General features: G+C 68.1%; 53 protein-coding genes and 4 tRNA genes (1 of these 57 running past the window's edge). 35 read left to right on the forward strand and 22 right to left on the reverse strand.

The genetic code is table 11. The features are described from left to right. Positions 1-201, forward strand: the final stretch of a protein-coding gene (mmuM, locus tag CLV68_RS12310) for a homocysteine S-methyltransferase (protein ID WP_121390473.1). 693 nt of this gene lie to the left of the window's left edge; only the last 201 of its 894 coding nucleotides appear in the window; its start codon lies beyond the left edge, outside the window; the stop codon is at positions 199-201. On the opposite strand, the gene CLV68_RS12315 is transcribed toward mmuM, so the two are convergent. Beyond that, positions 198-1,487 (reverse strand): helix-turn-helix domain-containing protein, encoded by a 1,290-nt coding sequence (locus tag CLV68_RS12315; protein ID WP_170224244.1) that lies wholly within the window; start codon positions 1,485-1,487, stop codon positions 198-200. The genes mmuM and CLV68_RS12315 overlap by 4 nt on opposite strands. Positions 1,488-2,093: 606 nt before the next feature. On the opposite strand from CLV68_RS12315, the gene CLV68_RS12320 reads away from it, so the two are divergent. Genes CLV68_RS12320 through fxlM form a run of 4 tightly spaced genes read left to right on the forward strand, consistent with a single transcriptional unit; the run spans position 2,094 to position 7,627 of the window. Then, the gene (locus tag CLV68_RS12320) at positions 2,094-2,228 is read left to right on the forward strand and encodes an FxLD family lanthipeptide (protein ID WP_121390475.1); all 135 of its coding nucleotides are present in this window, start codon (positions 2,094-2,096) and stop codon (positions 2,226-2,228) included. 57 nt (positions 2,229-2,285) lie between these two features. Further along, entirely contained in the window at positions 2,286-5,270 is a 2,985-nt protein-coding gene (locus tag CLV68_RS12325) for a lantibiotic dehydratase (protein ID WP_121390476.1), read from the forward strand. After that, positions 5,267-6,391: a lanthionine synthetase C family protein gene (locus CLV68_RS12330; protein ID WP_121390477.1), complete on the forward strand. Its 1,125-nt coding sequence runs from the start codon at positions 5,267-5,269 to the stop codon at positions 6,389-6,391. Before CLV68_RS12325 ends, CLV68_RS12330 begins: the two co-directional genes overlap by 4 nt. 33 nt (positions 6,392-6,424) lie before the next feature. Then, positions 6,425-7,627, forward strand: coding sequence for a methyltransferase, FxLD system (gene fxlM, locus CLV68_RS12335; protein ID WP_121390478.1), 1,203 nt, complete (start codon positions 6,425-6,427; stop codon positions 7,625-7,627). Between the two features lie 72 nt (positions 7,628-7,699). On the opposite strand, the gene CLV68_RS12340 is transcribed toward fxlM, so the two are convergent. Continuing rightward, on the reverse strand, positions 7,700-8,329 hold the full coding sequence (locus CLV68_RS12340) for a prepilin peptidase (RefSeq protein WP_170224246.1): 630 nt from the start codon (positions 8,327-8,329) through the stop codon (positions 7,700-7,702). Between the two features lie 282 nt (positions 8,330-8,611). Here CLV68_RS12340 and CLV68_RS35070 point away from each other — a divergent pair, with 282 nt between their 5' ends. Then, entirely contained in the window at positions 8,612-9,166 is a 555-nt protein-coding gene (locus tag CLV68_RS35070) for a hypothetical protein (RefSeq protein WP_246009779.1), read from the forward strand. Positions 9,167-9,410: 244 nt separating this feature from the next. Here the strand turns inward: CLV68_RS35070 and CLV68_RS33830 are convergent, their stop codons facing one another. Beyond that, entirely contained in the window at positions 9,411-9,932 is a 522-nt protein-coding gene (locus CLV68_RS33830) for a hypothetical protein (RefSeq protein WP_170224248.1), read from the reverse strand. Positions 9,933-10,077: 145 nt separating this feature from the next. Between CLV68_RS33830 and CLV68_RS12355 the strand changes: the two genes are divergently transcribed. The 10 genes from CLV68_RS12355 to CLV68_RS12400 are packed head-to-tail and all read left to right on the forward strand — an operon-like array spanning position 10,078 to position 18,917. Next, entirely contained in the window at positions 10,078-10,785 is a 708-nt protein-coding gene (locus CLV68_RS12355; RefSeq protein WP_147459960.1) for a flagellar biosynthesis protein FlgA, read from the forward strand. Then, entirely contained in the window at positions 10,785-11,564 is a 780-nt protein-coding gene (locus tag CLV68_RS12360; protein ID WP_121391145.1) for a CpaE/TadZ family protein, read from the forward strand. The genes CLV68_RS12355 and CLV68_RS12360 overlap by 1 nt, the downstream gene beginning before the upstream one ends. Next, positions 11,561-12,946 (forward strand): TadA family conjugal transfer-associated ATPase, encoded by a 1,386-nt coding sequence (locus CLV68_RS12365; protein WP_121390481.1) that lies wholly within the window; start codon positions 11,561-11,563, stop codon positions 12,944-12,946. The genes CLV68_RS12360 and CLV68_RS12365 overlap by 4 nt, the downstream gene beginning before the upstream one ends. Continuing rightward, entirely contained in the window at positions 12,943-13,830 is an 888-nt protein-coding gene (locus CLV68_RS12370) for a type II secretion system F family protein (protein WP_121390482.1), read from the forward strand. The genes CLV68_RS12365 and CLV68_RS12370 overlap by 4 nt, the downstream gene beginning before the upstream one ends. Then, positions 13,827-14,720 carry a type II secretion system F family protein gene (locus CLV68_RS12375; RefSeq protein WP_121390483.1) on the forward strand — a complete coding sequence of 298 codons (894 nt, stop codon included), beginning with the start codon at positions 13,827-13,829 and terminating at the stop codon, positions 14,718-14,720. Before CLV68_RS12370 ends, CLV68_RS12375 begins: the two co-directional genes overlap by 4 nt. Before the next feature lie 18 nt (positions 14,721-14,738). After that, positions 14,739-14,924: a hypothetical protein gene (locus CLV68_RS12380; protein WP_121390484.1), complete on the forward strand. Its 186-nt coding sequence runs from the start codon at positions 14,739-14,741 to the stop codon at positions 14,922-14,924. 8 nt (positions 14,925-14,932) lie between these two features. After that, positions 14,933-15,355, forward strand: a complete 423-nt coding sequence (locus CLV68_RS12385; protein ID WP_121391146.1) for a TadE/TadG family type IV pilus assembly protein — start codon at positions 14,933-14,935, stop codon at positions 15,353-15,355. Then, entirely contained in the window at positions 15,355-15,795 is a 441-nt protein-coding gene (locus tag CLV68_RS12390; protein ID WP_121390485.1) for a TadE/TadG family type IV pilus assembly protein, read from the forward strand. Before CLV68_RS12385 ends, CLV68_RS12390 begins: the two co-directional genes overlap by 1 nt. 2 nt (positions 15,796-15,797) lie before the next feature. Then, positions 15,798-16,256: a TadG family pilus assembly protein gene (locus CLV68_RS12395; protein ID WP_121390486.1), complete on the forward strand. Its 459-nt coding sequence runs from the start codon at positions 15,798-15,800 to the stop codon at positions 16,254-16,256. Between the two features lie 15 nt (positions 16,257-16,271). After that, positions 16,272-18,917, forward strand: coding sequence for a BTAD domain-containing putative transcriptional regulator (locus CLV68_RS12400; protein ID WP_121390487.1), 2,646 nt, complete (start codon positions 16,272-16,274; stop codon positions 18,915-18,917). Between the two features lie 17 nt (positions 18,918-18,934). Here CLV68_RS12400 and CLV68_RS12405 read toward each other — a convergent pair whose 3' ends face one another. Then, complete coding sequence (locus CLV68_RS12405) at positions 18,935-19,360, reverse strand: winged helix-turn-helix transcriptional regulator (protein ID WP_121390488.1); 426 nt, start codon at positions 19,358-19,360, stop codon at positions 18,935-18,937. A 1,087-nt stretch (positions 19,361-20,447) separates the two neighbouring features. Between CLV68_RS12405 and CLV68_RS12410 the strand changes: the two genes are divergently transcribed. From CLV68_RS12410 to CLV68_RS12440, 7 genes are all read left to right on the forward strand, one after another. After that, the gene (locus CLV68_RS12410) at positions 20,448-20,726 is read left to right on the forward strand and encodes a hypothetical protein (protein WP_121390489.1); all 279 of its coding nucleotides are present in this window, start codon (positions 20,448-20,450) and stop codon (positions 20,724-20,726) included. Next, positions 20,723-21,472, forward strand: a complete 750-nt coding sequence (locus CLV68_RS12415) for an RNA polymerase sigma factor (RefSeq protein ID WP_121390490.1) — start codon at positions 20,723-20,725, stop codon at positions 21,470-21,472. The genes CLV68_RS12410 and CLV68_RS12415 overlap by 4 nt, the downstream gene beginning before the upstream one ends. Then, positions 21,469-21,714, forward strand: coding sequence for a hypothetical protein (locus tag CLV68_RS12420; RefSeq protein WP_147459961.1), 246 nt, complete (start codon positions 21,469-21,471; stop codon positions 21,712-21,714). The genes CLV68_RS12415 and CLV68_RS12420 overlap by 4 nt, the downstream gene beginning before the upstream one ends. A gap of 101 nt (positions 21,715-21,815) precedes the next feature. Continuing rightward, positions 21,816-24,782: a CHAT domain-containing protein gene (locus tag CLV68_RS12425; RefSeq protein ID WP_121390492.1), complete on the forward strand. Its 2,967-nt coding sequence runs from the start codon at positions 21,816-21,818 to the stop codon at positions 24,780-24,782. A gap of 104 nt (positions 24,783-24,886) precedes the next feature. Beyond that, on the forward strand, positions 24,887-26,674 hold the full coding sequence (locus tag CLV68_RS12430) for a DNA-processing protein DprA (protein WP_121390493.1): 1,788 nt from the start codon (positions 24,887-24,889) through the stop codon (positions 26,672-26,674). Next, a complete protein-coding gene (locus tag CLV68_RS12435; protein WP_121390494.1) occupies positions 26,671-27,450 on the forward strand; it encodes a M48 family metallopeptidase in 780 nt (259 codons plus the stop codon). The genes CLV68_RS12430 and CLV68_RS12435 overlap by 4 nt, the downstream gene beginning before the upstream one ends. Before the next feature lie 133 nt (positions 27,451-27,583). Then, positions 27,584-27,910, forward strand: coding sequence for a hypothetical protein (locus CLV68_RS12440; RefSeq protein WP_121390495.1), 327 nt, complete (start codon positions 27,584-27,586; stop codon positions 27,908-27,910). Between the two features lie 107 nt (positions 27,911-28,017). Here the strand turns inward: CLV68_RS12440 and CLV68_RS33350 are convergent, their stop codons facing one another. The 5 genes from CLV68_RS33350 to CLV68_RS12460 form a co-directional block, all read right to left on the reverse strand. Then, the gene (locus CLV68_RS33350) at positions 28,018-29,781 is read right to left on the reverse strand and encodes a hypothetical protein (protein WP_147459962.1); all 1,764 of its coding nucleotides are present in this window, start codon (positions 29,779-29,781) and stop codon (positions 28,018-28,020) included. Positions 29,782-30,028: 247 nt separating this feature from the next. Continuing rightward, positions 30,029-30,985, reverse strand: coding sequence for a C40 family peptidase (locus tag CLV68_RS12445; RefSeq protein WP_170224001.1), 957 nt, complete (start codon positions 30,983-30,985; stop codon positions 30,029-30,031). Then, positions 30,982-32,031: a replication-relaxation family protein gene (locus tag CLV68_RS12450; RefSeq protein WP_121390497.1), complete on the reverse strand. Its 1,050-nt coding sequence runs from the start codon at positions 32,029-32,031 to the stop codon at positions 30,982-30,984. Before CLV68_RS12450 ends, CLV68_RS12445 begins: the two co-directional genes overlap by 4 nt. 52 nt (positions 32,032-32,083) lie before the next feature. Beyond that, on the reverse strand, positions 32,084-34,471 hold the full coding sequence (locus CLV68_RS12455; protein ID WP_121391147.1) for a type IV secretory system conjugative DNA transfer family protein: 2,388 nt from the start codon (positions 34,469-34,471) through the stop codon (positions 32,084-32,086). Between the two features lie 41 nt (positions 34,472-34,512). Next, on the reverse strand, positions 34,513-35,265 hold the full coding sequence (locus tag CLV68_RS12460; RefSeq protein WP_121390498.1) for a GP88 family protein: 753 nt from the start codon (positions 35,263-35,265) through the stop codon (positions 34,513-34,515). Positions 35,266-35,677: 412 nt separating this feature from the next. Between CLV68_RS12460 and CLV68_RS12465 the strand changes: the two genes are divergently transcribed. Further along, a complete protein-coding gene (locus tag CLV68_RS12465) occupies positions 35,678-36,784 on the forward strand; it encodes a DUF3644 domain-containing protein (RefSeq protein WP_121390499.1) in 1,107 nt (368 codons plus the stop codon). A 53-nt stretch (positions 36,785-36,837) separates the two neighbouring features. On the opposite strand, the gene CLV68_RS12470 is transcribed toward CLV68_RS12465, so the two are convergent. The 6 genes from CLV68_RS12470 to CLV68_RS12495 all read right to left on the reverse strand — a co-directional run bounded on the left by CLV68_RS12470 (position 36,838) and on the right by CLV68_RS12495 (position 43,472). After that, positions 36,838-38,655, reverse strand: a complete 1,818-nt coding sequence (locus CLV68_RS12470; RefSeq protein WP_211346481.1) for a VirB4 family type IV secretion system protein — start codon at positions 38,653-38,655, stop codon at positions 36,838-36,840. Beyond that, a complete protein-coding gene (locus CLV68_RS12475) occupies positions 38,648-39,376 on the reverse strand; it encodes a hypothetical protein (protein ID WP_342772766.1) in 729 nt (242 codons plus the stop codon). Before CLV68_RS12475 ends, CLV68_RS12470 begins: the two co-directional genes overlap by 8 nt. Next, a complete protein-coding gene (locus CLV68_RS35860) occupies positions 39,373-39,765 on the reverse strand; it encodes a PrgI family protein (protein WP_342772767.1) in 393 nt (130 codons plus the stop codon). The genes CLV68_RS12475 and CLV68_RS35860 overlap by 4 nt, the downstream gene beginning before the upstream one ends. Positions 39,766-40,654: 889 nt before the next feature. Further along, complete coding sequence (locus CLV68_RS12480; RefSeq protein WP_147459963.1) at positions 40,655-42,037, reverse strand: TrbL/VirB6 family protein; 1,383 nt, start codon at positions 42,035-42,037, stop codon at positions 40,655-40,657. A gap of 134 nt (positions 42,038-42,171) precedes the next feature. Beyond that, entirely contained in the window at positions 42,172-42,567 is a 396-nt protein-coding gene (locus CLV68_RS12490) for a pilin (protein WP_246009781.1), read from the reverse strand. Continuing rightward, positions 42,558-43,472: a hypothetical protein gene (locus CLV68_RS12495; protein WP_246009782.1), complete on the reverse strand. Its 915-nt coding sequence runs from the start codon at positions 43,470-43,472 to the stop codon at positions 42,558-42,560. Before CLV68_RS12495 ends, CLV68_RS12490 begins: the two co-directional genes overlap by 10 nt. 568 nt (positions 43,473-44,040) lie before the next feature. On the opposite strand from CLV68_RS12495, the gene CLV68_RS12500 reads away from it, so the two are divergent. The 5 genes from CLV68_RS12500 to CLV68_RS12520 all read left to right on the forward strand — a co-directional run bounded on the left by CLV68_RS12500 (position 44,041) and on the right by CLV68_RS12520 (position 48,284). Further along, on the forward strand, positions 44,041-45,048 hold the full coding sequence (locus CLV68_RS12500; RefSeq protein WP_121390504.1) for a hypothetical protein: 1,008 nt from the start codon (positions 44,041-44,043) through the stop codon (positions 45,046-45,048). Beyond that, a complete protein-coding gene (locus tag CLV68_RS12505; RefSeq protein ID WP_121390505.1) occupies positions 45,045-45,953 on the forward strand; it encodes a DNA methyltransferase in 909 nt (302 codons plus the stop codon). Before CLV68_RS12500 ends, CLV68_RS12505 begins: the two co-directional genes overlap by 4 nt. Then, entirely contained in the window at positions 45,950-46,438 is a 489-nt protein-coding gene (locus CLV68_RS12510; protein WP_121390506.1) for an XF1762 family protein, read from the forward strand. The genes CLV68_RS12505 and CLV68_RS12510 overlap by 4 nt, the downstream gene beginning before the upstream one ends. Before the next feature lie 140 nt (positions 46,439-46,578). Beyond that, positions 46,579-46,968 carry a helix-turn-helix domain-containing protein gene (locus tag CLV68_RS35610; RefSeq protein WP_121391149.1) on the forward strand — a complete coding sequence of 130 codons (390 nt, stop codon included), beginning with the start codon at positions 46,579-46,581 and terminating at the stop codon, positions 46,966-46,968. Between the two features lie 125 nt (positions 46,969-47,093). Continuing rightward, entirely contained in the window at positions 47,094-48,284 is a 1,191-nt protein-coding gene (locus CLV68_RS12520; RefSeq protein ID WP_121391150.1) for a tyrosine-type recombinase/integrase, read from the forward strand. A 50-nt stretch (positions 48,285-48,334) separates the two neighbouring features. On the opposite strand, the gene CLV68_RS12525 is transcribed toward CLV68_RS12520, so the two are convergent. From CLV68_RS12525 to CLV68_RS12540, 4 genes are all read right to left on the reverse strand, one after another. Further along, positions 48,335-48,409, reverse strand: a tRNA-Val gene (locus CLV68_RS12525). 1 nt (position 48,410) lies between these two features. Continuing rightward, a tRNA-Cys gene (locus CLV68_RS12530) sits at positions 48,411-48,482 on the reverse strand. A gap of 57 nt (positions 48,483-48,539) precedes the next feature. Next, positions 48,540-48,612 (reverse strand) — tRNA-Gly (locus CLV68_RS12535). Positions 48,613-48,728: 116 nt separating this feature from the next. Then, the gene (locus tag CLV68_RS12540; RefSeq protein ID WP_018687187.1) at positions 48,729-49,154 is read right to left on the reverse strand and encodes an SsgA family sporulation/cell division regulator; all 426 of its coding nucleotides are present in this window, start codon (positions 49,152-49,154) and stop codon (positions 48,729-48,731) included. 394 nt (positions 49,155-49,548) lie between these two features. On the opposite strand from CLV68_RS12540, the gene CLV68_RS12545 reads away from it, so the two are divergent. After that, positions 49,549-49,959 carry a TIGR02611 family protein gene (locus CLV68_RS12545; protein WP_121390507.1) on the forward strand — a complete coding sequence of 137 codons (411 nt, stop codon included), beginning with the start codon at positions 49,549-49,551 and terminating at the stop codon, positions 49,957-49,959. Between the two features lie 49 nt (positions 49,960-50,008). Then, positions 50,009-50,080 (forward strand) — tRNA-Val (locus CLV68_RS12550). Between the two features lie 76 nt (positions 50,081-50,156). Here CLV68_RS12550 and CLV68_RS12555 read toward each other — a convergent pair. Continuing rightward, entirely contained in the window at positions 50,157-51,146 is a 990-nt protein-coding gene (locus tag CLV68_RS12555) for an NACHT N-terminal helical domain 7-containing protein (protein ID WP_121390508.1), read from the reverse strand. Between the two features lie 115 nt (positions 51,147-51,261). Between CLV68_RS12555 and CLV68_RS12560 the strand changes: the two genes are divergently transcribed. Both CLV68_RS12560 and CLV68_RS12565 read left to right on the forward strand, forming a co-directional pair. Next, positions 51,262-51,585 (forward strand): hypothetical protein, encoded by a 324-nt coding sequence (locus CLV68_RS12560; protein ID WP_121390509.1) that lies wholly within the window; start codon positions 51,262-51,264, stop codon positions 51,583-51,585. A gap of 232 nt (positions 51,586-51,817) precedes the next feature. Next, positions 51,818-53,707, forward strand: coding sequence for an AAA family ATPase (locus tag CLV68_RS12565; protein ID WP_147459964.1), 1,890 nt, complete (start codon positions 51,818-51,820; stop codon positions 53,705-53,707). 79 nt (positions 53,708-53,786) lie between these two features. On the opposite strand, the gene CLV68_RS12570 is transcribed toward CLV68_RS12565, so the two are convergent. After that, the gene (locus tag CLV68_RS12570; RefSeq protein WP_170224249.1) at positions 53,787-55,241 is read right to left on the reverse strand and encodes an acyl-CoA dehydrogenase family protein; all 1,455 of its coding nucleotides are present in this window, start codon (positions 55,239-55,241) and stop codon (positions 53,787-53,789) included. 232 nt (positions 55,242-55,473) lie between these two features. Between CLV68_RS12570 and CLV68_RS33835 the strand changes: the two genes are divergently transcribed. Further along, complete coding sequence (locus CLV68_RS33835; protein ID WP_170224250.1) at positions 55,474-55,611, forward strand: hypothetical protein; 138 nt, start codon at positions 55,474-55,476, stop codon at positions 55,609-55,611. On the opposite strand, the gene CLV68_RS12575 is transcribed toward CLV68_RS33835, so the two are convergent. Next, the gene (locus CLV68_RS12575; protein WP_121390512.1) at positions 55,599-56,225 is read right to left on the reverse strand and encodes a C39 family peptidase; all 627 of its coding nucleotides are present in this window, start codon (positions 56,223-56,225) and stop codon (positions 55,599-55,601) included. The genes CLV68_RS33835 and CLV68_RS12575 overlap by 13 nt on opposite strands. 129 nt (positions 56,226-56,354) lie before the next feature. Here CLV68_RS12575 and CLV68_RS35080 point away from each other — a divergent pair, with 129 nt between their 5' ends. Next, on the forward strand, positions 56,355-57,302 hold the full coding sequence (locus CLV68_RS35080; protein ID WP_121390513.1) for an ArsR/SmtB family transcription factor: 948 nt from the start codon (positions 56,355-56,357) through the stop codon (positions 57,300-57,302). The last annotated feature ends 369 nt before the right edge of the window (positions 57,303-57,671 follow it).

Below are 57,671 nucleotides of genomic sequence, written 5' to 3' on the forward strand. Positions count from 1 at the left end.
GCGGTGACGGACAAGCCGGTCATCGTGTACCCAAACAGCGGTGAGCAGTGGGATGGTAAGTGGTCGGGTTCGTCCGCGTTCACCGCTGGGATGGCCCGGGAGTGGGTAGCAGCCGGAGCGACTGCGGTGGGTGGCTGTTGCCGGGTGACTCCTCAGCAGATCGCGGAGCTGGCCGCGGTGCTCGACGAGACCAAGTCCTAGATCGTGAGTGCGAGAGCCTTGCGGAGAGCGCGGGCCAAGTCGGTGATGGTTCCTGGTGCTGCGGTTCGGTCGAGGAGGTCGAGACCGTGTTCGACGGTGCGGTCGCCGCGGCGGGAGCCTACGAGCCCGATGTGGCCCAGCAGGACCTTCATCGATCGTTCGGCGTCGGGCCAGGACTTGTTGATGACGTGGGCGACGAAGGCTGAGGCGCGGTAGCTGTAGAAGGTGCGGACGCGGTGCTCGGAGATGCCGTTGGCCGCCAGGTCGAAGAAGTCGAGTGCCCTGCCGCGCTCGCCCAGGTCCAGTTGGATCTTCCCCTCGTGCCAGGCGAACTCGGCGTCGTCGACCCACCAAGCCCAGTGTGGGTCGCGGTCGGAGACGCCGTCGGCGTGCAGGTCCCGGGCTAGACGGAAGGTCTTACGGGAGTCTCCGTCGGCGCCGAGCTCGGCCAGAGCACGCGCCTCGCGCAGCCGGAACAGCGACTGAAGCCGTGGGGTCAGCTTTGCGTCGAGAGCGGACCTGGCGATGTCGAGGGCTTCTTGAGCGTGGCCGAGGTGGCTGGCGTGCATGGACATGTTCTGCATGATGAACAGCTCCATGCTCCGGTCGCCCGCTCGCCGGGCCAACTTGAGAGCTTCGACGTTCATCTCATGAGCTTGCTGGTGCCTCTCCGCATCGTAGAGGCTCCAACCCGCGACCTCGGCCAGCTCGGCGGTGGCCGCATCAGCGTCGCGCGCAAGGCCCTTCTGGATCTCTGAGGTCTTGACCCGGTGACGTGCCTGCTTGAACGCCTGAACGATCAACGGGGAAGTGACCGCACCGCCATACTGCTGATCGAGGCGGACGAAGCCCTTGATCTCGCCATGCAGCCGTTCAATGTAGTCCGAATCCACCCTTACCTTAGTCGAAAGTGGGTGAGGAAGCGCGGTAATATTGGGGTGCAATAGTGCTGGCGCCCCGCCGAACGGAGAACCATTGGCGATTTGCGCCTTTCGGTCTTCCTGCGCCTGCTCAAGTTCAATGATCCTCGCGCGTTCCTGGTAAGTGTAGGCCCGGTCATACTCAGTCAGCAGCGCGCCACCGGCCTCATACGCCTGGTCGGCCGCCTCCCAGAAGCTCCTCGGAGCGGACTGCCGTCCTGCCTCGATGTGCGAGATGCTGGTGCGCGAGTAGTGCGTCAGTCGCCCGAGGTCCGACTGCGTCAGCGGCGAAGCCTTTCGCCAACGGGCCAAGCTGGCCCCCAGCGAGTGCCAGCGCGCCCCGACGTCCTCGCGTCGACCAGTCATCCAGATTCCCAGAGTTCGTCCGACAACACCTCCTCCCAGCCTAGCCAGTGCCATAGATCAACTTGTCTGTCCAGGTGTGGGTCTAACTCCCACACCCTTCCCGCGTCGCAGTGGTCCGTAGTTAGTTGTGTACGTAGCGCTAACGGCGCTGTCCGCCGATGCCGCCAGGTAGGGGGCGACGCGCCACGCAGATCACGTGGTCATCGGTGACCGAGACGAGCGTCAAGGAGGGCAGGTTGGCAACTCATGATCATGCTTCGACACCCGGCCGTCTTGACGATCGCGGGCACGGCCATTGCGTTCTTGATCTTGTTGGTGGCTCTGCGCAGAGTCGGCCGCGCCGAGAACGGCCATACCGGTGATCAGGCTTCACCCGCTGTGGGCTCACCGCCGCCAGTGGGACGAAGCGAGAACGAGTACCCCACGGTTCGTCTGCCACCACTCCAAGACGTGGACGCGGTGCGCCTTGTGCGGGGGCATGTTCGGTTCCGCCCCGCGCCCGCAGACGCCGACGAGCCCTAGCCACTCCACCCCACCGACACCGGCCGGAACGTAGAACAGGCACCTCCCGGTCGGGCCAAGAAGAAGATCAACGAAGGGATCACCATGATTGCCACCCTGGACGAGTTCGCCCTGGATGTGCAGATCGTCTCCGACTCTCCCGCGGGGGAACCGGCCGCGTGCGCGACCGACGACGGGTGCGCATCCACGTGCGCCTCCTCGTGCGTCAGCAACGTCTGACCTGATCACGGCGCCGGGACTACCCGTCCCGGCGCCACCTCGTCAGGAGGCTTCGAGATGTCCACCGACAGCAAACTCCTTTACCGCCACACCGGCGCCGCACTCTTGCGAGCTGCTGCCCGCCCGCTCGACGAAACGCAGGATGACTGGCCCGACCTGGGCGATACCGAGAGCTGTCGAACATGGTTGAAGCGGACGTGGTCGCGCTCCACCTTCGCGGACGCCGTGCGGATCGCCAGTCCCACGTTCGCGGAACGGCTCGACTCGTTGGACTCGCTGCGCCCGAAGGAAGTGCGACGAGCAGCGGCAACCGCGGTTCGATACGCGCTGCGCGCGTGCACCCGGCATACCCCGTTCGGACTGTTCGCCGGTGTTGCGTCCGCGGAGATCGGCTCGCCCGGGATGAGCCGGTGGGGGCAGGGGCATCATGAGGTCGCGCGTGTCGACTCCCAGTGGCTTGCGGGGGTCATCGCACGTCTCGAAGCCGAACCGATTCTCCTGGAACGGTTGAAGGTCATGTTCACGAACCTTGCCGTCGAGCGAGGTTCGCGGTTAGAGGCCCCGTGCGGACCGGAGACGGTCAGCATTCGGCTGACCGGGCCGGTAGCGTTCACGCAGGCGTCTGCCTCGACGCCCATCCTCTTCGCCGAATTGGTCGACCTCCTGCTGGCGAAGTACCCGAACGCGGACCGGGCGACGATCACCAGGATGGTGAGCGAACTCGTCCGCCAGCAGGTCCTGATCACGAGCCTGCGCGCTCCCCTGACCGTGGTTGACCCGCTTGGTCACCTGCTCGACCAACTTCATGCCGCAGGCGCCGAGTACGTGGCCGGTCTTGAAGCGCTTGTCGATGAACTGTGCGCCGTCGATGTTCTGATTCGTCGGCACAACCGCCATGCGTTGGGCGACAACCAGAACCGCGCCGTCCGGATCGAGATCGGGCGTCGAATGCGGGAGGTCTCCACCGGCGGGCGGACTCCCTTGGCGATCGACCTCCGCCTGGACTGTGACGTGCGTGTTCCCGAGCAGGTTGTTCGCGACGTCGAGGGCGCGGCCACCGCGTTGGCTCGGCTCACCGCACAGCCGACTGGCGAGCCTGCTTGGCGCGACTACTACACCGTGTTCTGCGACCGATACGGCACCGGCACTCTCGTCCCGCTGACCGAGGTAGTCCATCCGGACAGCGGGTTGGGGTTTCCTTCTGGCTACCCGGGAAGTGTTCGCCCTTCTTCCTTCCGAACCGGCTCGGACCGGGACCAGACACTGTTAAGTCTGGCGTGGACCGCCCTGGCCGACCAAAGACGAGAGGTTGTCCTCGATGAACCCGCTATCGAGTCGTTGATGGTCAGCGAGGCCACGCAGCCTCGGTATCCGGCTCACGTCGAAGTGGCAGCCCGCATCCACGCCACCGACATCAATGCGCTGGATCAGGGTGACTACCTGCTCACGATCACCCCAGGCCGGAGCCTCGGGACGTTCACCTCCAGGTTCGCCACCATCGCCCCGGGGACCGATCTGCGCAGGATCTACGCGTCTGTCCCGACAGTCGCCAGGCAGGCCGTCCCCGCTCAGTTGTCTTTCCCGCCGGTGTACGCACACGCCGAGAACGTCTGCCGGGTACCCGAATACCTCCCGGACGTCCTGTCCCTCGGAGAACACAGGGCAGACGCCACCATGGCACTCGACGATCTCGCAGTCACCGCCACCCGGGATGGCTTCCATCTGGTGAGTCTGACCAGTCAGCGGATCATCGAGCCGCAAGCGTTCCACGGGCTCGCCCTGCAGAAGCAGTCACCACCCCTGGCCAGGTTTCTTGCCCACCTCTCCCGCGGTCTGCAAGCTTCATGGCACAAGTTCGATTGGGGCAGCCACGCCAACCAGATGCCCTATCTGCCAAGGATCCGCCACGGCCGTGCGATCCTCTCGCCCGCACGCTGGCGTCTTGCCAGTGCCGACGCGCCCAGTCTGGAATCCTGGCGTAAGCGCTGGGACGTTCCTGACCTGGTCGAGTTGGCCGCCGACGATCGCAGCCTGCGACTGAACCTCAACGAGTCCACCCACGTCGCGCTGCTCGTCGCCCACATGGAGCGAACCGGCGACGCGACCCTCGTCGAGACGATCAACGATCCTGGAGAACTCGGCTGGATCGGCGGCTTCGCCCATGAGATCGTCTTCCCGCTGACATCCACCCAGGCTCCCGCGTCGGCACCTACAGGAAGAACTGCGCGACGGATCTCCTGCCGAACCCATGGCGTGGTGCCTGGTGCGCCAACAGCGGCGTGGTTGAACGCAAAGCTGCACACGCACCCGCAGCGGATCAACGAGATCATCACCGACCGGCTGCCCACGCTGCTCGATCCCCTTGGCGGACCGCCGTTCTGGTTTGTCCGCTACCGCAGCGCAACTGAGACCGATCACCTCCGACTCCGACTACCAGCCGACGGCACGGACGTGCATGTAGCACTCGGTCGATGGGCAGAGGCTTTGCGTCGTGACGGGGCCATTTCGCGGTTGGTGCTCGACACCTACTTCCCCGAGGTTGGCCGCTATGGAGCGGGTGAAGCGATGGCCGCCGCCGAGAACGTTTTCGTAGCCGACTCCCAGGCCACCGCCGCGCAACTCCGCTACCTCCCGGAGCAGCGCGAGGCGATGGTCGTCGTGAACATGGTCGCCACGGTGTGCGCCCTCCTCGGAGGCGAGGTCGCGATCCAGTGGCTTGTCGATCACCCCGCTCCGCCGGGCCCGGCTATCGACCGACCTTTGTTCGATCAGGTATTGGCCTTGCTCCGCGGTCCCGCGACGAGCCCGCCGGATGGGTGGAACCAGACCCTCATCCAGACCTGGGAGCGACGCGCCGAGGCTCTGGCCGCCTACCGCTCCCACCTCACCGACGATAACCAGGTTGCCACGGCAGTCGAGTCGTTGCTGCACATGCATCACAACCGGCTGATCGGCATCGACCGCGACTACGAGATCCGCTGTCGACGCCTGGTTCGGCAGGTCGCGCTCACCTGGGCACACCGACGCGGAGGCAGCCGATGACGCCGACCGACTCCCTCGCCGACGGGGCGGCGGGCATAGCCCTGCTCCACTTCGAGCGTGCCCGCACTGGTGCCTGCGCGACCATCGACGCCCACCCGTGGGCGGTCACGATGACAAAAGGGCCAGTCACCGCCCACCCCGATGTCGCGAGCTTGTACCGAGGTGCCCCCGCAGTGGCGTTCGCCCTCCTCACCGCAGGTCATCCCGCCTATGCCGCTGCTGTAGCCGACCTCGACGAACACATCGTCACGCTGACTCGCGAACGCCTCGAACGTGCCCACCGCCGCATCGACAACTCCCTGCTCCCCGACATCCGCGAGTTCGACCTGATCAGCGGCCTGACCGGGATCGGTACCTACCTGCTGCACCGCGGTCACCACCTGCTCACCGAGGTGCTGGCCTACCTCGTACGCCTCACCGAACCGCTTGGTGAGCTGCCGGGATGGTGGTGCGGTCCACCGACTGACGGCCTGGCAGAAGAGTGGATCGGCGGACACGGCAATCTGGGCCTCGCCCACGGCATAGCCGGACCACTGGCGCTGCTGGCCATGGCGATGCGCCGTGGCCTGGTCGTCGATGGGCAGGTGGAGGCGATCTCCACAATCTGGCGATGGTTCGACGACTGGCGTGTCGGAACTGGCCGCGAGGCGTGGTGGCCCGGCAGGATCACCGGAGCCGAACTCGTGACCGGGACCGTCACACAAGCCGGTCCACAGCGGCCCTCGTGGTGCTACGGCACTCCTGGTCAGGCCCGTGCTCTGCAACTCGCTGCCCTGGCCCTCGGCGACACACGAAGGCAACAGCAGGTGGAGAACACGTTGGCAGGCTGCGTCACCGACCCCAGCCAACTGGGGCTGCTCGTCGACACCACCCTGTGCCATGGCTGGGCAGGCGTCGTCCTCACCACCTGGCGAGCAGCAGCGGACGCCGGTCCCGACAGCGAGCTGGCCGCCCACCTGCCCCGCCTCCGAGAACTCCTCGACCACCATCTCCAGACGTCAACGACGCCAGGCCACGGCCTACTCGAAGGTGAAGCTGGCCAGCAGTTGACCTGCCTGGCCATCGACACCGACCAGCCTGTCCGGACCACGTGGGACCTGTGCCTGCTGGTGTCCGGCTGAGCCACACTCAACCCATCACTACGGAAGGACCTGATGAACACCACCACCGACAGCGTCCCGGAGACGCTGCGGGCCTGTATGGTCGACACCATCCTCGCCGCAGGCCACGCCCAAACGCCCGCGGTGGAGGCCGTCCTACGCGCGCTGCCGCGGCACCGGTTCGTGCCCGAGGCGAGCCTGGAGGACGCCTACGCCGACATCGCCGTGATCACCAAGCGCGCCGCCGACGGCGCGGCGTTGAGCTGCGCGTCGGTGCCCACGGTTGTGGCGATGATGCTCGACCAGCTCGATGTGCACCCTGGGCAACGGGTGCTGGAGATCGGCGCGGGCACCGGCTACAACGCCGCCCTGCTCGCCGAACTCGTCGGACCCGACGGCGCCGTCACCACGGTCGACATCGACGAGGAAGTCACCGCTGGGGCCCGCCGCGGCCTCGACGCGACCGGCCACGACCACGTCCGGGTGATCACCCGCGACGGCGCGCTCGGTGCCCCCGAACACGGCCCCTACGACCGCATCATCGTCACCGTCGGCGCCTGGGATCTCCCGCCCGCCTGGCACGACCAGCTCGTCCCCGGCGGCCGGTTGGTCGTGCCGCTGCGCTGGCGCGGCCAGACCCAAGCGGTCGCCTTCATCCGCGAGCAGGACCGGCTGCGCTCGGACCGCATGAACCTGTGCGGGTTCGTCCCCATGATCGGCCAGGACGGCGAGAAGAACGGCACCATCACCACCGACGGAACCGTCACCCTCTACTACGACATCGACCAGCCCATCGACCCCACAGCGCTGACCGGCGTCCTCGACCAGCCCCGAGTCAGTGTCTGGTCCGGGGTCACCATCGGCGCGTCCGAGCCCTTCGATGGCGTGTGGCTCACCCTCACCGCCACAGACCCCGCCACCTGCCGCATCGCCGCCAAGCAGACCGCCATCGACAGCGGTCTGTGCACCCCCGCCATCGGCTCCCGCAGCCCCGCGCTCGCCGAGGACGTCAGCCTGGCCTACTTCACCTACCGGCGCCTCGACGCTCCCGAGGCCCGCTTCGAGTTGGGCGCCCACGCCCACGGACCAATCGGCGAACAGCTCGCCGAGCGACTGTGCGCCCAGATCCGCACCTGGGACAACGACCGCAACCACCACCCCCAGATCCATGCCCGCCCCGCCAACACCCAGACCGTCACCCTGCCCGCCGGACAGGTCATCACCAAGCGAGACAGCACCCTGGTGCTCTTGCCGTAGCGCCACGCGGCCTGGTCATCGGTCGCCCGATGACCAGGCCGCCTTGCTGTGCACGCTTTTTGTAGGTGGAAGTTAGACGATCAGAATCGAAAACAGCGCTCCCGCAGCCAGGGCTGGCCCCAAAGGCACGTCGCGACGCTCGCTGGATCTGCGCCCGATCAAGCAACTCGCCCCGTGAAGCGCGCCGATGAACAGCCCGATCACAATGGCCCGAATTGCTGCCGACCAACTTGTCCAACCGAGAGCGAGTACCAGCAGAGCCGCGAGCCGGATGTCTCCTCCGCCGATGAATCCCGGCGAGATCAGATAGGCGATGGTGAGCAGCACCAGACATACGGCGGAGCAGATGACGCCGCGTATGAGCGGTTCCGGCTGGCGACTCAACACAGTGGCAGCAGCGAACAAGATCGTAATAGCGGCGGCAGCAGCGATGATGGGTTTGGTGGGCAGTCGGTGTTCGCGTATGTCGATGGCTGCGAGCGGGATGATCAGCGAGGCGAGGACCGAGTACGCCACAAGCGTCGCGCCCATGCCCAGCCTTGCGGCGAGGAGCGCGTAGGTCACCGAACCGCAAGCCATCACCAAGCGGTAGTCGACGGACGACGAAGTGGGAAGAGCGAGCGACCGCACCAGGGCGTTGGCAGGGGTGGCCGACAGGGTTCCGACCAGTGCCCAAACTCCGATAAAGATCCAACTGTCCACCATGTCCCTCTGGTTCTCGGCGTGACCCGAATGATGGAAGTGGGATTCTCCATGGTGGCAGCTTCAAGTCAATAGAGCGCCGGATTGTCACGCTAGGTGTAGTTGACCTAGAAATGACGACGCCCGTTAGGCTGTTCGGGTTGTATCCGTGTTTTGGCGGCATTGCGTCATGTGCGACTCCTCATGGAGACGTTGATGTCCCCTGGGTGAGGGGCTGTAGAAGTCATAGGACGATGCTGGTGAGCCCGTTGGGGCGAACTGACTCTCACTCTGGGGGTTCTTGTGTCTCCGAAGACGATCGCGGCCGTCACCATGGCGGTGGTGGTGCTGGCGGCGGGGTGCGGTGGCTCGTCCGCCGATCCGCCGCCGACCTCGGCCGGGCTGCCGACGAGCTCGCCACCGAGTACCGCGGTGGCGACGACTACCGAGTCGGCGGACGAGCGGGATGGCCGCGCGGCCTCCGACGCCTACCTCGGCATGTGGCGTGCGATGGCGCAAGCCGGGCTGACCTCGGACTGGCAGTCGGTGGAGCTGGCGAAGTACGCCAAGGGCGAGGCGTTGAGCACGATCACCCGCAGCCTCTACCGCGACCACACGAACCAGGTCGTGACCAAGGGCGAGCCGAAGAACAATCCGCAGGTCACCAGCGTGGAGAGCAACACGGTGACGATCGCGGACTGCGGGGACAGCACCAACTGGCTGAAGTACAAGACCACGGGCGAGCTGAAGGACGACACCCCTGGTGGTCGTCGGGCGATCACCGCGGAGGCGACGCGCCAGGACGATGGGTCGTGGCGGGTCACCTCGTTCGTCGTCCAGGCGGTGGGGACATGCTGAGGCTGACGATCTCCGCCGCCGGATTAGCCATGGCCGCGGTGGTGGCCTTCGCGCCCGCGGCGACAGCGGACGATGGATGGGGTGGTGCCGACTGCGGGCAGGTGCCCGTCGCCGGGTGCGATGTCAGCGCCGGGGGCGGCGGCGGACACAACGGCGGAGCGGTGCATCTACCCGGAACCGGCGGGGACGACGATTCCGCGGTTGGCCCGGACTACTCGGGGTGCCGGTGGGACAAGGTCGACGACTACTCGGAGCCGGGGCAGCCGACCACGGGCGGTGGTTGGTACCTGCTGACGTGCTTACCGGACTTCCAGGACGGTCCGTTCTGGGTGGCGGATGCCGCTCCCGCGCCGGTGTCGCCGCGAGTGTTGGCGGAGACGGCGCGGAATCGGTTGTCGTTGCCGCGGCCGTCGATCTTGGCGAGTCCGGCGCAGAACCAGCTTGTGAATCTGCCGACCTGGTTGTGGGTGGACCGCGGGGCGTGGGTGCCGGTGTCGGTGACCGCGTCGGTGCCGGGGGTGTCGGTGACCGCGACCGCGCGGCCGACGGCGGTGACCTGGTCGATGGGTGACGGGACGACGGTCACGTGCAACGGGCCTGGTGACCCGTTGCTCGGTGGTGATCCGCGGGCGGCGTCGCCGACGTGCGGGCATACCTTTCGGCGGGCGAGTGAGCGGTATCCGGTGACCGCGACGATCCATTGGTCGGTGTCGTGGGCGGGTGCCGGGACGGGTGGGACGTTCCCCGAGTTGACCACGTCGACCACGACGGCGTTCCGTGTGGTGGAGATCCAGGCGCTCGGCGCTCGCTGACTATCTCGTATAGACGTTCTCAATCTCATTCTTCTTGCTGGGTGCGCTGTTTCTCTGAATGCGTGCCGGGGCGGAGCTGTGCCTGAAGGAGGGCATCGGGTGGCAACTGTGACATCGCGGTCGGCTGCGGACGAGAGATCCGGTCCGCGTGGCTGGTCGAGCACCAAGCGGGCGGGCCGCGCGGCGACGGGTTCTCGGGTCAACGGGGCTGTGCAGCGGCGGCGTGCGCCGTATCTGCTGCTCGGCGTTCTGCTGGTGGTGGTGTGCGCGGGTGCGGGGGTGTACGTGGCTACGCAGGCGGGCAACCGGGTCACGGTGTTGGCGTTGGCGCGGGCGGTGACGGTCGGCCAGGTACTTGCGGGGCAGGATCTGCGGCAGGTCAGCATTTCCGTCGACAGTGGACTGGACGTGGTGACCGCGGCGGAGTCGACCGCGGTGGTCGGAACGACGATGGCCTACCCGGCACCGGCGGGGACACTGCTCAGCAGAGGGCTTCTCGGCGCCGCCCTGGTTCCTGACGCCGGGTCGGCGATCACCGCGGTGGGGCTGAAGGACGGTCAGTTCCCGCCGTCGCTGACACCCGGCACGCACGTCCTGGTGCTCATCAGCCCACCAGCCTCCACCGCGACTTCGACGGCGTCGGTAGCGCCGCCGCGCACGGTCCGTGCGGTGGTGACCGATGTCCAGGCGCGGCAGAGCGAGCAGACCACGGTGGTGTCGCTGGAGCTGCCGGAGGCCAGTGCCCGTGAGTTGGCGGGAGCGTCCGCGGCGCAGGTGTCGGTGGTCGCGGTCGGGGGTGGCCGGTGATGTTGGTCGTGGTCTGCTCGGTCAAGGGTTCCCCGGGGGCGACGACCCTGTCGGTGGCGTTGGGCGCGCGGTGGACCGGCCCCGAGGAGCCGGTCGTGGTCGAGGCCGATCCGGGGGGCGGGGATCTGTTGGCGCGGTGGCGGCTGGAGGAGAACCCGGGGCTCAAGTCGCTGGCCGCGGCGGCGCGGCGCGACAGCGACCCCGGTCTGCTGGCCCAGCACACCCAGGTGTTGCCCGGTGGGTTGCGGGTGGTGGCGGGGCCGGTCGGCGCGGAGCAGGCCCGCTCGGCGCTGGCGGTGTTGGCGGGTGGGTCGTCCTCGGTGGTGCGTGCCGCGGCGGAGGTGGCGGGGCAGGTGGTGATCTGCGATGTCGGGCGGATCGACGCCCAATCCCCGGCGCTGCCGCTGCTGCGCACCGCCGAGGTGACCGTGCTACTGGCGCGGGCGCGCGACGACGAGCTGGCGCACGTCGCGCAGAAGCTCGACACCGTGGCGAAGTGGACACCACACCCAGCCCTGGTGCTGGTCGGCGAGGGCTACCCAACCCGCGAGGTGGAGCGCGAGCTGGGGGTCGACGTGCTCGCCCGGCTACCCCATGACCCTCGTGGTGCCGCGGTGCTGGGCGGGCAGCCGGGGCGCCGCTCGCCGTCGCGGTCCGCTCTGGGCAAGGCCGCCGCGTCCTTGGCAGACCTCCTGCGCGCCCAAGCCCCCACCCCGCAGGACAACCTGCCCGCCGACCTGCCCGCTGCCGATGTCCACCTGAACGGAACCCGCCCATGACCGAGACCACCACCTTCACGCGCGTAGCCGCTGCGCAGACCGGCGTCGAGTCGGGCAGCGAGGTCGAGGCCATCGGTCGGATGCGGGAGTCGCTGCGCCTGGCCGTGGCCGCGCAGCTCGGTGACCGGGTCAGCGCGGACGACGCAGCCGGGCGAACGCCCATGACCCCGCCCGAGCGCCGCGCGCTCGCCGCTGTGCTGGTGCAGGAGGCCGCGGACGCCTACGCCAACGGCGAGCTGGAGCGCGGCGGCACCCTGCTGTCCCCCGAGGTCGAGGCCCGGGTCACCGCCGCGGTGCTGGACGACCTGGTGGGGATGGGTGGTCTTCAGCCGCTATTGGAGGACGAGTCCATCGAGAACATCAACGTCAACGGGGACCGAGTGTTCGTCCGCTACGCCGACGGCCGCCGCACCCGCCTGGCGCCCGTCGTGCCGACCGACAACGACCTGATCGACCTGATCCGCGACCTCGCCGCCCGCTCCGGGATGGAGGAACGCCGGTTCGACCGCGGCTCGCCGATCGTGAACTTCCGACTCCCCGACGGTGCCCGGGTCTCCGCGGTCATGTCGGTGACCGAGCGGCCGTCGGTGTCGATCCGGCGGCACCGCTACAGCACGGTCACCCTGGCCGAGCTACGCGAAATGGGCACCCTGGACGTGGCGCTGGAGTCGTTCTTCGCCGCCGCGGTCCGGGCGCGACGCAACATCCTCGTGGCCGGCGGTACGGCGATCGGGAAGACGACGATGCTGCGCGGCTTGGCGTCGGCGATCCCGCCCGAGGAGCGGTTGATCACGATCGAGGACGTAGCCGAACTTGGGTTCGGCGACGACGAACAAGCCCACCCCGATGTGGTCGCGTTGCAGGCGCGGGAGGCGAACATCGAGGGCCAGGGCGCGGTGAGCCTGGCCGATCTGGTGTGGCAGGCGCTGCGGATGTCGCCGGACCGGGTGATCGTCGGCGAGGTCCGCGGACGCGAGGTCATCCCGCTGACCAATGCCATGAGCCAGGGCAACGACGGCTCGATGGGCACCATCCACGCCAGTAGCAGCAAGGGCGTGTTCACCAAGCTCGCCGCCTACGCCGTGCAGTCCCCGGAGCGGCTGGACATCCACCAGACCAACATCCTCATCGCCTCCGCCCTGCACCTGGTGGTGTTCCTGGACAAGCCCCGCGGTGAACCCCACCGCCGGGTCGTGTCCTCCATCCGCGAAGTCGTCAACGCCGAGGGCTCCCAGGTCGTCTCGAACGAGATCTGGCGGCCCGGCAGCGACCGCCGCGCGGTCCCCGGTGCCCCGATCCGCACCGAGACCATGGAGCTGTTGATGGACGCGGGGTTCGAGCCGGATCTGCTCGACAACCCGGACGGGTGGTGGCAGCCATGACCGCCACCACCGCACTACTCGCGCTCCTCGGCGTCGGTGTCGCCGCGGGCCTGTTGTTGATCGCTGCCGGTGCCCGCGGGGTTGAGGCCACGGACGTCCCGTCCAAGGCCCAGCTCTGGATCGCCGGACTGCGTCGGCACGCCCACGCGCGGCTGCTCGCCGCCGCGGTGTTGGCCGGGTTGGTCGCGGGGATGGTCACCGGGTGGCTGGTGGGTGGGGTGTTGACCGCGTTGGCCGTGGCCGGGTTGCCGCAGGTGCTAGGCGGCACCCGCGGGCACGACCGGGCGCTGGCGCGGATCGAGGGGATCGCGTCGTGGACGGAGATGCTGCGCGATGTCATCGCCGCCGCGGCCGGGCTGGAGCAGGCCATCCTCGCCACCGCCGCCACCGCCCCCGAGGCGATCCGCGCCGAGATCGAGGACCTGGCGACGCGGCTGGACCGAGGTGACCGGCTCGGCCCGTCCCTGCGGCTGCTGGCCGATGACCTGGCCGACCCGACCGCGGACCTGGTGCTCGCCGCGCTCGTACTTGCCGCCGACCACCAGGCCCGCCAGCTCGCCGAACTCCTCGGCGAACTCGCCGCCGAGGCTCGGGAGCAGGCCGCGATGCGGATGCGCGTGGAAGCCGGGCGGGCGCGCACCAGGACCAGCGTGCGGGTCATCCTGATCACCACCCTCGCCTTCGCGGGCGGCCTGGTGGTGTTCAACCGCTCCTACCTGGAGCCCTACGACGCCGCGTTCGGCCAGCTCATGCTGCTGCTCGTCGGCGCCCTGTTCGCCGTGTCGTTCGTCTGGCTCGGGCGCATCGCCCGGCTCCGCCCCGCCGCGCGCGTGCTCACCGGCCTCACCCAACTCCCCACTGGCGCGACGGAGGTCCAGCCATGATCACCGGCCTGCTCCTCGGCGTTGGGTTCGGCATCGGGCTGTGGTCCCTCGTCGTCTGGATCGCGCCGCCGCGGCAGGGTCTGCACGCGATGCTGGCCGCGATCACCGCCGGACCTGCTCCGGCGCCGCTGCTGACCGCGGACTCCGGGGGTTGGGGGTTGCGAGTCGGGAAGCCGTTCGTCCGCCCGTTGGCCTCGCTCGGCCTGCCGACGCCGCGGGTGCGGCGGGATCTCGCGGTGATCGGCAAGTCCCCACAGCACCACCTCGCCGAGATGGCCGTATACGGCATCACCGGCCTGGTCCTGCCCACCCTCGCCCAAGCGCTACTGCTCGTCGCCGACATGCCGATGCCGTGGCAGATGCCCGCACTGGTCGGACTCATCCTCGGCATCGTCGGCCTCCTCGTCCCCGACCTCACCGTCCGGCAAGAGGCCGCCCGTCGCCGAGACGCGTTCCGGCACTCCCTGGGCGCCTACCTCAACCTGCTGCGCGTCCTGCTCGCCGGTGGCGCGGGTGTCGACGGCGCGCTCACCGACGCGGTCAAGGTCGGCAACGGATGGGCGTTCGCGCAGATCCGGCGCGCGTTGACCACCGCCGCCGCGACCCGCACCACACCGTGGGCCCGACTCGGGCAGCTCGGCACGGAACTCGACGTCACCGAGCTGTCCGAACTGGCCGCGTCCCTGTCGCTGGCCGGTACCGAAGGTGCCCGGGTCCGCGCGTCCCTGGCCGCCAAGGCCAGCGGGATGCGCACTCGGGAACTCACCCACGCCGAAGGCGAGGCCCAGTCCGCGACCGAACGCATGAGCCTTCCAGTCCTGATCCTGTTCCTCGGCTTCCTGATCTTCCTGGGATTCCCCGCCATGTCCCGCGTCCTCATCGGACTCTGATCACCCACTAGGAGAACCATGAACGTCCACCTGGCAGTCCTTGTCGCCCGCATCCGCGCCAACTGGCAGCGCCTGCGCAAAGACGAGAACGGGTACAGCACCGAAACCGTCCTCGTCACCGCACTGCTCGTGGTCCTGGCCCTCGCCGCGCTCGCCATCCTCGCCGCGAAAGTGACCGAGAAGGCGAACGGCATCACGATGTGACCGCGCCCATGACCACAACCCCACCCCACACTCTGCGGGCACGCCTGCGGCGACTCGCCCGGGATGACCGCGGCGCGGTCTCGGTCGAACTCGTGATGGCGACACCGCTGCTGATCCTGTTGCTGCTCACGGTGATCCAATTTGGCCTGTACCTACACGCCTGCCACGTCGCGCAAAGCGCTGCCTCACAAGGTCTCTCGGCCGCGCGCGTGGCGGGCGGCACGGCCGAGTCCGGTTCGACCGAGACCCGACGCGCGCTCGACCTTCTCGGCGGCGGTGTCCTCGGCGGAACCACGGTCACGTCCACGCGGACCACCGCGGACGCCTCCGTCGCGGTCACCGGAGTCGCCGTGCAGGTGGTGCCCTTCCTGACCCTGACCGTGCACGCCGAAGCCCACGGCCCGGCCGAGGTCTTCCGAGGAGCTGGCTGATGCTCCTACAACTGAAATCGCGGTGGCAAAGGCTACGCGTCGATGAGCGCGGGTCGGCAGCAGCAGAGCTGACGGTGTTCACGCCGGTAGCCGTGGCGCTGCTGTTGTTCGTCGTGTTCTGCGGGAGGCTGGCCGCGTCCGAGATGCGGGTGACCGACGCCGCGCACCAGGCCGCGCGCTCCGCGTCGATCTCCCGAACTCCTGGTCAAGCCGACCAGAACGCCCGCACCACCGCCGCGACCGCGCTCGCCCAAGCCGGGGTGACCTGCCAGAACCTCACGGTCGCCACCGACACCCAGGGCCTACGCCCCGGCGCCGCGGTCACCGTCACCGTGTCGTGCACGGTCGGCCTGTCCGACCTCGGCTTGCTCGGCGTTCCTGGCAACCGCACGGTCAGCGCCACCTACACCTCCAACATCGACACCTACCGCGGAACCTGACCATGCCCCCACCCGCCACCCTCCGCAGACTGGCCGCCAACGCCCACCGGCTGCGTCACGATGACCGCGGGCGCGTCACCGCGTTCGCCGTGGTCATGGTCAACGCCTGCCTGTTCGTCGCCGGCCTCGTCCTCGACGGCGGCATCGCCCTCACCGCCAAGGTCGACGCCCTCGGCCAAGCCCAGGAAGCCGCCCGAGCCGGAGCCCAACAAGTCGACCTCGGCGCCTACCGCGGCGGCGTACTCCGCCTGGACGTCCCGCGCGCGAACCAGGCCGCACACGACTTCCTCACCGCCGCAGGGCATTCCGGCACAGTGACTGTCGCCGGGAACCGGGTCACCGTGACCGTCACCATCACCCGCCCCACCCAACTCCTCGGTCTCCTCGGCGTCGGGACGGTCACCGCGACCGCGACCGGCACCGCCGAGGCCGAACGCGGCGTCACCCGCGCCGACCCGTAACTCAAGAGGCCACCCATGACCAACCGGATGTCCGCCCTCGCCCGCAGCGTCGCCGCCGCCGCGGTGCTCGCACTGGTCCTCGGCGGCCTGCCCTGGGCACTGGCCCACTACATCGGCTGGCCCCTGCCCACCCAGTTCCCGACCTGGAACGACATCACCGGGACCCTGCTGGCCCCGATGAGCACCGGCCTCGTTCTCGACATCCTCGCCTGCCTCGCCTGGTGGATCTGGCTCCTGTTCACCCTCGACGTCCTGCGCGCCACCCGGGACGTGCTCCGCGGACTGTCGCTCCCCGACCTCCCAACCGCGGGCCCGATACGCGCCGCCGCGGTCGTGCTGGTCGGCAGCCTCCTGCTGCCGCTGCTCGCCACCCGCACACCCGCGGCACCCACCCACGTCGCCCTCACCGCCCTGGCGACCCCCGCGACCTCGATCAGCGCCGCGGCCACCCCCACCCAACCGGCGCCTGCCACGCCGGTCCCGCTGGTCGCGCCGCCGCCAGGCATGGTGGCCATCGCCGACACCGTCCGCCTCCCACAACACGGTGTGCACGACAGCCTCTGGCGCGTCGCCGACCGCCTCCTGGGCGACGGCAACCGCTGGCCCGAACTGCTCACCACCAACCGCGGCATCCGCCAAGCCGACGGCCGCGCCCTCACCAACCCCGGCGTGATCCGACCCGGCTGGATCATCACCGCCTTCATCCCCGCCCACGAGCCGGCTAACCAGCCCCAGGTGACGCCAGTGGACCCGCCGCCCCTTGTCCCGGAGCAACCGATTCCCGCACCGACGACACCCCACACGCCGACCACACCTCCGGCGCCAGTGACCACAGAGTCCACCCAGGCTCGACCCACCTCCACCCCCAACGTGAACACGACAACGCCGCGCGCGCCTGAACGCCCGCCTGCGGACCTCGAATCCTCGGAGCCGGGTGAACCTGTCGGCGCCTTGCCCACGGGCGCCTACGTCAGCCTGGGGTTGATCGCCGCGATCAGCACACTGGTGGTGGCGCTCCGGATGGCTCGTCGACGCCGGTACCGGCCCGGCAGCGGGGACCGCTCGGACCTCGCCCGCCCCATCGCCCCGGTCGTCCGCGCGATGCGCGCCCACCACGATCTGGCCCCAGGGCCGGACGCCACCGAGGCCCAGGTCAGTCTGCTGCCCGCGGTTCCCGACCAGTCCGCACCGTCAACGGCGGTGCTCGTGCCGACAGCCCGGACGGCACCACCAGGCCGCGGACTGGACCTCACCATCGACCTCGCGCGAACCCGCGGCATCGGCCTGACCGGGCCGGGCGCGGCGGCGACCGCACGAGCGATGCTCCTGCACCTGCTCGCCCAGCACCGCGGGCGCGCCACAAGGGTCCTGATCCCCGAGCCCGACCTGGCCCTGCTCGGCCTCCCGCCCGCCGCGGCACCTGCCTCGCTGTGCGTGCTGCCGACCCTGGACGACGTCCTCGACGAAGCCGAGACCGAGCTACTAACCCGCACCCACCGACCCGCTGACAACCATCCGCCCCTGGTCCTGCTGGCCACCCCCGCACCGCACACCGAGCGGCGCGCGCAGAACATCATCGACCTCGGCGCCACCGTCGGGATCGCGGCCATCCTCATCGGCCACTGGCGCCCCGGCATCACCCTGCGCGTCCACTCCGACGGCACCGTAGGCGCCACCAGCACAGGCCCCGCCACCACGCTCACCGGCACCCGGCTCTACCACCTCGACCCCACCGACACCGCCGACCTCCTCCAGCTCCTCGCCGAAGCAGCCGACGAACTCGACGACACCGAGGAAACCGAACAACTCACCGAGGAGCACGCCACCGAGACAAGGCCGCCATCCGAACCCATCTCGTACGACACTCCGCCACCGCTGGTGGCCCTCCCCGAACGCCCCGAACACCAGCAGCGCGACGCCGTTGTGGCCCAATGGCGGCTCGCCGTGCTGGGCAACACCGACCTACGCCTGCACACCGCCAGCAACGCAATCGTCCCGGCGATCAGCCCGAAACACCGCGAAATCCTCGCCTACCTCGCCATCCACCCCGACGGCGTGCGTCGCGACATCCTCAACGACGCCCTATGGCCCGATGCTCCCCGCGCCCGCCCGTTCAACGCCCTGCACAACGCCGTGTCCACCCTGCGCAAACGCCTGGTCGAAGCCAGCGACGACCAGCTCGGCCAGCTCGTGCTCACCGACGACGGCCGCTACCGACTCGACCCCGCCCTGGTCCAGGTCGACTACCTCCAGCTCCAGCACGCGCTGGCCCACCCCGAGCCCGACACCGACCTCGCCGCTCTCTACCGCGGCGACCTCGCCCACGACATCAGCACCGACTGGATCGAGCCCGTCCGCGAACGCCTCCGCCGCGACGTCCTCGACGCCCTCAGCAGGCGCGCACTCCACCACGCGGACCAGCCCCACACCGCGCTGGCGACCCTCGAACAAGCCCGGGCGCTCGACCCGGTCAACGAGGCCCTGTACTGCCAAATCGCCCGCCTCCAGGCCACCCTCGGCCAACACGACGCCGTCGCCCGCACCTTCGCCCTGCTACGCACCACGCTCGCCGACATCGACCAACGCCCCAGTCCCGACACGCTCAACCTGATGAGGTTCCTCCAGCAACGCCGCGCCCAACCCGACGCAGAGGCAAGCTGACCGGTCCCCGAGTTGAGTCAGCAGGCTTCGCTGCCGTCGTCGAGCCCCCGGCGCTGCCGATACCGTGACCGGGCCGCTGCGATCACCTCGTCGTGCCGCACCGCCCACCCCGCCAGCACACACAAGTCCGCCAGCAGCTCGTCCCCGGCCCGCGTCAGCTCGTAGGAAACAGACCGAGGGAACGTCCGCTCCACTGCGTGGCGGACGATCAACCCGTTCTCCACCATCCGCTGCAGCGTCCGCGCCAAGCTCCGCGGCTGGATGACCGCCTTCCGACCCGACCACGGATCGAACGGCGCATCCGCCTGAATACGCTTCAACAACACCGAATAGTTGAGCCGACCGGGCTTGAGCGCGACAAGAACATCACTCAGCCAATCGTATTCCAGGATATGCTTGAGGTCTCTCGACCTGCGCAGAATATCCACATCCCCCATCGTCATCTCTCTCACTCCGTGATCAATAAACGCCCAACCTCAACGGTCGGTCGACCGCTGACGAGTGTGGCAGTATCAATATCGACACCTTCTCTCCGGCGCCGGTTCGACGAGGTTGCGAGCTGCATCCTCACCGGGCGTGGCCGCCAACATACTATGAATAATGACCCTTTCCGAGGATATTCTCTACCTGTGTAGACGCTCGCTCTCCCTGCGTGGCCGCCGCAGCAGAACCTCCACGGAACGTAACCGCACGAATCCGGGCAGTTGTCCACGCACCTCCTCCTCCCACGCCTGCGCCCATCCCTCCTCCCACTAGGCGGGAGGAGCCCGCAAGTCGTGTCGCCGCTGGTGGGAGGGGGTCCTAGATCCTCCCGCGTGTCGGCCAACTCGGCAGCAAGCCGGGTAGGTGCAAGTCGGCCTGACCGTGCATGTGCCGGTCCGCGGTCCGCGGCTCCGGCTTGCTGCCTAGCGGGTCTGCGAGTTTCAGTGTTGCTGTTTCTTCCGACAAGAGCGCCGGAAGAAACAGCAACACCAGCCCGCGCGCACCCCTACGTTTCGGTCCCGAATGGCGCACTTACGGCCCATGGAATGCCCGGCAGGGTTCGCTGCTGCTCGATGATTCGTCGATGCGCCCTGTTGTCCAGACCTAGAAGCCCGTTCCTCTGCGTCCGCCGCCCTTCGTCCACACCACTGTGGCCGACGGACGGCATCTCAGCGTCGCTCAATCGCCCCGCTAGGCGGCCGGACTCTTTCGACGGTGTCCCTGTCCGTGATATGCGAACCCCGCACAGCCCGGTAACCAAGCTAGCTGGATCGCTCCCAGCAACTGGAGCCACGTGGGAGCGATCCGGCTGCGGGCTCACGAAAGCACGCTCGATCGAAGATGAGCGGATGTTCGTCGGGTTTGAACCTGTTTCCGGCGCGAGGTCTTCGAACGTCCGTCCGATCCTGATGGGTAGAGCCGCCAGCTCGCTCCCATGGTCCGTTGTCAGACATGGCTCTCACGTCCGCTCGTCCCATTCGGCGTAACCGGTGGTAGGAGTTGCAGCTTTCGCTGCCGCCAGCGGTCCTGTGGGTAGGAGAAGAGGAGATGACCATGGCACTGGATGCCGCACTGCTGTCCACCGTGATCGCCGGACTTGCCGTGTTACTGCCCGTTGTCGCGACCGCGTTGCGCCGGTCGGGGTTGTTGGGCACCGTCGAACGCCTCCGGCGTGAGCGGGCCATGGTACAGATCGTTCGGGAGCAGCAGCGGATGGCCGCGTTGCCGCTGCCGCCGGGCACAGAGTTGTCCCACTCGGTGAAGGACGGGCTTCGGCTGGTTGTCCGACCAGAGGAGCAGGATGACGATGAGAAGGTGACGGGTTGAGCCATAAACATGTCGACGAGTCCGACGCCGACGAGCCGTCGACCGATGTCGGGTCGTCGACCACGCCCACGGATGAAGAAGACCCAGGCACGTTGCGGGATCTTCAACTTGCCCCGCGGTCGAGCCGTCCTGCCACCACGCCGCTGCGCGCCGTGTGGAACGGCGACGTCGAGGCGGTCGAGCGGATCGTCCCGGTTGCCCCGGTCGACCGGACAGAGTCGGAGGAAATCGGGCAGGAGAGGGCGACCAAGCCCGAGACGTTCGACTTCGACGGCTTCTACCTCGCGCACGGGCGCCGTCTGATCGCGAAACTGACCAAGGTGTGCGCGAGGGATGCTCGGCTAGCGGAGGACATCGCCCAGGAAACGTTCATCGTCGCCTATCGCCTCCGCGACCAGCTCGACGAGCTCGACGACCCGGCGGCGTGGCTCACGACGGTGGGGACACGGGTGGCGATCAAGCACTTCCAGCGCGAAGCCCTGCGTGCGGAGCGGACCGCCAAACACGCCGCCGGTGAGCTGGCCGCGGCCGAGCTCGACGAACGGGTCCTGCTCAGCGACCTGCTGCACCGCGCCCTGAGCCCTCAAGAGCGACAGGTGGTGGAGTACCGATACCTCGACGGTTGCCACCGGCAGTGGATCGCCGACCGGATGGGAATCTCACTGCGCACCGTGGACAACCGGATTAGTAGCGCGCTGGCGAAATTGCGGCGGCACATCGCACAGTCGAAGGAGGACGAGTCGTGACAATGCCGGAGCACAGGGATGACGCGGCCGTGCGGTCGCTGGTCGAAATGAAGCGGGCGCTTACTGAGCTGAAGCTCGACGCCCTACTCCGCACGGGTAGGACCGGCTCGACCACCGACATCCACGATATCGATGCGATTGTGACCGAGGTCGCGACTGGAGTGGAGAGCCGGCAGACGACGACCAGCGACGAACCCACGTCATTGCACTACGAGGCGTGGCCTGTCACGTCGACCCAATGACCACCACCTGATGATCACAGCCTGGATGACCCACCCGGCCGTCCCGCCCGCCATCGCGCGGCCGACGACGGCCGGGCTCTGTTCCCTGATCGGCGGCCACCATGACGATCGATGACTTGACTCGCAGGTTGCGCGCCTGGCTCGATCGATACGACGCGGAGCATGACCCGGCGACGGTGCTTGCCCCGGCCGCATTGGCGGACGCTCTCGCGCTCGGAGAGACGATCGGCGATCACGTCACCGAGCATGCGGAGGCTGCGGCGGCGGTCGGGCTGTTGCACTGGTACCGCTACCTCCTGCTGCCCGAACCCGACGACCGCCCCGACTTGGATGAGGCGATCGCAGTCTTCCGCCAAGTTCAGCGGTCGCGACCGGACCTCGTTCCCGACGCGGTGCGGGAGGCATTGGCCCCCGCCAACATCCCTTGTCCAGACAACGACCCGTGGACGCTGATGGGCGGCGACCTGATTGGCGAATACGAGGCGAACGGCGACCGGAACACGCTGGACACCGCCATCGCGGCATTCCGACTGGCACTCGCCCATATGCTACCGGACGACCACCGTGCGCAGCTGGCGACGTTACTGAGACTCGGCAGTGCATTGCTGCTGGACGGCGAATCAACCGGCTCGCCATCCGTGTTGGACGAGGCAGTGGATGTCTTTCGCAAGTCGCTGGATCTCGGCGACCGAGACCGCAGTCCCGGTCTGACCGGCCTGATGGCTGCGCTGTACCTCCGCTACCGGCGTCACGGTCGGTCCAACGATCTGGACGAAATCATCGAGGTCGGGTATGAGGCTGCGGGGTCGGTGCCGCAGGACGACCCCGAGCGTTTCCGCCTGCTGTCGCTGCTGGCGATCGCGCACCATGCCCGGTTCCAGTACACAGGCGAATCATACGAACTCGACCGCGCGATTGACGCTGGTGCTAATGCTGTCGCCAACACCGACGAGGACCATTCCGAACTAGCAGGCAGGCTGTCCAACCTTGGCATCGCGCTCCGCGCGCGCTATGAACGCACCGGCGATGTAGAGGATCTAGAGACTGCCATCGACGTCACCCGCCGAGCAGTCCACGCCACACCCACCGACCACCCCGATCTCCCACGCCACCTGTCCAACCTTGGCATCGCGCTCCGCGCGCGCTATGAACGCACCGGCGATGTAGAGGATCTAGAGACTGCCATCGACGTCACCCGCCGAGCAGTCCACGCCACACCCACCGACCACCCCGATCTCCCACGCCACCTGTCCAACCTTGGCATCGCGCTCCGCGCGCGCTATGAACGCACCGGCGATGTAGAGGATCTAGAGACTGCCATCGACGTCACCCGCCGAGCAGTCCACGCCACACCCACCGACCACCCTGACCGAACGGGTGCCCTCCTAAACCTCGGCGGCACGCTGCTGGCGAACGGTGAATCGTGCGGTGACCGGGAGTTGCTGACCGAGGCCGTCCGCGTGCTTCGTGCCGCCTCGAACACTACGGTGGTCGGCTCACCGATGCGTGCACTCGTTACGACGTATCTGGGTCGGGCCGCTGCAGCGGTCGGTGACTGGCAATTGGCCGTTGAGGTGTTCGACATCGCGATCGACGCGGTCGACCAGATGGTGTGGCACGGAGCCGACCGCGACGATAGCGAGTTCCACCTGGCCAAGTTTTCTGGTCTCGCATCGGACGCCGCCGCGTGCGCATTGAACGCGGGTGATCCCTCACGCGCCGTCGAACTGTGGGAACACGGTCGAGGCGTGCTACTCACGCAGTCGCTTGACCTATCCACGAATCTGACCGAACTCGCGCGGCGCGCACCGCACCTCGCAGCCCGCTTCGCGACCCTGCGGGACCGGCTCGGCGGCCTCGGCCCGCAGGGAAATGACGATCCGTCGTCGTCACCGGAGCAGCCCGAGCGTGTTGCTCGGCGTGAGTGGAATGATGTGGTGGAGGCAATTCGCGGATTGCCTGGGTTCGAGGGGTTTCTGCGTCGGATGACGACTGCCGACCTGCTGGACGCGGCTGCGGCAGGCCCTGTCGTACTGCTCAACGTGAGTAGGTACCGGTCCGACGCTCTCGCGTTGACCAGCGACGGTGTGTCGGTGATTCGCTTGCCGGAGGTGAACCCGGAGAAGGTCGAGCTCCGCTTGGCCACGCTCGATGCCGCAGTGACATGGGGAGGATCTCGACATCAGGAAGACCGTCTGCTGGACGAAGTCCTTGGGTGGCTCTGGGATACAGTCGCCAGGCCGGTGCTCGACGGCATCGGGCTGACTAGCCGCCGTGCACCCGGTGATGATCTTCCGCGACTGTGGTGGTGCCCGTCGGGCACGCTGTCGTTCCTGCCGCTGCACATGGCGGGCTATCACGACGCACCTGCGGGCGATGTCCCGACAACCGTGCCAGACCTGGTCGTCTCGTCCTACACGCCGACGATCCGCGCATTGGTCCACGCACGCCGTCAGCGCGCCGGGAAGACACGCGCTCCGCATGTGTTGGCCGTGGCAACGTCCCACGCCCCTGGTGTGCCCGACCTGCCAGCCGCGAGATCCGAGGCGGCGGCGCTGGGCGACATGTTCCCCGCGAGTGCGGTAGTGCTGGCGGACGCCGACGCAACTCGGGACGCCGTGCTCGCCGCGATCCCTCAAGGCACAATCGCGCACTTCGCGTGCCACGGCATCACCGACCCGGTCAGCCCATCGTCCAGCGGCCTACTACTCGCCGACCAGATGCTGACCGTGCGCGATCTGGCTGAACTCCGGTTAGAGGACGCCGAACTCGCCTACCTCTCCGCATGCGACACCGCATCCCCTGACCCGCGGCTGGCCGACGAGGCGATTCACGTGGCGACAGCCTTCCAGTTGACCGGGTTCAGACACGTGATCGCGACCCTGTGGCCATTGACGGATAACGCGGCCAAACTCATCGCAGAGCAGTTCTACAAGCACCTGAACCAGAACGGCCGTCCGACCCCTGACTGCGCCGCCTTCGCCCTGCACGCCGCCACTCGTACCCTGCAAGCCAGGCGTCCCGGGTCGCGCAGGTGGTGGATGTCCATGATTCACGTCGGTCCGTGAGCCCTGCCGGATCACCCCTCGACCAAGACAAGCCGGGCAACCTCGACAACGCAGTCGAGTCCGAGAGCACCTGAGCTCATCAGCCCGGCGCGTCCTCTTGCTTGGTGCAGAGAAGTAGCCAGAAGGCCAAGGGCGCTCCGCCGGACGCGTGGCGCGCCCTCGAGTTCGGCGACTTGCCCTACCTCCACGCCATCGGGTTCAACGCCGATGAAGGCGCCCGGATCACGCGCGATGCCGCGTACTCCATGGGCGGACAGCGCATCCCGACCTACCCGATTCACGAGTGGGGATGGACCCGACAGGACTGTGTCGACTACCTCCTGCGTGAGCTGGGGGTGGTGTGGCCGAAGAGTTGCTGCCGCCACTGCCCCTACGCGGGCAACCGACTCGGCTGGCCCGAACAACGTGCACGGTTCGCGGCCCTGCCCGCGGAAGCGGCGCAGCACGTCATCGACGAGTATGTGTGCCTGGCCCTCAATCCGCGTTCGGGCCTGTTCGGCCCCGGTAGGTCGCTCATCACGCGGCTTCGCCGCGACCAGGTGACCGAACCCGTCACGCTCGCCGTCGCGCGAATGAAGACGATGCCGTGGGCGATCTACCGCGTGCGCCGCCTCTACCACGCTCCCGTGAACGCGATCCGATCCGTCGACCGGATCCTGTTCGCGGGACACCGCACCATCCACACCGAACTGGCCGAGATCGGCCGACTCTGCGGTATCGCGTTGACCAGGAACGAACAGATCGCCGGAGCACCCGTCCGCGACGGCGACCGCGACATCCACCCCCGCCTCTGGCTCCGCAGACGCAGCGAGAGCACCTACCCCACCTTGGAGGAGTTCTCCACCGTCGCTCCCGCCTCGCGCAGGACAAGGAGCTGCCCACCTTCGCCGCCATGTGGGCCACCCACACCGACCCCGTCCTCGCGCGGCTGGAGCCCCGCGCGGACGCGGCCATCACCGCCGTACATCAAGCCCGCCATGTCGCGGCCTGAAAGACCCCGCAAGGAACCGACCATGACCGTTCTCGACGACCTACGCGCCCGCCTGTTTCTTCTCCGCGCCGCCGAACCACCGGCGCCTGCCCTACACCAGTACGTCGCCGTTCACGGAGTGGTCGAAACGGTCGAGCACATCTGGGATCGCAGCGCGCCTGCTGCGGTCCTCAACGAGATCACCCGCCCGGGAGCGCAGATAGGCGACGACCTACGCGCACTCGACGCGGGCACGGCACGCGTCATTACGCCCGAGGACAACGACTGGCCCACCGGTCGCCTGACCGCCTTGCCAGGTGGCGGTGCCCCTCTGGCCCTCTGGATGCGCGGCGACGCATCCCTTTCCGGACTCACCCACCAGGCCGTCACCATCACCGGCGCCCGCGCCGCCTCCTCCTACGGGGAGACGATCGCGGCGGAGATGAGCTACGACCTCACTGAAGCAGGGGTGACCGTGATCAGCGGTGGCGGGTTCGGTGTGGACGCCGCCGCTCACCGCGGCGCGCTCGCTGCCAACGGTCCGACCATCGTTGTCCTGGCGCACGGGGTCGACCAGACTTACCCATCCGCACACGCCCAGTTGTTCCAGTCCGTGATCGACAACGGCGGGCTACTGGTCAGCGAGTACCCGCTCGGTGCGCGACCATCTCGCGTCCGACTCCACACCCGGTGCCGACTGCTGGCCGCCCTCACCGCGGCGACCGTGATCGTCGAAGCGGGCCAGCGCAGCGGTGCCTTCGCCGTCGTCCGAGCCGCCAACGAGTTCGGCCGCCGGACCTACGGCGTGCCCGGCCCCATCAACTCGGCCACGTCGGTCGGCGTCCACGAGCTGCTGCGCACCGGCGCCGCAACCCTGGCCAGCTCCGTCGAACACATCAACTACCAGGACGGACTGCGATGACCGATCCCCACCACTTCCACACCGCGCTAGCAGCGCTCGACCTACCCGCCGCATGGCAGATGGACGTGACGATCCGCCCACGACGCCGCACCGCGGCAATCCAAATCCACCCCGGCGGCACCGTCGTCATCCTGGTCCCACCGACGGCCGAACCGGACGACATCGCCCGGTTCGTCGACCGGCACCGCCACCGGATCTCCGAGCACGTCCACACAACCACGCGCCTCGCTTCCAACCACGCGGTGAAGGACTTCGTCGACGGCGAGGAGTTCGACCTACTCGGGCGCAGTTACCGGCTCCGTCTCGTCACAACGCCGCCCCCGGGCGTCGACCAGCTCCCGGCGATCACCGCGGACGGTGTCCTGTACGCGCGGACGCAGCGCCCGGAGCTGGTGCGTCGCGCGGTCATCGGCCTGTACCGGCAGGTCGGACTCGCGTGGCTGCGTCGCGAGGGTCGTCGCTACGAGGTCGACGGCCGCATCATCGGCCTCACCTACGCCGTCCGCGACCTCGGACGCCGCCGCTGGGGCATCTACACCTCGCCCTCCGTCCACACCACCACGCTGCACTGGGCGGCGTTCGGCCTGCCGACCAAGCTGATCGAGTACGTGCTGGTCCACGAACAGGCCCACGCCACCCAACCCGGTGGACCCGCCCACGGACGCGCGTGGCAACGACAGATGAACCAGTGGATGCCCGACTGGCGACAGCGTCAGACCGAACTCGCCGAGGTCGGCCGTCACGCATGGCTCGGCGGCTGGAACCGCAGTTCATGAGGCGTACGCATCACCGTCCGAGTGGGCTTCGGCCCGAACACGATCCTGTCGAACTGGTCCGGTCTGAGACCCGCCATGTGTTGAACTAGAGTGTCGTCGTCTACGGCGTAGTTCGACATGGTGTGAGGGATCTATGACCAGCGCGACGAACGACCACGGCGAGCAAGAGTTGAGCAAGGAGCAGCACCTCACGCTGCTTGAAGAAAGCGCGGCAGAGATCAAGGGGCTCCTGGACAGGTTGGAGAAGATCCGTAAGAGGGAGGCAGCCCTCCAGGCCGAGCGGGTTGAGATCCACACCGACCTCAAGCAGGCCCGGGAACTCCGGTACAAGCGCCTGACCGCGGCCCTCGACGCCAAGATCCCCAAGTCGCACGCCGCTACCCGACTGGGCATGGACCGAACCAACTTGTACAAGCTCCTCGACGGCAGAGACGACGGGTCAAGCACCAGCACGGGCTAGAAGTCGACCAGCAGTGTGCCGAACTCGTTTGGCACCACACGCAGTCGCCAGGCCGAGCGTGCACCTACAAACGGATTTCGTCACCCACACGGGTCTACCCGCAATGTTTACTTGCGCGGCTCTTCCAGATTTCCGTCCTGAGCCTTGCTCGAACCGCCCTCCTTGTCGCCTGAATTTCCCGTTGCTGAATTCAGTTCAGACGAATCAACTAACAGCGTGTTGGGCCGGCGTTCTGTTGGCAGATCTTCAATGGAGATTCCGTCAAGTTCGATCCGTAGACCGTAAGTCATATCGTGCATTACCGGAAACAGGTCCCATTGAGTCGACAGTACCATTAGTCGGCTCTCTTTCTCCAACTCTTCTAGATAGTCAGCCGCCCTTAGCAGTACCTGAGAGGCCGAGTTTCCCGCGAACTCAATCCAGCACGTGGTACCGCGACGGAATCCCGGCACCCCTGCTGCAGGCCCCAGAGGTTCAGGCTCATCGATGTAGTCCGTAGGCGCTGGCATAGGCATGGCCGCTCGGGCCACCGCAAGGCTCGTCTGCATCGGATTTCTACGAAGAACCGTATAGAATAAGGTCTTGGTCAATGCACACAAAGGCAAATACTGCGACTCGTCAAACTCCCTTGGTGTGCTGACCGGATTGTCCAGAGCTTGCTGAACTTCCCGTTCAAACACATTTACACCGTGCGTTGTCATATTTACTATAGGCGCGCGCGGCGTTGCCTGCGCCGCAGCAGCGGCAGTTTTTACCGATTTCCATCCGACAAAGTACGCATAGCCCAAGGAGTACTCAGCGACCAACTGCTCCACCGCCTCAATCAAACGAGGGGCGTGATTCTCGGGCACCGCTGGTAGATTGTGCCGCTTCAACTCGTGCGTGAACCAACGCAGCGCCTCCGCCGCCAGCACGCAATGGATCATGCAGAGCAGATCTTCCTGGCGTTGCGCAGTCATGTTTGCGGGAGTGAGCCGCTCACACAAGTGCGCATCCAACATCTCCCGCCCCTTGTCCGGGCTCGGCCCAAACGGAATGCGAAAGACGGTCTCGGTTGGATAGTATTGTGTCGTACGCATTGGCAACTCAAGCTTTTCCAGATCGCCCCCGGAGTTCGCCCACGCCTGATCATATGTGGCAGGGTTCCAAACAAACGCGTTTGGCGACGTGCTTGAGTCAGGAAGCAGGAGGCCTGCATTGCGGGCGTTATTGATCATCGGCCCGACGGTCGCGACATCAGCATGAAATGGGAAATTATGGTGCCACCGCCCCAAGGGCGGCATGGGGTCAAATTGGGCTGCATAACGCAGGAGCGTCAAGGTTGCCAGTTCTGCGTCTACCTCCCCAGTGGACAACTCCCCCTTCCGCTGATTTTGCCCAAAGTCCGCCTCGATCACCTGCCGCTGGTGCTGGCGCCACATATCGCTGCCAACTTGATAGCGCTCTTGCAGGAGCCGGGCGCGTTCTTTCTCTTCTTGTCGCTCTTGGCGGAGCCGTCTAGATTCGTCAGACTCTGGCGACAGGAGGGCGGCAGCTCGCTGTGTCAGCTTCGGATCACAGTTTACACAGCTTACAAGCTCGCCCGAGAGAACAGAACTCAGACCCGATCTGCTGCGGAGACGAAGCGGTCCTTCGCACTCGGGACACTGTGCGCCAGATACGACCACGCTAATTGCCGCGATAGCTATGACGTTTGCCTGCCCGCGACCGCGGGTGTCAATGCTTTTGACAGACAATTCCCATGTCGGCTGACCATACTGATCTACGCCGGAGAAAGACCAGTATTGATATCCGATCTCTACCAGTTCCGCTTCGACACCCGCAATAGGCTCCACATCGAGTTTGTAGTTGCCCGGCAGGTCAAAAGTCATCGACTCACTCCGTGAAAGCCAAACATGGCAGGTAGGCGGGGGCGGCGGCGCACTACTCTACTACCTTGAGAGTGGGCGATCGAACCCGGCTCGCCTGTGGGCGACCCGGTCAGTACTTCACGCGGACAAGTCGCGTTCGGTCCATTGTTACCTTGCTGTCCAGTGCTCGCCGTCCGACTCTATGACTAGGTCTGCTACGGACCGTGGCGCGGACGAGACGCCGACTGCGACCTGGACTCACACGAGGTCAACGTTGCGCAACAAGGATATCTTGACCAGCCGGACGGCTCGCACCCATGTAGTCGTCACCACGCCACCGGTAAGAGGCGATCTTGATCGTCTGGCCGAAGTCTGGTGCGTGGATCATCTGGCCGTGGCCGATGTAGAGGCCGACGTGATGGATGCGGGCGGGCGTGCCGTAGAAGACGAGGTCGCCGGGGATGAGGGGTTCGCCGTCGGGGACACGAGGGCCTGCCCTGTACTGGGTGGCGGCGGTTCTGGGCAGGGTGATTCCGGTGGAGGCGTAGGCGGCGGCGGTGAGGCCGGAACAGTCGAATCCGGCGTCGCCTGCGTCGGGGCCGTTGCCGCCCCATTGATAGGGCAGGCCGAGTTGTCCGGTGGCGTAGTTGATGGCTTGCTGGGCCGCGGCAGCGGGTGAGGTGTTGGCTCCGCGGCCGATGGTGCTGGAGTAGGTCTGGGCTTGGGCGAGGACTTGCGCGACGTACCAGTCTGCGTGGTTGTAGGAGTAGATGGCGGCGTCGAGGTCGCCGCGGTTGATGCCGTTGTCGCAGAGCAGGTGAGCGGCGGCGAAGACGGCGTCGTGGGGGTTGTAGCGGGAGGGCGGGATGGCGCCACCTGGGGGCAGGGTGTGGCGGGCAGTGACGCTGTTGAAGGTGGCGGCGAGGAATTGCATCGGGCCGCCTGCGCCCTTGTTGTTCTCGCCGTCCTTGACGCCGGGGAGTTGGCTGCGGCCGTGGTCGGTTTCGATCTTGCCGATCGCGGCGAGGATGCTCCAGCTCAGGTCGGGGCAGGTGGGTGCGGCTGCCAGGTAGAGGTTGAGGTAGTCGGTCGGGATGTCGGTGATGGCTTGTTGGTTGGGTTGGTCGTCGCCGCCGAAGAGGGCGGTGACCAGGCCGTTGCCGATGGCTCCGATGATCGCGGGAATGGAGATGACGGCCGCGGCTCCGATGAGCGCCAGTTTCAAGCGGCTCCCCACTGTTGGCGGGTCTGACCGTCCGGTGGGGTGGGTGAGGGGCTGTCGAGCCGTGATCGGGTCGAGTTCGGCACGGCGGTGGTCAGGCGGTGCACTAGGTCGGCGGCGGGAGTTCGGCGGGGCCATTTGCTGGCGAACTCGGCGAGCCGGACGCGCCTGCTGGAGCTGACGGAGGCGGGCAGGGGCAGCCAGCGGTCCGCGGCGGGGTCGTCACTGGTGGCCGGTTGCTGGGGAGAGCTGGTCGCTAGGGGGACGAGTTCGGGTCGGGGCAGGGTGGCGTGGGCGTCGGCGAGTGCCCGGCGGACGTTGGCCTCCCGGTGGGCGGTGGGCAGCCAGAGCAGCAGTGGGGTGATGATGCCGGTGCTGACTGCGAGGCGGTGGTAGTCGTGAAGCTTGGCGGCCAGGATGCGGAGTGTTTCGGTGCCGAAGTCGAACTCGACGAAGAACTCGATCTCGGTGCCGTGTTCGGCCCAGCGGCCGTAGCCGTCGGGGCGGACGATGTCTCCCCACAGCCGCCTGCATCGGGCCTCGGACCACCAGGTGGTGAGCAGGCCAGTGTCGACGTCGGTGCGGCTGGCGTTGCTGAGGCTGGTGAAGAAGCCGTTACAGCCGATGGTGTGTGCCAGGCGCAGGGAGTGGGCAATGCCGATCGCAGCGTCGTGGCGGTAGCCGAGTTCCGCGGGGTCGAGGCCGTGTTCGTAGGCGAGCGCGGTGGCTCCGGCGATATCGAGCACGTAGTGCATAGGGGCCGATCCGGTGGTGACGAACGGCTGGAACCGGTCAAGCACACGCCACTGGTAGAGCTTGCGGAGTCGTTCGTTGGCGGTGCGGCGAGCTGCCGCGCTCCAGGCCAGTTCGACGATCTGGTGGGTAGTGAGGACCTTGTGTTCCCACAGCATGTGGGCCAGCCACCGGTCGCGCTGGGTGAGGCGGCTGGCCAGCCGGGCGTGATGTTCGCCGCTGACCGCGGCCCGGGGATTTGGTCGGGTGGGGGCGTGTCCGCGCAAGGCGCGTTGGGGTGTTGCGTTGGTAGTCACGGGTTCTCCAAGGAAGCGTTGGCGCGGCCGGGTGTCTGTAGGTCGCGTAGGTCTACGCCGCGTGGCGGGGATCTTGTGTTCTCTGTGGAGCGTCGGTTCGTGGTGCTGGGGGTTGGTTGTTGTTGCGTGCTGCGGCGCGGATGGTGCGGGCGCGTCCGGGGATGGCGGGCGGCAGTTTCTCGGTGACTGCGGTGAAGGCTGGTGTCTCGGCGCCGTTGACGACCAGGCGGGCGACGATGTGGAAGACGTCGAGGTGGGAGAGGTCGTGTTCGGTGACGCGCGGGGCGGTGTGTCGGGCGAGTTTGCGGGCGTCCTCGGGGGATGAGTTGAGGATGAGTTTGGTGCGGGCGTTGGCGCTGATGGCTTCTTCGAGTTCGCGGGCGAGTTGGGACAGGAACTGGTGGGCCAGGGCGAATCCGACTCGGTAGCCGCGGAACTCGGCGAGCATGTCTTCGAGGCTGAACGGAAGGTTCATGAAGTTGTGGACCTCGTCGAGGTAGACGCTTGCGTCGCGGCGGTGGTGTTGGGGTAGGCGGGCGCGGCGGGTGGCGGCTTGCCAGACCTGGGCGACGACGATGGAGCCCATGAGGCGAGCTGTTTCGATGCCGAGCGCGTCTTTGCCGATGCGCACCAGGCAGATGCCGCCGTCGAGGACGGCGTCGAAGTCGACTGTGGACTGTCCCTCGGCGATGGCGGAGCGGACGAACGGGCGGAGCAGCAGGCCGCGGAGTTTGTTCATCAATGGGGCGATGATTTGTGCTCGGTAGGACTCGGAGAGGCTGTCGTACCACTGCCAGAACCCGGCGAGGACGGGGTCGTCGATCTGGGCGATGGCGCGTGCGCGGGTGGAGTCGACGGTGAGCAGGCCGGGCAGGTCGATGAGTCCTGGGGTGCCGGGCATCGAGGTGAGGGTGAGCAGTCCGGAGCGGAGGATGTCCTCGGTGCGGGGTCCCCATGATGAGCTGTAGATGCGGCTGAAGATGGAGACGAGGTTGTCGACGGTGCGTTCACGGTCTGCGCCCTGGAGGGGGTTGATCACCGGCGGGCGGGTGCGGGAGTCGGCGTCGAACAGGGTCACCTTCGGCCCGAGGTGTTCGGGCAGCCGGGCGAGGATGTCGTTGACGAGGTCGCCCTTGGGGTCGATGACGACCACGCCGCGGCCTGCTTCTGCGTCGGCGAGGATCATCCGGGCCATCAGCTCGGACTTGCCGGAGCCGGTGGCGCCGAGGATGTGGACGTGATGGCGGGCGTCGGCGACGTGCAGGCCGACGGGGCGGGAGTGTCCGGAGTCGCTGCGCCCGATCGGCTTGATCAGCTCCCCGGTGGTGGGGATGCCGGGCGGCGGGGGCACGGCTCGTGCTCCGGCGCGCTGTAGGCCAGGGGTGGCGTCGTCGGTGGGGAGGTGGGCGAGCGCGGCCAGCTCGGGCACCGACAGCAGGTCCCCGCGGGTCATCCGGCGGGCGGCGAGCGTCGTGGCGGGGTGGGTGAGGCGGGCGCGGCGGTAGCGGTTGTGGCCGCTGTAGGCGGCGAACGCCGAGGCGATGGCGTGCGCGCGCCCTGCCATCACCGCGCGGGCGGCGGTGACCGTGTCGGGGTCGTGGGTGGGGGCGGTGGTGGTGACGGCGTAGCGGACGCGGGTTTCCCATTGGGCTCCGCGGAGCTTGTCGACGATTGCCCGGTCCTGCGCCCCGAACTCCAACCGGGACTGCGCATCGACGATGCCCGCCGACCGAGCACCGGATCGACGGCGGGCGCCCGGGGTGATCAGGTCCAGGATGCGGCCCGCCCGGCTGCTAGAGCGTCCGGGGTGCAGGCGGCGGGCTTGGGCGCGGGCGCGGGTGACTCGCCGTCCGGCGACCGGGCGGGCCAGGATCTGCACGCACGCCTGCTCACCAGGTGCCATACCGACCGGGGCGCCCAGCAGCGCGCGGATCGGGTCCACCGGGTGATCGACCCGCAACGGCAAGCCCTCGTGCCGGGCAAGGCGCAGCTCGCCGCCCGCGGCGATGGTCTCGGTGCCGTGGGTGAGCGGCGGGTTCGCGGGAGTGGTGGAGGTGTGGGCGCCGGGCCAGGCGGCTTCGATCGCGCGCTCGACCATGCCGGGCGGGATGACACCGGGTACCCAGATGCGGATGTCGACCTGGTCGGCGCGGAATCGGTACTCGAACGCGAGGTGTGGTTGCCCGCGCAGTGCCCTGCGCCAGCCGGGTCGGATGAGGCCGAGGAGGTTGGACCACAGGGCGGTCGCGCCGTGCGGGTCGACCACGGGTGGAGCGAGGATGGTGATCACCCGGGCGTCGGCGACGAGGCGTTGGTGGAACCGCTCGCGCATCCGCCGCCGGACCGCGACCAGCACGGTGACCGCGATGACCAACGCGGGACCGGCGATCGGCCCCCACACGATCGCCCACGCCCGCAGGTGGGCGAGCACGAGCTGCATCGCGCCGAACGGGTCGCGCAGGTAGCGCCCTAGCCAGGAGTTCACGCGGCCTCCCGCTCGGCGCTGTCGGTCGGGACGGTCCGCAGGTGTCCCGTGCCTGATTCGGCTTGCCACTCGCTGAACCTGCGGCGGTTCATGCGGTTCACGGCTGAGGGGATGCGGTTTGCCGGGATGCCGACCAGTCGCGGCCCTTGGACCGCGTGCAGGTCGGATGAACTCTGGGAGTGCCATCCGGCGTCGGTAATGGCGGCTTCGTCGGGGAAGACGTCCGCGACCCTGTCCGCGACGAGGTCGATCGCCTCGTCTTGGGTGCCGCCGAGGGAGTACACCCATCGCAGGTTCGGGGGCGGGTCGGGTTCGACGAGCCTGCGGAATCGGTCGATCTCCTTGGTGTAGGTGTAGAAGGTCACCGCGGGCCGGGCGCGGCAGACGCGCAGCCAGGCGGTGAGGTAGTCGTCGGAGAAGAAGTCGCCGGCGTCGTGGATGCGCACCCACGCGCCCGCGGCGAAGCGGCGGTGGCCGAGTTCGGCGATCATCCGGGTTTCCCACCCGGTCAGGTCGTCGAGCACCAACGCGAGGTTGGCTTGGTGTCGGGCGCGGACGACCGGCCAGGTGTAAGTGCCGTGGCGGGCGTAGCAGACCTGACGGCATACCCCGGCGGATGGGCAGGTGCTGTAGGTGCGGCCGTCGGGTAGCCGCCCGGCCCAGGCGGGCAGGGTCCAGTTGTGCACGCCGATGGCGCGTAGGCGGCGGTTCTGGGTGAGTAACCGCGGTGGGGCAGCGTCGTGTGGCAAGGAAGTCTCCCGGGAGTGAGCAAGCAGAGTGGTGTGAAAGGGGCCCGGTTTCAGGCGACGTCGATGTACTCGGACTCCGCATCGCCGTCGGTGAATGCGGCGAACTGCGCGGGGTCGGTTACTGACATTCCCCGACGTTTCCCGCTGGCATTCTTTTCTCGTAAGCGCCGCCACTCAGGCCACGTGTCGTTCACTCGATAGGATGAATGAAGCTCAAGCAACCCGTGGCGACACCCGCCTCGTCTGCGACTTGTTCGACCTCGGTAGCTGGCGCCCATCGCCGTACCTCGACCGTCGGCCAACCGAAATCGTCGACTTCGAGAACAGCAAGCATTGACCCGTGACCAAAACTCGATGGAATCGAGACCAAATCGGTAGACCATCAAGGACACTCAATCCACGGGAGGTAGCGATGAAACTCAAGCAGGACAGCCGAGTGCTCAAGCGCAAGGCGTTGGACTCGCTGACCTCTGCGATTGCGGCGTTCAATTCTCCTCACGGTCAAGGCCGGACAACCAAAGTTCTCTTGTACTTGCAACATGCATTCGAGATGTTGCTCAAGGCTGCGCTGGTTCAGCGGGGCACGAAAGTATTCGACCGAGAAACAGGCAGATCGATCGGCTTCGAGAAGTGCGTTCGACTGTCTGCCGAAAGCGCCACGATCAAGCTTAACGAAGATGACGCTGGTACCTTGCGCACAATCGATGCCATGCGCGATGACGAGCAACACTGGTATAACGAGGTCAGCGAACAGGTGCTCTACCTGCATGCCCGCGCTGGGGTTACACTGTTCGACGATATTCTGCAGCGCGTCTTCGATGATCGGCTCGCCACACACCTTCCCACCCGCGTGCTTCCGATCTCCGTCGATCCGCCCCGTGAACTGTCTGTCATTCTGAATGAGGAGTACAGCCAGACCGCCGCCTTGCTGCAGCCCGGACGACGCGCTGGCCACGAGGCACGCGCCCGTATCCGCACTCTCCTGGCCATGGAAGCTCACGTCCAACCAGATGTCCGCGTGTCGAGCAAAGACGTCGATCGGGTCGAGCGCGGCATCCGCAATGGCGATCCCCTCAACAAGGTCTTCCCTCAACTGGAAAACATCGCGACCACTATTGACGGCTCGGGTATCACTCTGACCGTCCACTTCACCAAGAAGCAAGGTCCTCCGGTCCGCTACGTCGCTGACGAATCGATACCTGCCGCAGCGATCCGCGAGGTCGACCTGTTGAAGAAGTATCACCGATCGCCAACTGAACTTGCTGAGGCTCTGGGAATCACCATTGCCCGCAGCACGGCCGTGCGTCGACACCTCGGTCTCGATCAGGATGGCCCCCACAGTCACCTGTTCGAACTTGGTTCCATGCGACAACGGCGCTACTCGGACAATGCATTGGCAGCGATGCGCGAGGCAATGGGAACCGTCGACATAGAAGCGATCTGGCAGGGACACAAACCTCGCGGGCGAGCGAAGAGCCCAGGACCGGCCTGCACCGTGCCTGGATGTCAGGCCGCGTGAAAGCTGGTTTTCGTGCGCCTTAGACGTTCGCCAACTTCAGCTCATAGGTATGCTCATGGCACGTCGACCCATCCGGAATCTTTCTCCGTATCAGGCAAATTGGCCAGAACCTCTGGGGAACTGGTGATCAGGTAGTCCTCTGTGGGCGAGGCGAGTGACTGGAACGCGACGTGCTGCACACCGGCGGAGAGCAAGCCCTGGCCGCGGTCAGCGGCGAGGAGGAACTGGCGTTCGCCTTGGCTGAGGTTGAAGACCTCGGCGATCTCGTCGATGGCCTGGGGTGCCTGGCGGAGCAGGACGGTGGTCGCGGCGTTGGCGATGACGGCTTTACCCAGTGGGGAACGAAGGAAGTCGAGAATGTCCTGTGTGGCCAGTAGGAGTCCGGCCCAGCGTTTCCGGGCGGCTTTGGCCATCTGGTAGAGGAATCGGGCGCCTGCCTCGGTGGCCATGAGCAGCCACGTCTCGTCGACGACGACCAGGCGGGGTTTGCGGATGGCGGGGTTGGACACTTGCCGCCACACCGTGTCCAGCGTCAGCAGGGTGCCGATCGGCTTCAGTTCGTCGGGCAGGTCCCGCAGGGAGTGCACGACCAGGTGCCCTTCCGGGCGGGTGGTGGTCGGTCCGGCGAACAGGCCGGAGAACGCGCCCTCGGTGAACGGAGCCAGCCGCGCCGCGAGCTCGTGCGCACCGGGCTCGGTCCGGCTGGCCAGCGTCGCGGCGAGGTCGGCGAGCAGGGGCGCCTGCCGCGTCCAGGTGCGGGGGTCCGCGGTGATCCCGGCCTGCTGGTAGGTGGCCGCGACCGCACGGTCCAACGCGGCCCGCTCGGACGCCGACAGTTCCTCGCCGAACAGCACCGCGAGCACCGTGTGCAGGAACAGGCTCCGGCGCAGCAGCGCGTCCCGGGGCGCGGTGCGCCTGCCGTCGGCGCGAGTGTGGATGGGCAGGTCGAGCGGGTTGACATGGACCCCCTCGGCGCCCAGATGCACGTAGGTGCCGCCGACGGCGTGCGCGAGGCGGGCGTATTCGTCCTCGGGGTCGATCACGTGGATCTCGACGCCGCGGTAGAGCGAGCGCAGGATCTCCAGCTTGGTCAGGTAGCTCTTGCCCGCTCCGGATCGGCCGAGGACGACTCCGTTGTGGTTGTCCAGCGCCCACCGGTCATGGTGGACCAAGCCCGAGGACCCGAGGTTGTAGCCGTAGAGCACCCCCGCGGGTGCGGCGACCGAGGTCGGGTCCGGAGGCGGCAGATCGGGCGAGGTGAACGGGAAGGCTGCGCTGAGCGCGGCGGTGTCGAAGGTGCGCTTCATCCCCACCAGGTCCAAGCCCATCGGCAGGCACGTGACCCAGCCCTGGACGCTGCGGTAGGTGGTCGGTTTGGCGTCGAGCAGAAGCGACGCGGCCAGGGAGCGGACCGCGGCGACCTCGGTGGCGAGGGCTTGTTCGGTGGCGGCGTGCACGGTCAGGTAGAGCCCGAGCCGGAACAACCGCCCCTCTCCGCGCGCGACCCGATGCGACAGGTCGTGGGCGTCCTCGGTCGCGGCCTCCACGTACGGGTCGAGCAGCCTGCCCTTGTCCGCGGTGTGGCGTCGGCCGGACTCCAGTTTGGCCAGTTGCTTGCGCAGCCGGGTCGCGGCGGTGGCCGGGTCGATCGGGTCGATGTGCAGGCTCACGTCGACCCGGCCCGGGTAGGTCAGCAGCGGGGCGAGCCATCCGGCGTGGACTTCGCGGGGGTAGCCGGTGATGGCGAAGCTCGCGACGAAGTCACCGCCCCCGACCTCCAGGTGCCGGGCACCGACCGAGATGGCGTCCGGGGTGAACGCACTCGCGCTGCTGGCAGGCTGCTGCCTGGCCTTCGCCTGTCGCTTAGCCATGTCCGTACCTCCCCGCATCGTCGTCGGTGTCGAACTCGTCGTGCGCCTGGTGCTCGTCGTGGTCGTCCCAGTCGCTGCCCGCGGCGGTGGTGATGACCTCGTCGGCCCCGGCGAGACCGCTGGAGGGTGGGAGCAGCGAGTCCGGGTTGAGCGCGGCGGAGAGCACGCTGGTGGCCTGCCCCGCGTCCAGCGCCGTCACCGTGATGCCCGCCGGGGTGAGCAGTTCGGCGGCCTCGGCCAACCGGCGGGCAAGCCGCGTCTCCGCGGCATGGCGAACCGCGTCGTCCTGTTCGGACTGCTGCGCCAAGCGCTTGCGCCGCCGTGCACCGAGGACGGCCAGCACGGACCGGCCGTCGGTGTCGGCCTCGGCGAGTGCGCCCAGGGGTTCGCGCAACACCAGGAGGATCTGCCTGCGCAGCAGGTCGGTGGTCGCGGCCAGGTGAGCAAGGTAGTCGGCGTGCTCGCGCGCGGCGGCCTCCAGCGACGGGTGCGGCAACGCGCCCGCCCGCTCGTGCAGCTCGCTGATCTGTCCGGACAGGTCCAGGCGTTCGGCGCGGATGAGAATCTGCACGGGGGCGCTGAGGCTGTGCAGGTAGCGGCCGAACGTGGCCACGAGGGCTTCCTGCTCGGTGCCGGTGCGGAGGCTGAAGTTCACCGATCCGCACACCGCCACCACGGCCAACCCGTCCCGCCCCAGGTCGATGACCCCGGTATCGGTCACCGCCTCGGCCGGTAGCCGCAGCGGCGCGGGCGAGACCGCGGGCGCGGTGCCGTCCCCTGGGTCGCGGTGACCCACTCCGGTGCCGGGCGCACCCCCTCGGGGGCGGCGACCCGGCGGGACGGGCTCATCCGCTGCCGGAGCGCGGCCAACACGAACGCGTCCATACCGATGCCGTCCCGACGACCGAGGGCCAGCAGCGCCGCGGCCCCGGCGACCGGGATGGCAAACGCCAGGAAGATCGGCAGCGGCAACCAGGACCGCGTGGCCCCATAGACGACATAAAGAAGCAGGACCGGCACGGTCAGCAGCAGGAGCTGGCGAGCGGTGAACGGCCCGAGGACCTTGTCCGCCATCTCGACATCAGCGGGAATACGCACGACCTGGCTCATGTGGGTTCACCTCCAGTGGGGCGAGACGACGTCGTCCGGGGCGCGGGCTTGGGTGCCGGGTGCGCTGGCGGCGGGGTGGGTGCGGCGGACGTGGGTGAACTGAAGGTGGGTGGCGGGGGCGCCTGCCGGTTCCGGGGCGCGGGCTTGGCCGGTTGGGGTGTGCTCCGGGCTGTGGTTGCCGCAGGTGTGGCGGGTGCCTGTCGGCCCCGCGGGGGCACGGGCTTGGGTGTCTGTGCTGGAGGCGTGGTCGGCTGGGGCGTACGTCGGGCCGTGGTTGCCGCAGGTCGTGCTGGCGCGGCAGGGGCCTGGCGGATGGGCTTCGAGTTGGACGGTGCAGGCGCCGCGGCCCGTGGGGGCGCTGGGGTCGCGGGAGGCGGGGTCGAGTTCCTGCGTGCGGTGCCTCGGCGAGCCGGGCGGGTGGGACCGACGGGGGAATGGGACAGGCGTGCCTGGCCGCCCGGGGGCTGGAACAGCACCGGGGCCGCCTCGGCGGTGTGGCCGCGGCGCTCGCGCCCCTGATCGGGGACGGCGGTGCTGAATTGGGTCGCATCGGGTGCGCTGTCGGCCTTGACCGGGCGGGGCACGACCGGGGGCTGCTCGGGTCGGAACCGGGGCCGGGTGGCCGGTTGGTTCGCGCGGTGGGCGACGTCGGGGGGAACCTCGGCGCTGAACCCGGCCGGTTTCGGCGTGGTGGTGGGCGGGGGCAGGGGTGTGCTGGTGGTGGGGTCGTCGGGGGTGGCGGGGCGGAAGGTGAGCACGGTGTCGTCCTGGTGCGGTGTCCATGCGGCGTGGTCGCGGGTGGGGGTCTGGGGGCTGGATTGCAGGAACCGCGGCTGCGCGGGGGCGGTGTGTCGACCGGCGCGGCGGCGTTCCCGTGCCTGCTGCGCGGTCAGGCGCGCGCCGAGCCGTTCGCTCGGGTCCCGACGCGGACGGGCCGTACCCCTAGCGGGGCTAGTCCGCGCGGAACCGGCCTGCCGTAGCCGACCGGTGCGGGTCCGCGCCGACCCGCGCGGCCACCTGCCGAGCTGCCGCTGCGGAGTAGGCCGAAGGCTTTGCCCATGACGTAGGCGCGGGCCAGGCTGCCGAGCATCGATCGGCCGCCACCGCCGCGGGCGGGGCGCAGGCACCAGAACGGGATGCGGAACAGCACGTAGAACAGCGCCAGGCAGACCAGGATGTTGACCAACCCGCTCGCCGTCGGCCCGAACACGGTGAACCCGCCCGGGGCCAGGAACACGCGCAGGCCGGTGACTAGGGTGAAGCTCTGGCCGATCTGGATGGCCAGGCACCCGGCGAAGGCTTTCCACCAGGTACGGGGCACGTACTCGGTCTGTGGGAGAGCGTGGAGCATGTGGGCGAGCGGGGCGGAGGCGATGAGCATGATCGTGATCGCGACCCGGACCGCGTAGGTGACCAGCAGCGCGATCAGGATGCCCGCCAAGACCATCCCGAGCAGGATGATCCACAGCCCGCCGGTGAGGCTGTTGATGACCAGCGTCTTCAACGTCCCCGCGGCCGATCCCGGGTCGACGCCGCCGTCCAGGATCGCGACCGCGAGACCGTTGGCGATGTCGATGGCCTTGGTCGCCAGGAACAGCGACAACGCGCCCATCAGGAACCCGACCGCCATCCGCGGCGCGATCTCCTCGATGGAGTATCGAGTTTGGACGGTCTGGTAGCTCATGACGATGATGCCGCCGATGAGCACCAGGACCACGTAGCAGGCGAGCAGGATTTCCCAGGACTGCGCCCACAGCTCCCCGACCCGAGGAATCGACGACGGCGTCGGCGTGGACAACAGCGTCTGACCGAGGAGGTCGAGTAGCGGGTTCAACGCGGCGGTGACGATTCCGCGGAAGAACCCGTCGATAGCCTCGGAAATACACGCGCCGATATCGGTGATGCCGCAGTCATCGCTGGGCTGCTCGCCAGTGCCGGGCTGTCCTGGTTGGTTCGGGCCACTCGGCGCGGTGGTCGCGGTGGGGTCGGGAATGCAGTCCTGGCCGGTGCACGGCGGACGGGTAGTCGCAGTCGGCGCCGGTGGCTGAACACAATCGACCGACGGCAACGGTAGATCCGGCGAACAGGTCGGCAGCGGCTGCAACATGCAGGTCGGGGTCCACGGATTGCACGGGTCGGGCGCGGTGGTGGAACCGGGCTGCGCGACCGCGGCCAGACTCACCGCGGGCGTCGACGAGGCCGCGGTGCCCTGCCCGGCGGAGAACAGCAAGATCGTTGCCAGCGCCACCGGGACGATCACCAGCAGCGCCATCCACCGCCGCCCGCGGGTACCCGCGTGACCCCGCAGAGCCCGTGTGAGAGATCCGCCGCAGGCGGGTACGCGTGGAGTGAGCATCGTCCGTGCGTCGGGGGCAATGCTCGGGGCGTTGTCGGGATCGGCCATCGTCAGAGCCCCACGATGGTCTTCAGCGCCCCGACCACCAGCGGCGCCAGCGCCGCGAGCCCGTAGCCGAGACCGGCGGCCTTGAAGCAGTCCTTCGCCTTCTCGTGCTCGCCCGGATCGCCACCGGCCATGCTCCGACGGACACCGCCGAGAGTCAGGAACACCGTGGCGATGCCGCCCAAGATCCCGATGAGCCAGTTACGGATGTTGTTGAGCACGTCGGTGAAGCTCGCCGCCAACACGATGTCCATCGTCTCGGCGTGCGCGACACCGGGGGCCAAGAGGATGAGCAGAGCGAGCGCGACGACCGCGGCACAGGCTAGGCGACGGCGCTTCGCGGTCGGTCGAGCACTGTCCTGAGTGGATCTTGTGGTGTTGGTGGGGTTGGTCAGGCGCATCGGGGGACCTCCGGGGAGTCGATGGAGCGCGGACTTTCGCCGCGGCCCTGAACTCCGGATTTCGGGTCGTTTTTGGACAGCTCGGGTCCAACTTTTTCGACCGACTTGCCCTCGCTGTCGGTCACCACGCGTGACAGTGGGGCGGGGTGCGGAGGTTCGTCTCCGGCCGTGTCGGTGGGGTCCTGCTTCGGCTCGGTGGTGGTGCGGGTGAGGACCAGGTCTGCGACCGGGTCGGTCGAGTCGGTGGCGACGGTGGTCTCGCGCAGGTACTCGGCGAGGCGGTGCTCGGCGCGGCTGCGGAACTTGTAGGCGGCCCACTCGCCGACCCCGCGCTCGCGCGCCCAGTCCGCGATCGGGATCTCGTCGAGCCGGGTCGCGCCGATCACCTCGGCTTCAAGCCGGATCAGGACCCCGGCCTCGACCGCGCGGGCAAGCACCAGATCCGGGTGTCCCCACGGCGGTGTCGGTGGGCGTGACCCGCGCCCGGAGGGGACCGGGGTCGGGCGGTCCAGCGCCTCCCGCAGAGCGCGGTGCCCGGCGCGATAGGCGGCCCACCGGAGCCGGACCATGATCCGCGGCTGGGTCAAGTCCACACCCGCCAGCGCGGACAGGAAACCGCGCAACACCTCCGCGTGGATCTCGCTCGGGTCACCCGCGAACCGCCTGGACAGAGTCGCGGCGACCGAGGTCAACGCGGGCAACGCGACACCCGTGGCGACCACCGTCCACGTGCCGCCCTCGCGGCGCGCGCGGCCCGCCAGGTACATCCACATCGCGTCGCGGGTGGACTGCGGGCAGTGCCGCGCCAGCAGCAGGTCCCGCAGCTCGTCCACCGGCACCAGCCGCCCCGGCAGCCCACGGAACCCGCGGCAGTCCACCGACACCGGGCTGGGCCCGGTGGTCAACGCAGCGAATGTCTCACGAGCGATATCGAGTGAATTGCGCTCACCCGAGCGCCGCCGAGGACCGGGTTTGGTATTGGACATCAAGGGCTCCTTGCGTCGAAGAGGAAATCAACGACGCCAGCAAGCCACGACCACTACTAGCAAACAGCTAGCCGACAACCACCGACCGCTTAGCAGACGCTTAGCGCCCGACTAGCAAACGACTAGTCCCGCCACGGCGGACGGCCGGGAAAGATCACCTCGCCGACGAGGGCAGGACCTCCCGGCCGCGCCGACTAGCACGGCTGACCAGCGGCGCTAGTAGCTCGCTAGTCGCTCTATACATCATCGACGTGCCCACCAGCACACCAGTCGACCAAGCCGGACAAGATCGTTCGTCGGTGTCGTAAAGAATCTTGAGATCTTCACGGGCGTGATCGGCCGGCCTGGGAGCGCACTAAGCACTGCTTGGGCGGTCCAAGTGCCCAGTGGTTGAAATAGTTCAAGATTTTCGTCGTTGCCGTGTCCAAAACCGGCGGTCATTCCGGAGTTCAGGGGCGTTCACACACCCCACCGCAGAGGACTCCTCATGACCGCCTTGTCCGACAACGAACACCCCCGGCGTCGCCGCCGCACACCGACCGAAGGCCGACACCGAGCCGACGGTCGGAACCGCGCCGTTCCCGACCTTCCCGGCGCACGGCGACCGGAACACCGACGCCGCGTCCGCGGCCGTGCGCCCCGCCCGGCGACCGTCTGGCCCTGCGCCTCCAGCCCGACCCACCCCGCCGCCGCGGGTGATCTCGGGCGGCTGGCGCCGTGGCTGCTGACCGCCACCGCCAAGATCGTCACCACCTACACCACCCCCGGCCAGAGAGTCCTGCTCGTCGGCGCCGTCGACCCGTTAGACCCGACCGGCCCGGCCCACCTCGGCATCCCACGCCCGGCCCGCACGAGCCCATTGTCGGGCCTGACCGAAGCCGCCTGGACCGTCCTCCGACTCGGCCGCGGCACCCGAACCCACCTCACCGGACCGGGCGCTATCGACCCCGCCACCCGGCCGGAGACATCGACCCGCCACAGCACCACCAACTCCCATCGAGCCCCCGCCGGGGACGGCCCGAGCGAGTCCGAGTCCGGACCCGGACTGCGCGTCACGGATCTCCTCCGCACCAGCGGGCGTAGTCCAGCCTGGACCGCCGACGAGTCCCGGACCGAACCCGCCGGAGGTCCGACTGGTGGGTCCGTCGACCGCTACGACCTGATCATCATCACGGTCCCACCCGGCGCCACCGACTGGCTGCGACCCGCCGACTGGGCGCCCGTGCTGACCCCGACCGGCACCCTCGCCGTCGTCACCCACAGTCACAGACAAGGCGGTCGACTCGTCGGCCCCGCCGCCACTGTCATCCCTCAGACAACCGAGGCCGGGCTGCTCCTATTGGACCGGATCGTGCTCCTCACCACCACCCCGCGACGCGCACCCGCACGCCGCGGCCACCGCCCCGGAACCCTCGACCCCGCGGGCCCCGCCGACACCACCGAATACGTCGATCTCCTCCTGTTCGCCACGACCGACAGCGGTGAGGCCCGATGAACACGAACACCCCCGACCCGTCCGACCACCAGGCCCCTGGCGGGGGCTCGGTCTGGCTCACCGGACAGACCGACCTGGCCACCCAACTCGCCGACGGCGGCTACCACCCCCGCACCGCCACCGACCCCGACCTCATCCCGCCCGCCATCGCCGCGGAGATCATCTCCCGTTACACCTGGCCCGGCGAACTCGTCCTCGACCCCGACTGCGGACCCGGCACCACCCTCGTCGAAGCCCTCCGCCATGGACGCCCCGCCCTCGGCCTCACCACCAACCCCCGCTGGTGGCGACTCGCCCGTACCAACATCACCGCCGCCAAGCACGCGGGTGCCTGGTCCGACGGCAGCGTCCTCGACCACCCCGCCACCGCCCTCACCCACATCCGCGCCGCGGGCACCCGAGGAACCGCCACACTCGCCATCACCGCCCTCCGCAACCCCACACGACCGGACGCGGTCACCGACCTCACCACCACGCTCAACCACACCCGCGCGGTTCTGCACCCCGACGGCCACATCGCCGTTGTCGCGGCACCCACCCGGGACGCCCGCGGTGAACTCCTCGACCTCCCCACCACCATCCACACCGCCGCACGCGCAGCAGGACTGGTCCCCGTTCACCACGCCATCGCCGTCACCGCCGCCCTCCATCACGAACGCGTCCACACCCGCGCCAGCCTCACCGAACGACGCCGAGTCCGCAGGCACCCCAGCGGTCGACCGATCGCGTTGGTCGCTCACCGCCACGTTCTGGTCTTCCGCCCCGCTCATGTGGCCGTACTTGCCTCCGCCGCTCGCGGTGTCCGCGACGTTGACGGATCATCGGTCGGTGTTGCGCGTTACCGCCGAAATGAGCTGCAAAGCAGGCGACTCACGGAACCGGTCATGGAAGGTGTCGCCGCATGAGCACCCTGGCGCCGGTGCGGCTACGGATCGTCCCGGTCAGCTTTCGGGAGGCGACTGCCTTCATCGCGGCGCATCACCGTCACTACAGGCCGCCACGGGGCATGAAGTTCGCGATCGGCATTGAGCACGCGGGCCATCTTGTCGGAGTGGCCACCGCGGGAAGGCCCGTTGCCCGGTTGCTCGACGACGACAGCACAGTCGAGGTCACCAGGACCTGCACTCTCGGCCACCACGGTGCCAACTCCAAGCTGTACGGCGCCTGCTGGCGTGCGGCCCGCGCCATGGGCTACGACCGCATGGTCACCTACACCCAGCACGGCGAGACCGGAGCGAGTCTCCGTGCCGCTGGGCTGGTCGCCGTCACCGACCTGCGTCCCCGATCAGGCTGGTCCACACCGGGCAGACCGCGACAAGACCGAGGTGTCGACAGGATCGCCAGGGTGCGCTGGGAGATCCGCGCGGGGGATGCCGCCGCAGCCGTCTGACGGGAGACCGGCGGCAAGGTTCTGGGGTTTGCGCTGCACGGTAAACAGCTGGTACAGCTGGCAATCCGGCCACCACGATGACGGATTCCCGTACAGGCGTAGCCCTTCTCAGATGCTTCACCGACGAGGGCGAGTCAGTCATGTCTACACCGAAGGAAGGCAGTGCCGATAGCGACACCTGTACGTGTCCGTCCACAGGGAAGGGAGATGAGTCCACGAGCTACGAACTCGTGAACAGTGTCGATGAGTTGGCCAAGGCGGTTCGCGCGCTCGTGGCGAGATCGCCGGTGTTGGCGGAGGAACTTCTCACGGCCGATCAGGTTGGGGACCTGTTCCACATGTCACCGCGGACGTTGCGTGATCTCGCCGCGTGCGGGCAGATCCCTCACCGCCGGATCGGCAAGCACTACAGATTCAGTCGCGACGATATCGCGGCGATCATCCAGTTCGCGGAGCAAGCGCAAAGGTCCGCATCACCTAGAGCGGGAATGACAAGGAAGGGAGGTCTCTCATGGCGTACAGCGAGTTAATCGGCAAGACATGGAGATCGCGATACAAGCGCCCGGACGGAACCTGGGGCAGCCAGTCCGGCTTCTCCTCCGAGAAGGCGGCGCTGGACTACGGCGACGAGCAAGAGGCGTTGATCCGGCGGAACATGTGGATCGACCCGCGTGAGGCCGAGACGCCGTTCGGGGTGTTCGCGGAGGGCTACCTGGCCGCGATCAAGCCTCGGCTCGCCGAGGGCACGGCGGCGAAGTACCGGTCTCACCTGGACTCCCATCTGATCCCGCAGTGGGGCGACTGGCCCTTGATCGGCATCTTCAACAGCTACGTCGAGATCGAGAAGTGGGTCTCGGAGCTGCACGAGGAGTACGCCCAGACCACGGTGTCATCGATCTTCGCCACCTTCTCGACCTTCATGAAGGCAGCGGTCAAGGAGCGGATCATCCCGGCCAGTCCGTGCAGCGGGGTGCGGGTGTCCTCGGGTGACTACGAGCTGGAGCGGTTCGTCGCCTCGCCGGTGCAGGCGCTGCGGGCGGCGATGCGGCTGTACGAGGCCGGGCTCGGCGTCGGCGGGTTCACCCTCTGCCTGCTCGACGTCTACACCGGTGCCCGGTGGGGCGAGTTGGCCGGGCAGCAGCGGCACGAGTACGACGACCAGAGCAAGGAGATCAGCGTTCAAGCCCCGCTGAAGGAGGTCGGCGGAACGCTGAAGAAGCACGGCACGGCGTTGGTCGACGTCCCGCCGCCGCAACCGGCCAGGCGTCGCCGCGGGCTCTCCGCCCGCAAGGGCAGGACGAAGACACCGGCCGGAATGCGATCGGTGCAGTTACCGCCGAGTATCGCGGTGTTCTACGAACTGCTGCTCGACAGCAACCGTCGCGCGTTCGCCTTCACCACTCCCGAAGGGCACCCGTGGCGGCGGTCCAACTTCCGCCAGCGATTCTGGCGCAGGGCCTGGGACGGCGTGAACCCCGACGCCCCGGCCGCGGAGAACCACGTCCCGGCCATCCTGCCGTGGTTCACCTTCCACGAAGGCCGCCACACCCACGCCACCTGGCTGACCGAGGACGGCGTTCCCGAGGTCGCCCGCCGAGCCAGGTTGGGGCAGAAGATGAAGGGCATCGGCCGCACCTACGACCATGTGACCGAGGTCATGCGCAAGCAAATCCTCGACGCGCTAGAGGCGCGATGGGACTCGAGCCTGATTGCCCTGACGACCGCCGAACGGTCACAGTTGGTGACGTGGTTCCCACACCTGAAGCCGGTGTTCGCAAGGCTGGAGATCGAATACCGCGACGGTAAGAATTCCGCCGTCTCCCAATCGTCTCCATTTGACCACTGAAGCCCCGCCCTCCGAGGTGGAGGACGGGGCTTGTCACCAGTGTAGATAACTGGTGGGCGATACTGGGATTGAACCAGTGACCCCTACCGTGTCAAGGTAGTGCTCTCCCACTGAGCTAATCGCCCGAGGCGGAGGCGGGAATCGAACCCGCGTACAGGGCTTTGCAGGCCCTTGCCTAAGCCACTCGGCCACTCCGCCGGATCCCGAAGGGTGTTGGCCCCCGGGGGGCCGGCGCAGAGGCCGAACCGCTTTCCGAGCGGACGACGGGATTCGAACCCGCGACCCTCACCTTGGCAAGGTGATGCGCTACCAGCTGCGCTACGTCCGCGCGCCACCGGTTTTCCAGCTGGGCTTCTCGCCCCGGCCGGTTCTCGGTGGTGCGAGAAGAACTCTATAGGACGGCCGATCCCGGCTCCAAATCGGGGGTCTGTTCCCGACGTTCGCTCAGGTCAGGTCGGTGGAGATCAAGTGCGTGAGGGCCTCGTCGACGTCGACCCAGAGGTGCTCGTTGCCGGGGACGACGACGTCGTAGGTGCGGTCGAGGAAGTCGGCGAGCTCCTGGGCCGATGCCTCGAACACGGCGTGGCCGGACGGGGAGCTGAGCTCGATCACCACGACCTCGGGGTCGTCGACGGCGGGGCGGATGCGCACGTCACCGTCGCCCGCCTCGGCGATGAGGCCGTCGGCGAGCAGGTCGCGGGCGAAGACCCACTCGACCCAACCGGCGCGGCCGGTGCGGAAGGCCGCGACCACGGCGTACGGATCACGCGTGTCGTAGCGCAGTTCGACCTTCACCGGGACCGCGGGGGTCCTCGGCGCGAGGAGGTCGAACACCGCGGTTGACCGCAGCGTGACGTGATCGTTTCGCATCGTCGCTACCCTTCTGCTCCCCTCCCAGCCAAACGACTGAGTCCCTTCCATGTGACGGCACCACGCCGGAGCCGGGACGTGGATCGCCTGAGCATCACCCGTCCGGTCCACTAACCTGTGCGTAGGGCCGTCGTACCACTGCTCAGCGTGACGAATCTGCCAGTGGCTTCTCCATACTGGCTGGTTTTCGGCCGCGCCGGTAGCGCCCTGAGCACGAATGTTCCTTCCCTGTTTTCCTCACCCGCGGCAATGCCGCGCTGACCTGCGACACTCCCCGCCGCTGTGGTGTGAGCCACCCCTTCGCGCAGGTCACAGGTGGGTCAAGACGCTTGATCGTGCCGCTCGAACGGCCCAACGGCACAATGGGGGCAACGGCGAGGGGGATGGTGCGGACGTGACGGACGAGGCGCGCGAGCAGGGTCGGTTCCGCCCCGATTGGGCAGACCGCAACGCCACGACCAGGACGGTGTGGCGGGTGGGAGTTGGACTGGTCGGTGGACTGGTCCTGGTCGCCGGGATCGTGATGATCCCCTACCCCGGCCCCGGCTGGCTCGTCGTCTTCGCGGGCCTGGCCATCCTGGCCGTCGAGTTCACCTGGGCCCACCGAGCCCTCACCTACGCCAGGGGCAAGTACGACGCCTGGACCGACTGGCTCAAGCGCCAACACCTGGCCGTCCGCCTGCTCACCCTGGCCCTCACCGGCCTCATCGTGGTCACCACCATCTGGCTCCTCAACGGATTCGCCCTGGTCGGCGGCTGGTTCGGCATCCACTGGCCCTGGCTGGGGTCCCCCCTTTTCGCCTGACCAAGACCATCCTGTACTCTTTCCCCAGTCGATGCGGCCCAGCCGCACCGGGCGATTAGCTCAGCGGGAGAGCACTTCGTTCACACCGAAGGGGTCACTGGTTCGATCCCAGTATCGCCCACGCAGGTCAGAGGCCCTATCCGGTTCACTGGATAGGGCCTCTGCCGTTGAGTACAGCCGCGAGATGCAGCAGCAGGTCACTCGAAGTGGCTCAGCTTGCGAACCCGCGTCTTCGCGCACCGCGTGTCCCATGACTGCCTGAGGCTGTGGGCGCTATCGGGGTGCTGTAGCGCACCGACGGCGACAAGCAATCGGTGATCAACGAGTGCGGTTGCCGCGGACAGCATCCTGGCTGCGTCGACAGAATAGAGCCTGGACATGCCGTGCAATTCGTCAGCGGTCAGTTGGGATTTCCCGAGCTTGGCTTGGCGCGACCACTTGTCAATGGGGTCGTCGGGGAACAGGTCGACCAGGGGGAGTTCCGAGACTAGGGCCATCAGGATCAGCACGACGTTCGCGGTGCAGGTCGCCAAGCGCTCGGTTGAGGTGGTGGTCGCGGGGCGGTTGAACATGCCCAGGGCGACGATGGACAGGACCAGGAGTTCGTGTTCGACGTCGGCACCCTCGCGCTTGGCCACCTCGCGCTGGGCGAAGCGGACGAGGAGGCGCTCGTGCAGTTCGGTCTTGGTCAGCTTCGCCTGACCGGCCCGCAGGAGGTCGAGGAGACCCAGGGGCAGCACGTCGCCGTGGTGGTGACGAGCCGGGTGACCGTCGCGGACCGGATGCGCGTGGATAGACCGACAGCTGGGCGATCGAGCCCGCGCTGAAGGACCCGACCGCGAGGCCGGTCGCCTCGTGGCGGGAGAGCTGGGGAGGTCGATCCTGGCTTGGCGCCTGGCGGCTGACCGCCTCGGAGTAGGCGGTGACCAGCAGGACACACGGGCGGCGCGTCGGCGTTGGACGCGGTCGAACTGTGAGAGCTTGCGGCACCTGTCGAGCCACCCGGCCACCAGCTCGTTGGCCAGACGGCTCAGTTCGAACTTCGCGTCGAAGACCGACGGCGCGTCGGCGGAGACAAGGGTGGTGCCCAGCAGGAGGCCACCGAGGACCTTGTCGAGCGCCGCGACGACCGGGGAGTTGCCGGTGCCGAGGATCTTGACCGCGTCCCGGTAGGTCAGTCGGTGCACAGTCACATGATCGTGGTGCGCCGGGATCCGCTTCAGGGCCGTACGGGTGAAGCAGGGACCGGCTGCCTGGTCCGACAACGTCGAACGCAGAGCACCTCCGTGGCAGGATCAGCTGGTGACCACAGCCGAAACACGACTGCATCGGCGGATACGCCTGGACTTCCCCGAACCCGGCTCTGCCCAAGAGATCCTGCGCCTCCTGGCAGATCTTCCACACCAGACCGGTGACAACACCCTCGGCACCGAGCGCGTGCACGCAGCCATCATCCTGCTCGCCCAAGGAGACCTCACGCGACTCCACCACGCCCTCACCTTGAGCACCCAGGACTGGCGGGACCTGCTCGTCACCGCAGAACTGGCCGACGGTGACTGGCCAACTCGGCTTGACCAGGAACTCGGTCCCATCACGTCCAGTTCGTCATCCCAAGACAGCAAGTAGCTCGGTCGCGTGGCTGCCGCCGCTGGTCAGCGAGTTCGACGACTTCTTCGAGCTGGGGTGGCAGGACCTGGACCAGCGGGCCAGCGTGGTCGGTGCGGTGACGGGCTTGCTCGCCCTGGTGACGAGCACGGCGCTCGCCCTGTTCGCTCTCTGGCTCGGTTTCCGCGATCGATCGTATACCACGGCGTCGAGAGCTGGGTCTTCCCGGGTGAAACCCAGGAAGTTGCCGAAGGTGACCACCTTGACGGCGCGACGTGCTCGGGTGCACGAGTCCGCGCCGTTACCGGTACTAGACGCCGCCCGGCACCGACAGTGGAGTCGGGCGGCCAAGGTGGCCCGGGAGTCGGATCCGCCGTTGTTCGTGCCGCGCGACTTGTCGGACGAGGTCACGGCGTGGATGCGGCTGGCCCGAGCGGGTGGCGGGTTCCTGCTGCTGATCGGGACGTCCAGCGTGGGCAAGACTCGCCTGCTGTTCGAGTCCGCCCGCGCCGAACTCGGCGACTTCCGTTTGCTGGCACCGGAGTTGGGCGACGGTCGAGCCGTGAACGAGTTGGCGGCCGCGGCCCCGTCCTCCCCGGTGGTGGTGTGGTTGGACGAGTTGCAACGCTTCCTAGCGGGCCCCTACTTCGCGCCCGACGAGACCGCCGGGCACCGCCCGGTCAACGCCGAGTCCATGCGCCTGCTGCTCGACGGTGACACACCGGTGATCGTGCTGGCCACGCTCTGGCCGGACCACCTCGACCAACTCCACGCCACCGACACCGTCGACGGGGTCACCAAGCCCCGCCACCCGGCGGCCGCCAGTGTGCTGGCGCTGCGCACATCCCAGCTGCGGGTGAACACCTTCAGTGCCGCCGAGAAGCACCGTGCGTCCGTGCTCGCGGCGCACGACCCGCGGCTGGCAAGCGCAACGGCGGCCGGGGCGGAGTTCAACGTCACCGAGACCCTCGCCGGTGTCCCGCGGATCATGCAGCGCTACCTGGAAGCCTCCGCCACCCGACAGGCCGTTGTCCACGCGGCGATCGACGCTCGCAGGCTGGGTATCCAGGGCGTGCTCACCCCGGAGTTGCTGCGTGACGCCGCTCGCGGCTATCTCACCGGCGTCCACACCGACGACACCGGACTCGACCAGGCCCGCACCGAACTGGCCCGCACCGACCGCCGTGACGACGCGGCCACCGCACCGCTCTTGGTCGTGCCCACAGCCGACCACCGGGACATCCTCGGCTACACCGTGGCCGACTACCTGCTCCAGGAACTGCTCCCCAAACGCCGCAGCCAACTGCTGTCCGACACCGCCTGGAACGCGCTGATCCGGCACACCCACAACCCCGACGACCGCCGCCGTCTCGCCCGCCAGGCTGAACGGCGGATGCAGTACCGCCACGCCCAGAGCGTCCACCACCACCTCGCCACGGCAGGTGACCGACTCGCCCAGATCGAGGTGGTCAACCGGTTGGTCGAGCAGGACAACGGTAGGGAGGCTGAAACGTTCTTGACTGCCCTCGCCGCGGCAGGTGACGTCTACGCGACCAGTCGACGAGTCGATCTCCTGGTCCGGTTGGGCAGAGCCGGCGAGGCCGAGAAGGTGCTCGCGGACCTGGCCGCGGCTGGTGACGCTGACGCCGCTCACCGGTTGATCGACACGCTGGTCGAGCAAGGCAGGGCAGATGAGGCCGCACCGCTGCTGGCCGCACACGCCGTCACCTATGCGGCCTATCGCCAGGCCCGGCGGCAGCAGGAGTCGCAGCAGCAGCTGCAACAGCAGGCGCGGCAGCAGCTGCAACAGCAGCTACAACAGCAACAACAGCAACAGATCGACCTGCTCGTGTCCGGCGCCATGGCCACAGCGAACCGAGTGGACCACTTGACCGAGGTCGGCGACTGGTCGGCCCTGCGCGCACTCGCCGACGCGGGCAACTCCGGCGCCGCGAGCCGAGTGGTCGAACACCTCGCCGCGAACCGCGAGTGGCAAGCGCTGTGGGACGAGGTCCACGCGGGTACCGAGTACGCCGTCGACCGGCTGATCGCATTCCTGGTCAACACCGGACAACGCGAGGAAGCCGAAAGGCTGCGCAAGTGGGGTCTGGCCTCCGATGGTTCGCCATCGCGTCCGTGGTGACCGCCCGGTCCTCGGTGGGTGGTTCACCGAGGACCGGGCGGCCCGCGGGACGTATCAGACGGGCTCGGCGGGGTTGGGGTCAGAGGATCCGTTGGGCCAGCAGGTTGAACTCCACGGCTATGGCGTTCACGTCGGCGGTGAGGAAGGCCATCGCGATTCTGGCCTGGTCGGTGACGTCGGTGGTGCGTTGGGACCACTGGCGGACCAGGGTGTGGGCGATGGCGTAGGCGATGGCGCGGCCTGCCAGTACCAGGTGTTCCTGGGCGAGGGGGCCGTCGAGGAAGGTCAGGTCTATTCCCGCGCCGACGGCGGGGGCGGTGAGTTCCCAGGTGGCGAGGAACGAACTGAGGGGGTCGCCTGCCGCCAGTTTCTGGCAGTGGTGGGTCAGTTGTTGGCTGAGCAGGTCGTTGGTGCCGTCGAAGATGGTGAACACCCGGGTGTCGAGGAATGCCTGGGCGGCGATGTTGGTCGGTGATTCCGTGCGGTAGCCCTCGCCGCCCGCGATCTGCACGTAGTGGTTGGCGGCGCTCACCATGCGCTCGGTGGCCACGGTCTTGAGCGCGAGCGACACCGGGAACGACTCGGTCATATCGGATTTCAGGTCCATCCTGGTCTCCACGTGGTGGGCCAGCGCCCGGCAGATGGTCGCCGAGGATTCCACCGCGCGGATCCGGTAGCGGACGAAACCGATGTCGGCGAGGGTGCCCCGGCCCAGCGGTCGCCTTTCCGCGTAGGCGCGGGTTTCCCGGCTGATGCGGCGCAGGAATCCGGCGGCGATCGAGGCCATCATCGATCTGGGCGGGGTGAGCAGTTCCGGCATCGCGCTCAGGTCGTGGTTGGCCGCGTCCAGCCTGCGGTGCGCGGGCACGGTGGCGTCGATCTCGTTGAGGCCGTAGTCGAGCAACCGCATCCCCATCGGCGTGTAGCGCTCGGTGGTGGTGAACCCTTCTTCCCGGCGCAGTACGAAATAGCCGTACTCGCGGCCGTTGTCGTCGTTCTTGGCGCTGACCAACCACCAATCCGCGGTGGTGCTGAAACCCTGCCAGTGCTTGTGCCCGCGCAGCCGGTAGCCCGCCGGGCCGGGCTCGAACGTGGTGCGCATCGCGGACATGTTGCTGCCGCAACCGGGCTCGGTGGAGGCGAAACCGCAGATCAGCGGGGCGCCGGTGCCGAACTCGGAGAGCACCTCGGTGCGGGTGGGCTCGCTGGCGCGCATGACGATGGGCCGCAGCGCGACCGCGCTGATGATCTTGGCGTACATGGCCAGCGGCAGGTTCCACTCGGCGATCGCCTCGATCACCCGGCACATCTCCAGGTGGCTGTCGCGGCCGCCGAACTCGGTGGGCAGGGCGGGCAGCAGCACGCCCGCCCGGGTGAGTAACTCCCACTTCTGCCTGGGCAGTTCCTCTTGCGGCAAGAAAGCGCTGTCGAAGTGTTCCCGCGCGATGGCGCGGATTCCCTCGATGAACTCGGCGGAGGGCAACTCCGCGTTTTTTGACTCCGGTGAACTCGTCACGGTAGCGGTGCTCGGCACGGTGAATCCTCTCTCGGGGTGACGTCCCCGATTCAAGGTCAACACGCCGCGCCGACAGGGTCGACCGCTACAGAACTGCCCACTTGCCGGTTCATTCTTGCACTAACGGACCAACGCTGCGCCGAATGCGTACCACCAGTCAGGCCAATCCGTGACCGAACGCCGATGTCCGGCACGTAGCAGCGCCCGGAAAGGTGACGCGAGGGCCGATCGGACCAAACAGGGGAGAACGGTGTTGGTTCCCCGGGGCATCAAGAATGATTTCCCGGTGGCGCGCCAAATGGATCCGATCGACTTCGCGGCGCTCGACGACAAGGTGGCCGGTGGCGCGATCTCGACGCCACCGGCCACACGTGGTCAGGCGCTGTAGCCGCGGCCTGCGATCCAGTTGGCGAGGCGCCAGGTTTCCATCTTGTACTGGACGCCCTGGGCGGGGTCGTAGATCACCGAGATGTTGGCGCCCTGCTCGTAGCCCACGACGGTCAGGTAGTGGCCGCCGCTGTAGGAGTGGTAGCCGCCGTTGGTGTCGTAGGCGTAGCCGACGACGTTGGCGACGATCGGGAAGGCGTTGTTGATGTTGAGGCGGACGTCGGCCACCAGGAGGTTGATCTGCGCCTGGGTGGCGTAGTCGCCGTCGATGATCTTGGTCTCGTACCAGCCGCCGACGTAGTTGCGCAAGACGGTGGTGACCTGGCTGATGTGGTCGGTGCCGTTGACCGTCGTGCCGAGGCTGGCGGCGAGCGAGCTCTGGGTCGGGACGTTGATCAGCCGGACCGACAGGGCCACGCGGGTGGCCGCCGGGCCGCAGTAGTAGCCGTTGATCTGCTGCTGGCCGCTGTAGTTGAGGTACTTGCTGGAGCAGACACCGTCCGGGCAGCCCGCCGCGGTCGTGGCGGCCGTGGCGGAGGCGGTGGGCAGGGCGCTGAGCGAGACGCCCAGGGCCATCGCCACCACCAGGGCCACCTTCATGAACAACGATCTCATGGAGTTCCTTCGGCTAGCGGGAATCTGACGGGCGTCAGCCTGGCCGCGGCGCCACCCCCGCCGCGACGCGCTGAAGTTGCCGCTTAAACCCCCTGGTAGATCGGTTCAGCGCCGGGAAAGATCCCTGCCGTGCACCGGCTCATCCTCAGCTCCGCCGACGTCGCCCGGGTTCGCCTGTTCCCGTCCCCGACACCGGTCGCGGAGACCCTGTTCAGCCTCAACGCCCTGCGCGGCGGCGCGGACGGGGCGCACCTGGAGCCGTGGCGCGACCGGGTCCGGGTCGGTCTCGGCCCGTGGTCGCGGATGCTCGCGGCGATCTCCCCGCGCGGCCCGCACTTCCTGGACCTGGTGGCGCTCATGGGTGCCGGGGTCGACGACGACGCCCTGCTCGCCAGTCCGCGGGCGCGCGTGCGGGCCGAACTCGACTGGTTCGCCCGCTGGTCGGGCCGGATGCCGTCGGTGCTGCGCGGCCTCGACGACGACCTCGCCGTCCGCCGCGACCTGCTGGCGTCCCTGCGCGCCTACCACGACCTGGCCATCCGCCCCGAGTGGTCCGCGGTGCAGGACTCCTTCACCCTCGACCGCGCCGCCCGCGCCCGCGACCTCGCCGACGGCGGCGTCGACCGGCTCCTGGCTGGCCTGCACCCGCTGATCCGCTGGACCGGCGCGGTCCTCGACGTCGGCTGCCCCTTCGAGGCCGAGACCACCCTCGACGGCCGGGGGCTCGACATCGTCCCGTCCTACTTCCAGCGGTCCCCGACGCTGCTGCGCGACGGCGACCGGATGCTGCTGATCTACCCCGCCGTCCGCACCGAGCGCCCCCAGCCGCCCGCGGGCCTGGCCAGGCTCCTCGGCCGCACCCGGGCCACCATCCTCACCGCCATCGCCGAGGGCGTCGCCACCACCACGACCCTCGCCCGCCACGCGGGCACCTCGGCTGCGGCCATCAGCCAGCACACCGCGATCCTGCGCGAAGCGGGCCTGATCACCACCGGCCGCCACCACGGCACCGCCTGCCACTCCCTGACACCCACGGCCACCGCCCTGCTCGCCCGGGCGAAACCCCAAGGGGCCTGACCGACAACTCGCGCTGGAGATCGCCCCATGTGGACTCGACCGCGGCGACGATGGGTGGTCTGGAGTTGGGCCATGTCGCGGATTGAGGTGCCGATCCGCTCGATCACCTGGCGCGTGCCGTCCACATCGGACTGGATGGCGCCGATCCTGGTGATCACTTCGACCACGCCCGCGATGGCGGCCGACGACCCGGCGAGGCTGTGCAGCTGGGCGGTCATGGTCTCGGTCGCCTGCTCGGCGTCGGCGGCGAGGGTCGAGCCGCGCGAGATGGACGAGGCGATCTCCGCGACGCTCGCGCTGAACTCGGTCGCGCCGATGCTGGCCGCCGCCGACTCGGTGTGGGTCACCTTCGCGCTCTCGCGCAGTTCG

It is taken from the genome of Actinokineospora cianjurensis (assembly GCF_003663795.1).
Classification (GTDB): Bacteria; Actinomycetota; Actinomycetes; order Mycobacteriales; family Pseudonocardiaceae; genus Actinokineospora; species Actinokineospora terrae.

Bases quoted from the DNA above. Each gene is read 5' to 3' on its own strand.
- CLV68_RS12400 (WP_121390487.1), top strand. From the start codon at position 16,272: ATGACCAACCGGATGTCCGCCCTCGCCCGCAGCGTCGCCGCCGCCGCG.
- CLV68_RS35860 (WP_342772767.1), bottom strand. From the start codon at position 39,765: ATGAGCCAGGTCGTGCGTATTCCCGCTGATGTCGAGATGGCGGACAAG.
- CLV68_RS12385 (WP_121391146.1), top strand. From the start codon at position 14,933: ATGACCACAACCCCACCCCACACTCTGCGGGCACGCCTGCGGCGACTC.
- CLV68_RS12375 (WP_121390483.1), top strand. From the start codon at position 13,827: ATGATCACCGGCCTGCTCCTCGGCGTTGGGTTCGGCATCGGGCTGTGG.
- CLV68_RS12365 (WP_121390481.1), top strand. From the start codon at position 11,561: ATGACCGAGACCACCACCTTCACGCGCGTAGCCGCTGCGCAGACCGGC.
- CLV68_RS12490 (WP_246009781.1), bottom strand. From the start codon at position 42,567: ATGCGCCTGACCAACCCCACCAACACCACAAGATCCACTCAGGACAGT.
- CLV68_RS12390 (WP_121390485.1), top strand. From the start codon at position 15,355: ATGCTCCTACAACTGAAATCGCGGTGGCAAAGGCTACGCGTCGATGAG.
- CLV68_RS12455 (WP_121391147.1), bottom strand. From the start codon at position 34,471: ATGCAGCTCGTGCTCGCCCACCTGCGGGCGTGGGCGATCGTGTGGGGG.
- CLV68_RS12405 (WP_121390488.1), bottom strand. From the start codon at position 19,360: ATGACGATGGGGGATGTGGATATTCTGCGCAGGTCGAGAGACCTCAAG.
- CLV68_RS12575 (WP_121390512.1), bottom strand. From the start codon at position 56,225: ATGAGATCGTTGTTCATGAAGGTGGCCCTGGTGGTGGCGATGGCCCTG.
- CLV68_RS12510 (WP_121390506.1), top strand. From the start codon at position 45,950: ATGAGCACCCTGGCGCCGGTGCGGCTACGGATCGTCCCGGTCAGCTTT.
- CLV68_RS12440 (WP_121390495.1), top strand. From the start codon at position 27,584: ATGACCAGCGCGACGAACGACCACGGCGAGCAAGAGTTGAGCAAGGAG.
- CLV68_RS12425 (WP_121390492.1), top strand. From the start codon at position 21,816: ATGACGATCGATGACTTGACTCGCAGGTTGCGCGCCTGGCTCGATCGA.
- CLV68_RS12410 (WP_121390489.1), top strand. From the start codon at position 20,448: ATGACCATGGCACTGGATGCCGCACTGCTGTCCACCGTGATCGCCGGA.
- CLV68_RS12325 (WP_121390476.1), top strand. From the start codon at position 2,286: ATGTCCACCGACAGCAAACTCCTTTACCGCCACACCGGCGCCGCACTC.
- CLV68_RS12505 (WP_121390505.1), top strand. From the start codon at position 45,045: ATGAACACGAACACCCCCGACCCGTCCGACCACCAGGCCCCTGGCGGG.
- CLV68_RS12500 (WP_121390504.1), top strand. From the start codon at position 44,041: ATGACCGCCTTGTCCGACAACGAACACCCCCGGCGTCGCCGCCGCACA.
- CLV68_RS12360 (WP_121391145.1), top strand. From the start codon at position 10,785: ATGTTGGTCGTGGTCTGCTCGGTCAAGGGTTCCCCGGGGGCGACGACC.
- CLV68_RS12465 (WP_121390499.1), top strand. From the start codon at position 35,678: ATGAAACTCAAGCAGGACAGCCGAGTGCTCAAGCGCAAGGCGTTGGAC.
- CLV68_RS12315 (WP_170224244.1), bottom strand. From the start codon at position 1,487: ATGACTGGTCGACGCGAGGACGTCGGGGCGCGCTGGCACTCGCTGGGG.
- fxlM (WP_121390478.1), top strand. From the start codon at position 6,425: ATGAACACCACCACCGACAGCGTCCCGGAGACGCTGCGGGCCTGTATG.
- CLV68_RS12380 (WP_121390484.1), top strand. From the start codon at position 14,739: ATGAACGTCCACCTGGCAGTCCTTGTCGCCCGCATCCGCGCCAACTGG.
- CLV68_RS35610 (WP_121391149.1), top strand. From the start codon at position 46,579: ATGTCTACACCGAAGGAAGGCAGTGCCGATAGCGACACCTGTACGTGT.
- CLV68_RS12470 (WP_211346481.1), bottom strand. From the start codon at position 38,655: ATGGCTAAGCGACAGGCGAAGGCCAGGCAGCAGCCTGCCAGCAGCGCG.
- CLV68_RS12330 (WP_121390477.1), top strand. From the start codon at position 5,267: ATGACGCCGACCGACTCCCTCGCCGACGGGGCGGCGGGCATAGCCCTG.
- CLV68_RS12370 (WP_121390482.1), top strand. From the start codon at position 12,943: ATGACCGCCACCACCGCACTACTCGCGCTCCTCGGCGTCGGTGTCGCC.
- CLV68_RS12435 (WP_121390494.1), top strand. From the start codon at position 26,671: ATGACCGATCCCCACCACTTCCACACCGCGCTAGCAGCGCTCGACCTA.
- CLV68_RS12520 (WP_121391150.1), top strand. From the start codon at position 47,094: ATGTGGATCGACCCGCGTGAGGCCGAGACGCCGTTCGGGGTGTTCGCG.
- CLV68_RS33350 (WP_147459962.1), bottom strand. From the start codon at position 29,781: ATGACTTTTGACCTGCCGGGCAACTACAAACTCGATGTGGAGCCTATT.
- CLV68_RS12320 (WP_121390475.1), top strand. From the start codon at position 2,094: ATGATTGCCACCCTGGACGAGTTCGCCCTGGATGTGCAGATCGTCTCC.
- CLV68_RS12540 (WP_018687187.1), bottom strand. From the start codon at position 49,154: ATGCGAAACGATCACGTCACGCTGCGGTCAACCGCGGTGTTCGACCTC.
- CLV68_RS12480 (WP_147459963.1), bottom strand. From the start codon at position 42,037: ATGGCGCTGCTGGTGATCGTCCCGGTGGCGCTGGCAACGATCTTGCTG.
- CLV68_RS12395 (WP_121390486.1), top strand. From the start codon at position 15,798: ATGCCCCCACCCGCCACCCTCCGCAGACTGGCCGCCAACGCCCACCGG.